This window comes from Pseudomonas sp. S2_A10, from assembly GCF_054668465.1.
On record NZ_CP162773.1, the window covers coordinates 2573862 to 2631532 of the forward strand.

General features: G+C 61.2%; 49 protein-coding genes (2 of these 49 cut by a window edge). 20 read left to right on the plus strand and 29 right to left on the minus strand.

Annotation, left to right across the window (positions count from 1 at the left end; all coding sequences use genetic code 11):
* From AB4N41_RS11630 to AB4N41_RS11640, 3 genes are all read left to right on the plus strand, one after another.
* On the plus strand, window positions 1–844 hold the 3' portion of the coding sequence (locus tag AB4N41_RS11630; RefSeq protein WP_041480710.1) for an ABC transporter ATP-binding protein. 29 nt of this gene lie to the left of the window's left edge; 844 of the gene's 873 nt are visible here — the last part of the coding sequence; the start codon falls outside the window, past its left edge; it ends in the stop codon at window positions 842–844.
* Window positions 841–1557 carry an ABC transporter ATP-binding protein gene (locus AB4N41_RS11635; RefSeq protein ID WP_016771915.1) on the plus strand — a complete coding sequence of 239 codons (717 nt, stop codon included), beginning with the start codon at window positions 841–843 and terminating at the stop codon, window positions 1555–1557. Before AB4N41_RS11630 ends, AB4N41_RS11635 begins: the two co-directional genes overlap by 4 nt.
* Window positions 1558–2386: 829 nt before the next feature.
* On the plus strand, window positions 2387–3151 hold the full coding sequence (locus AB4N41_RS11640) for an SDR family oxidoreductase (RefSeq protein WP_016771914.1): 765 nt from the start codon (window positions 2387–2389) through the stop codon (window positions 3149–3151).
* Between the two features lie 95 nt (window positions 3152–3246).
* Here the strand turns inward: AB4N41_RS11640 and AB4N41_RS11645 are convergent, their stop codons facing one another.
* The 7 genes from AB4N41_RS11645 to AB4N41_RS11675 all read right to left on the minus strand — a co-directional run bounded on the left by AB4N41_RS11645 (window position 3247) and on the right by AB4N41_RS11675 (window position 8483).
* Window positions 3247–4380: an AGE family epimerase/isomerase gene (locus AB4N41_RS11645; RefSeq protein WP_252877342.1), complete on the minus strand. Its 1134-nt coding sequence runs from the start codon at window positions 4378–4380 to the stop codon at window positions 3247–3249.
* Window positions 4381–4560: 180 nt separating this feature from the next.
* A complete protein-coding gene (locus AB4N41_RS11650; RefSeq protein ID WP_041480708.1) occupies window positions 4561–5133 on the minus strand; it encodes a HupE/UreJ family protein in 573 nt (190 codons plus the stop codon).
* A 27-nt stretch (window positions 5134–5160) separates the two neighbouring features.
* Window positions 5161–5775, minus strand: coding sequence for an urease accessory protein UreG (gene ureG, locus AB4N41_RS11655; protein WP_016771910.1), 615 nt, complete (start codon window positions 5773–5775; stop codon window positions 5161–5163).
* 23 nt (window positions 5776–5798) lie between these two features.
* On the minus strand, window positions 5799–6473 hold the full coding sequence (locus tag AB4N41_RS11660; RefSeq protein ID WP_252877344.1) for an urease accessory protein UreF: 675 nt from the start codon (window positions 6471–6473) through the stop codon (window positions 5799–5801).
* Window positions 6470–6970, minus strand: a complete 501-nt coding sequence (gene ureE / locus AB4N41_RS11665) for an urease accessory protein UreE (RefSeq protein ID WP_039756959.1) — start codon at window positions 6968–6970, stop codon at window positions 6470–6472. The genes AB4N41_RS11660 and ureE overlap by 4 nt, the downstream gene beginning before the upstream one ends.
* 300 nt (window positions 6971–7270) lie before the next feature.
* Window positions 7271–7903, minus strand: coding sequence for a TetR family transcriptional regulator (locus tag AB4N41_RS11670; protein WP_056787610.1), 633 nt, complete (start codon window positions 7901–7903; stop codon window positions 7271–7273).
* Window positions 7904–8057: 154 nt separating this feature from the next.
* On the minus strand, window positions 8058–8483 hold the full coding sequence (locus tag AB4N41_RS11675; RefSeq protein ID WP_353188278.1) for a hypothetical protein: 426 nt from the start codon (window positions 8481–8483) through the stop codon (window positions 8058–8060).
* 383 nt (window positions 8484–8866) lie between these two features.
* Between AB4N41_RS11675 and AB4N41_RS11680 the strand changes: the two genes are divergently transcribed.
* Window positions 8867–10942 (plus strand): AsmA family protein, encoded by a 2076-nt coding sequence (locus AB4N41_RS11680; RefSeq protein ID WP_252877345.1) that lies wholly within the window; start codon window positions 8867–8869, stop codon window positions 10940–10942.
* A gap of 101 nt (window positions 10943–11043) precedes the next feature.
* Here the strand turns inward: AB4N41_RS11680 and AB4N41_RS11685 are convergent, their stop codons facing one another.
* Window positions 11044–11574 carry a ferritin-like domain-containing protein gene (locus AB4N41_RS11685; RefSeq protein ID WP_016771904.1) on the minus strand — a complete coding sequence of 177 codons (531 nt, stop codon included), beginning with the start codon at window positions 11572–11574 and terminating at the stop codon, window positions 11044–11046.
* Window positions 11575–11856: 282 nt separating this feature from the next.
* Here AB4N41_RS11685 and AB4N41_RS11690 point away from each other — a divergent pair, with 282 nt between their 5' ends.
* On the plus strand, window positions 11857–12735 hold the full coding sequence (locus tag AB4N41_RS11690) for an esterase/lipase family protein (RefSeq protein ID WP_252877346.1): 879 nt from the start codon (window positions 11857–11859) through the stop codon (window positions 12733–12735).
* Window positions 12736–12831: 96 nt separating this feature from the next.
* Here the strand turns inward: AB4N41_RS11690 and AB4N41_RS11695 are convergent, their stop codons facing one another.
* Complete coding sequence (locus AB4N41_RS11695) at window positions 12832–13719, minus strand: DMT family transporter (RefSeq protein WP_236169792.1); 888 nt, start codon at window positions 13717–13719, stop codon at window positions 12832–12834.
* A 96-nt stretch (window positions 13720–13815) separates the two neighbouring features.
* On the opposite strand from AB4N41_RS11695, the gene AB4N41_RS11700 reads away from it, so the two are divergent.
* From AB4N41_RS11700 to AB4N41_RS11710, 3 genes are all read left to right on the plus strand, one after another.
* Window positions 13816–14610, plus strand: coding sequence for an AraC family transcriptional regulator (locus AB4N41_RS11700; RefSeq protein ID WP_252877347.1), 795 nt, complete (start codon window positions 13816–13818; stop codon window positions 14608–14610).
* Between the two features lie 63 nt (window positions 14611–14673).
* Window positions 14674–14979 (plus strand): PsiF family protein, encoded by a 306-nt coding sequence (locus AB4N41_RS11705; protein WP_016771900.1) that lies wholly within the window; start codon window positions 14674–14676, stop codon window positions 14977–14979.
* Between the two features lie 331 nt (window positions 14980–15310).
* Window positions 15311–16324 carry an AI-2E family transporter gene (locus tag AB4N41_RS11710; protein WP_016771899.1) on the plus strand — a complete coding sequence of 338 codons (1014 nt, stop codon included), beginning with the start codon at window positions 15311–15313 and terminating at the stop codon, window positions 16322–16324.
* A 176-nt stretch (window positions 16325–16500) separates the two neighbouring features.
* Here the strand turns inward: AB4N41_RS11710 and AB4N41_RS11715 are convergent, their stop codons facing one another.
* Window positions 16501–17775: an Hsp70 family protein gene (locus AB4N41_RS11715; protein WP_460138392.1), complete on the minus strand. Its 1275-nt coding sequence runs from the start codon at window positions 17773–17775 to the stop codon at window positions 16501–16503.
* A 290-nt stretch (window positions 17776–18065) separates the two neighbouring features.
* On the opposite strand from AB4N41_RS11715, the gene AB4N41_RS11720 reads away from it, so the two are divergent.
* The 3 genes from AB4N41_RS11720 (at window position 18066) to AB4N41_RS11730 (ending at window position 20943) form a co-directional block, all read left to right on the plus strand.
* Window positions 18066–19010, plus strand: a complete 945-nt coding sequence (locus tag AB4N41_RS11720) for a DnaJ C-terminal domain-containing protein (RefSeq protein ID WP_024011397.1) — start codon at window positions 18066–18068, stop codon at window positions 19008–19010.
* A gap of 23 nt (window positions 19011–19033) precedes the next feature.
* On the plus strand, window positions 19034–19339 hold the full coding sequence (locus AB4N41_RS11725; protein WP_016771896.1) for a chaperone modulator CbpM: 306 nt from the start codon (window positions 19034–19036) through the stop codon (window positions 19337–19339).
* Between the two features lie 203 nt (window positions 19340–19542).
* Window positions 19543–20943 (plus strand): hypothetical protein, encoded by a 1401-nt coding sequence (locus AB4N41_RS11730; protein WP_460138393.1) that lies wholly within the window; start codon window positions 19543–19545, stop codon window positions 20941–20943.
* A 60-nt stretch (window positions 20944–21003) separates the two neighbouring features.
* Here AB4N41_RS11730 and ureC read toward each other — a convergent pair whose 3' ends face one another.
* The 11 genes from ureC to urtA form a co-directional block, all read right to left on the minus strand.
* Window positions 21004–22704: an urease subunit alpha gene (ureC, locus tag AB4N41_RS11735; protein ID WP_056787624.1), complete on the minus strand. Its 1701-nt coding sequence runs from the start codon at window positions 22702–22704 to the stop codon at window positions 21004–21006.
* Window positions 22705–22843: 139 nt separating this feature from the next.
* Complete coding sequence (locus AB4N41_RS11740; protein WP_095180936.1) at window positions 22844–23149, minus strand: urease subunit beta; 306 nt, start codon at window positions 23147–23149, stop codon at window positions 22844–22846.
* On the minus strand, window positions 23146–23682 hold the full coding sequence (locus tag AB4N41_RS11745; protein WP_252877349.1) for a GNAT family N-acetyltransferase: 537 nt from the start codon (window positions 23680–23682) through the stop codon (window positions 23146–23148). Before AB4N41_RS11745 ends, AB4N41_RS11740 begins: the two co-directional genes overlap by 4 nt.
* 5 nt (window positions 23683–23687) lie before the next feature.
* Complete coding sequence (locus tag AB4N41_RS11750) at window positions 23688–24221, minus strand: GNAT family N-acetyltransferase (protein ID WP_252877350.1); 534 nt, start codon at window positions 24219–24221, stop codon at window positions 23688–23690.
* Between the two features lie 9 nt (window positions 24222–24230).
* On the minus strand, window positions 24231–24533 hold the full coding sequence (gene ureA, locus AB4N41_RS11755; RefSeq protein WP_003221215.1) for an urease subunit gamma: 303 nt from the start codon (window positions 24531–24533) through the stop codon (window positions 24231–24233).
* Between the two features lie 227 nt (window positions 24534–24760).
* On the minus strand, window positions 24761–25600 hold the full coding sequence (locus tag AB4N41_RS11760; protein WP_236169797.1) for an urease accessory protein UreD: 840 nt from the start codon (window positions 25598–25600) through the stop codon (window positions 24761–24763).
* 43 nt (window positions 25601–25643) lie between these two features.
* Complete coding sequence (urtE, locus tag AB4N41_RS11765) at window positions 25644–26342, minus strand: urea ABC transporter ATP-binding subunit UrtE (protein ID WP_016771889.1); 699 nt, start codon at window positions 26340–26342, stop codon at window positions 25644–25646.
* Window positions 26343–26482: 140 nt separating this feature from the next.
* Window positions 26483–27352: an urea ABC transporter ATP-binding protein UrtD gene (gene urtD / locus AB4N41_RS11770; protein WP_370695112.1), complete on the minus strand. Its 870-nt coding sequence runs from the start codon at window positions 27350–27352 to the stop codon at window positions 26483–26485.
* Window positions 27349–28428, minus strand: a complete 1080-nt coding sequence (urtC, locus tag AB4N41_RS11775; RefSeq protein ID WP_056787639.1) for an urea ABC transporter permease subunit UrtC — start codon at window positions 28426–28428, stop codon at window positions 27349–27351. The genes urtD and urtC overlap by 4 nt, the downstream gene beginning before the upstream one ends.
* A complete protein-coding gene (gene urtB, locus AB4N41_RS11780; RefSeq protein ID WP_252877351.1) occupies window positions 28428–29930 on the minus strand; it encodes an urea ABC transporter permease subunit UrtB in 1503 nt (500 codons plus the stop codon). The genes urtC and urtB overlap by 1 nt, the downstream gene beginning before the upstream one ends.
* Before the next feature lie 215 nt (window positions 29931–30145).
* On the minus strand, window positions 30146–31411 hold the full coding sequence (gene urtA / locus AB4N41_RS11785; protein WP_016771886.1) for an urea ABC transporter substrate-binding protein: 1266 nt from the start codon (window positions 31409–31411) through the stop codon (window positions 30146–30148).
* Between the two features lie 162 nt (window positions 31412–31573).
* On the opposite strand from urtA, the gene AB4N41_RS11790 reads away from it, so the two are divergent.
* On the plus strand, window positions 31574–36580 hold the full coding sequence (locus AB4N41_RS11790) for a DUF4329 domain-containing protein (RefSeq protein ID WP_252877352.1): 5007 nt from the start codon (window positions 31574–31576) through the stop codon (window positions 36578–36580).
* Between the two features lie 51 nt (window positions 36581–36631).
* Here AB4N41_RS11790 and AB4N41_RS11795 read toward each other — a convergent pair whose 3' ends face one another.
* From AB4N41_RS11795 to cbiE, 8 genes are all read right to left on the minus strand, one after another.
* Window positions 36632–38005: a PepSY-associated TM helix domain-containing protein gene (locus AB4N41_RS11795; protein ID WP_095180929.1), complete on the minus strand. Its 1374-nt coding sequence runs from the start codon at window positions 38003–38005 to the stop codon at window positions 36632–36634.
* 144 nt (window positions 38006–38149) lie between these two features.
* Window positions 38150–40270, minus strand: coding sequence for a TonB-dependent copper receptor (locus AB4N41_RS11800; RefSeq protein ID WP_252877353.1), 2121 nt, complete (start codon window positions 40268–40270; stop codon window positions 38150–38152).
* A gap of 84 nt (window positions 40271–40354) precedes the next feature.
* Complete coding sequence (locus AB4N41_RS11805; protein WP_095180927.1) at window positions 40355–40801, minus strand: DUF2946 domain-containing protein; 447 nt, start codon at window positions 40799–40801, stop codon at window positions 40355–40357.
* Window positions 40802–40822: 21 nt separating this feature from the next.
* On the minus strand, window positions 40823–41302 hold the full coding sequence (locus tag AB4N41_RS11810; protein WP_041480685.1) for a copper chaperone PCu(A)C: 480 nt from the start codon (window positions 41300–41302) through the stop codon (window positions 40823–40825).
* A 48-nt stretch (window positions 41303–41350) separates the two neighbouring features.
* Window positions 41351–41749 (minus strand): DUF2946 domain-containing protein, encoded by a 399-nt coding sequence (locus tag AB4N41_RS11815; RefSeq protein WP_041480684.1) that lies wholly within the window; start codon window positions 41747–41749, stop codon window positions 41351–41353.
* Window positions 41750–42066: 317 nt separating this feature from the next.
* Window positions 42067–42783, minus strand: coding sequence for a cobalt-precorrin-6A reductase (locus tag AB4N41_RS11820; RefSeq protein ID WP_150638220.1), 717 nt, complete (start codon window positions 42781–42783; stop codon window positions 42067–42069).
* Window positions 42780–43877, minus strand: a complete 1098-nt coding sequence (locus AB4N41_RS11825; protein WP_252877354.1) for a cobalt-precorrin-5B (C(1))-methyltransferase — start codon at window positions 43875–43877, stop codon at window positions 42780–42782. The genes AB4N41_RS11820 and AB4N41_RS11825 overlap by 4 nt, the downstream gene beginning before the upstream one ends.
* On the minus strand, window positions 43870–45081 hold the full coding sequence (gene cbiE / locus AB4N41_RS11830; RefSeq protein ID WP_252877355.1) for a precorrin-6y C5,15-methyltransferase (decarboxylating) subunit CbiE: 1212 nt from the start codon (window positions 45079–45081) through the stop codon (window positions 43870–43872). Before cbiE ends, AB4N41_RS11825 begins: the two co-directional genes overlap by 8 nt.
* A gap of 225 nt (window positions 45082–45306) precedes the next feature.
* Here cbiE and AB4N41_RS11835 point away from each other — a divergent pair, with 225 nt between their 5' ends.
* From AB4N41_RS11835 to AB4N41_RS11870, 8 genes are all read left to right on the plus strand, one after another.
* Window positions 45307–45978 carry a hypothetical protein gene (locus tag AB4N41_RS11835; RefSeq protein ID WP_056787668.1) on the plus strand — a complete coding sequence of 224 codons (672 nt, stop codon included), beginning with the start codon at window positions 45307–45309 and terminating at the stop codon, window positions 45976–45978.
* Window positions 45902–46939, plus strand: a complete 1038-nt coding sequence (locus AB4N41_RS11840; protein ID WP_252877356.1) for a hypothetical protein — start codon at window positions 45902–45904, stop codon at window positions 46937–46939. The genes AB4N41_RS11835 and AB4N41_RS11840 overlap by 77 nt, the downstream gene beginning before the upstream one ends.
* A gap of 52 nt (window positions 46940–46991) precedes the next feature.
* Entirely contained in the window at window positions 46992–47642 is a 651-nt protein-coding gene (locus AB4N41_RS11845) for a hypothetical protein (protein WP_252877357.1), read from the plus strand.
* A 156-nt stretch (window positions 47643–47798) separates the two neighbouring features.
* The gene (cobG, locus tag AB4N41_RS11850; RefSeq protein ID WP_290127521.1) at window positions 47799–49097 is read left to right on the plus strand and encodes a precorrin-3B synthase; all 1299 of its coding nucleotides are present in this window, start codon (window positions 47799–47801) and stop codon (window positions 49095–49097) included.
* Window positions 49090–49716: a precorrin-8X methylmutase gene (locus AB4N41_RS11855; RefSeq protein WP_056787678.1), complete on the plus strand. Its 627-nt coding sequence runs from the start codon at window positions 49090–49092 to the stop codon at window positions 49714–49716. Before cobG ends, AB4N41_RS11855 begins: the two co-directional genes overlap by 8 nt.
* A complete protein-coding gene (locus AB4N41_RS11860) occupies window positions 49713–50447 on the plus strand; it encodes a precorrin-2 C(20)-methyltransferase (protein WP_370695113.1) in 735 nt (244 codons plus the stop codon). Before AB4N41_RS11855 ends, AB4N41_RS11860 begins: the two co-directional genes overlap by 4 nt.
* Window positions 50447–52147: a precorrin-3B C(17)-methyltransferase gene (cobJ, locus tag AB4N41_RS11865; protein WP_252877358.1), complete on the plus strand. Its 1701-nt coding sequence runs from the start codon at window positions 50447–50449 to the stop codon at window positions 52145–52147. Before AB4N41_RS11860 ends, cobJ begins: the two co-directional genes overlap by 1 nt.
* A gap of 367 nt (window positions 52148–52514) precedes the next feature.
* Window positions 52515–57671, plus strand: partial view of a TcdA/TcdB pore-forming domain-containing protein gene (locus AB4N41_RS11870; protein WP_460138394.1) — the 5' portion only. Its footprint extends 1950 nt past the window's final position; the window shows 5157 of its 7107 coding nt (coding positions 1–5157); its start codon is at window positions 52515–52517; its stop codon lies off the right edge, out of view.

Sequence of the window (57671 nt, forward strand, 5' to 3'; positions counted from 1 at the left end):
ACTGATGATGCATTTCGGTGGCATCAAGGCTTTGAGCGATGTCAGCCTGAAGGTCAAACGCAATTCGATCTTCGCCCTGATCGGCCCCAATGGCGCCGGCAAGACCACGGTGTTCAACTGCCTGACCGGTTTCTACAAGGCCACGGGCGGCAAGATCGAACTCAATGTGCGCGGCCAGCAGACCAACGTCATCCAGCTGCTGGGCGAGTCGTTCAAAGCGACCGATTTCGTCTCGCCGAAATCCTTCCTCAGCCGCATGTACTACAAAATGTTCGGCGGTACTCACCTGGTGAACCGTGCCGGTCTCGCCCGTACGTTCCAGAACATTCGCCTGTTCAAGGAAATGTCGGTGCTGGAAAACCTGCTGGTGGCGCAGCACATGTGGGTCAACCGCAACATGCTCGCCGGCATCCTCAACACCAAGGGCTATCGCAAGGCCGAGAGCGATGCGCTGGATGTCGCGTTCTACTGGCTCGAAGTGGTCGATCTGGTCGACTGCGCCAACCGTCTGGCCGGTGAGCTGTCCTACGGCCAACAACGGCGTCTGGAAATTGCCCGGGCCATGTGCACGCGGCCGCAGATCATCTGCCTCGACGAACCGGCCGCCGGCCTCAATCCTCAGGAAACCGAAGCGCTCAGCGCGATGATCCGGCTGCTGCGCGACGAGCACGATCTGACCGTGGTGCTGATCGAACACGACATGGGCATGGTCATGAGCATTTCCGATCACATCGTGGTTCTCGACCACGGCATCGTCATCGCCGAAGGCGGGCCGGAAGCGATCCGCAACGATCCGAAAGTGATTGCGGCTTACCTGGGCGCTGACGAAGAGGAGCTGGTATGAGCCAACCGATCCTCGAACTACGCAATCTGGACGTGTTCTACGGCCCCATCCAGGCGCTCAAGGGCGTTTCATTGCAGATCAACGAAGGCGAGACCGTCAGCCTGATCGGCTCCAACGGCGCCGGCAAGTCGACCTTGCTGATGTCGATCTTCGGCCAGCCGAGAGCGGCGGGCGGGCAGATTCTCTATCAGGGCGTCGACATCACGCAGAAGTCCTCGCACTACATCGCCTCCAACGGTATCGCGCAGTCGCCGGAAGGGCGGCGGGTTTTCCCCGACATGACCGTCGAGGAAAACCTGCTGATGGGCACCATCCCGATTGGCGACAAGTACGCCAAAGAGGACATGCAGCGCATGTTCGAGCTGTTTCCACGGCTTGAGGAGCGACGCAATCAGCGGGCGATGACCATGTCTGGCGGTGAACAGCAGATGCTCGCCATCGCCCGTGCGCTGATGAGCCGGCCGAAGCTGTTGCTGCTCGATGAACCGAGCCTGGGTCTGGCGCCGATCGTGGTGAAGCAGATCTTCGCCACGCTGCGCGAGCTGGCGAAAACCGGGATGACGATTTTCCTCGTCGAGCAGAACGCCAACCATGCGCTGAAGCTGTCGGACCGGGCGTATGTGATGGTCAACGGCGAGATTCGCCTGACCGGCACCGGCAAAGAACTGCTGGTGAATGAGGAGGTGCGTAACGCCTATCTTGGTGGGCACTGATTCTTCTCGCGGTTGCACACAGCCCCGGCGACAAGAGTCCCGGGGCTTTTTTATCCTTCAAACTCACTGTGTAGGAGCTGCTGAAGGCTGCGATCTTTTGATCTTAAAAAAATCAGAAGATCGCAGCCTTCGGCAGCTCCTACATGGAATCAAGGCATGACATCAAGCGGAATTCAGAATTGTGGAAAACAAATTCTCCCAGCTGCCAAAGCGCGACATATAGACGCTGCAAATGGCTGTTTTTGCACAGTTTTGACTTGTCCCCGGTTACTGTGGAGCTGGCTGTGAATAACGTGGGTGTATATGGTTGCAGGCCTTGTAATCCGTGGCCTCCAGGCTTGTGATTGTTTTTTAATCAGTCAGTTTCACGCAGGCGTGAGGCGCCATTGTCAACCTTTTTATAGCGCATCCAGGTTGGGTACTTTCGTGTGTGAAAGCCTGTGGATAAGTCTGTGATTAAACTCTGGAAAGACCTCGCGGAGCACCGTAATTGCTGGCCTCGCGCAATCATCCGGTGACATCGTCCGTCGTGCAAAATGCCCTGTCCCGCACATCCCCCGCCTCACGGTCAAGCAAAAAACTTTCCATTTCGCCCGCAAAGCCTTGTGTGGCGCGGCTTTGCACGTTTGCACTTGCCCCCGGAAACTGTGGAGCAGATTGTGGATAACATGCGTGCACATGGCTGCAGGCCACGCAGGCTAAGGTCTTGGCGCACTTGGTTGATTTTTGTACAGCTGGCAAGTGTTGCCCGTATTCGCGAGGGCGGGCATGCTGCCTGCTGATTTTCTATTCCAAGGGCTGCCGTGGCGGCCGAAGCAAGGAGAACACGATGTCCGACACCCTGTTTATCACCGGCGCGACGTCCGGTTTTGGTGAAGCCTGTGCCCGGCGTTTTGCCGAGGCTGGCTGGAAGCTGGTACTGACCGGCCGTCGTGAAGAACGCCTCAATGCCCTGTGCGCCGAACTGTCGAAGCAGACCGAAGTGCATGGTCTGGTTCTCGATGTGCGCGATCGCAAAGCGATGGAGGAGGCTATCGCCAACCTGCCGCCGTCGTTCGCCAAACTCCGTGGCCTGATCAACAACGCCGGCCTGGCGCTCGGCGTCGATCCGGCGCCCAAGTGCGATCTGGATGACTGGGACACCATGGTCGACACCAACGTCAAAGGCCTGATGTACGCCACTCGCCTGCTGCTGCCACGGCTGATTGCCCACGGCCGTGGCGCCGGTATCGTCAACCTCGGTTCCATCGCCGGTAACTACCCGTACCCGGGCAGCCACGTGTACGGCGCGAGCAAAGCCTTCGTCAAACAGTTCTCGCTGAACCTGCGTTGCGACCTGCAAGGTACTGGCGTGCGGGTCAGCAACATCGAACCCGGCCTGTGCGAAAGCGAGTTCTCGCTGGTACGTTTTGCCGGTGACCAGGAACGCTACAACGCCACTTACGCCGGCGCCGAGCCGATCCAGCCACAGGACATCGCCGAGACGATTTTCTGGGTGATGAACACCCCCGCGCACATCAACATCAATAGCCTCGAACTGATGCCGGTGAGCCAGACCTGGGCCGGGTTTGCCATCGAGCGTAACAAGGCTTGATACCGCGCTGAGGCCATTCGCGAGCAGGCTCGCTCCCACAGGAGAATGCATTCCAAAATGTGGGAGCGAGCCTGCTCGCGATAGCAATTGTTCGGTCAGCGAAGATACGCAGCCAAACCGTGGTAGCAAGTCGCCAAATGATAAGGCGTGGTCGAAGGCATGTCCTTGCGGCTAACCTCTCCATTCTCATCGCGACACTCATGCCAGCCGCCGGCATGCAGAAACCGCTGCTGCAACGCCTGCAACTGGCGCAGCACCACCGCTTCGCTGTCCGCCCGCAAGGTCAGCGCGCGCAGGTATTCGGCTTGAGCCCAGATCCGTTGGGTCGAATCCCTTGGCCGTCCATTGCTTTCCAGATCAAGCATCGCCCGCACCGCGCCGCAGGACTCCAGCACGCCGTACTGCTCGGTGAGGGCAAATGCCCGATCCAGCGCCCGGTGCAGTTTCGAATCGCGCAACAGCGCCGACGATTGGAGCAGGAAATACCATTCGAACTGGTGCCCCGGCTCGTACCAGTTATCCACAGCGCCCAGCGGCTTCTCCATCAACACGCCATATTGCGGATCGACGAATTGCTTGTGCATGGCTGTGCATAACTCAAGCAGGGCCTTCTGCGTTTGCGGGTCTTCGCGCACCGCCAGAGTGGCCAGAAAGGCTTCGGCCAGATGCATCAGCGGATTTTGCAGTGGCCCGGTTTGCAGGGTGAGCCAGTCACGCTCCAGGCAGGCTTCGTATAAACCGTCGCCGGTGGCGAATCGGCGGCCGATGATTTCCAGCGCGGCGTTCAATGTCGACTCGGCCAGCGAATCCCGGGACTTGTCCCAGTAATGCGCGCAGGCGAACAGGATGAAGGCGTGGGTGTAGAGATCCTTGCGCTGGTCCAGCGGCTTGCCCTGTGCGTCGATGCTGTAAAACCAGCCGCCATGCTCGGCATCATGGAAATGCCGTTGCAGGGAACGGAACAGCGCGGCGGCGCGGACTTCGGCGTTATCCACAATCCCGATCAGGCTGGAGAACAGATACAGCTGCCGTGCGCAGGCCATCGCCCGATAGCGCTGCACTGGCAGCGGTTGATGCGCGGCGTCCAGCGCCTCGTACGGCAACGCCATGTCGGCATTCCAGCCCGGGCCTTGCCACAGCGGCACGATCACGTCGAGGAAGTGCTGCTGCACTTGGCCAAACAGGGCGGTCAATTCGGGCAGGGCGGTGGAGCGGGAAGCGTGGGGCATGGGCGGGCGTCACGGGCTGGGGCGATTGCGCGACATGGTAGCAGAGAGCACCGCTTGAGAGAGGCGGTGTCTGTCAGGCCGTCTTCGCGAGCAGGCTCGCTCCCACAGTGGATTTGCAGCGTACACAAAACCTGTGGGAGCGAGCCTGCTCGCGAAGAGGCCGGTTCAGGCAATAAAAAATCAGCCTGCGAGCAACCACACTCCAGTCGCCGCAGAAGCCGCACCCGCCAACCGCACCAGCGGCGCCGCTGCCTGCGGAAGAACTCGCACCACGCCATAACCGAGCGCATGCAAAACCGCTGTCGCCGCGACAAACCCGGCCGCATACGCCCACGGGCTGCTCATTTCCGGCAGCTCCAGCCCATGCGCCACGCCATGGAACAGCGCAAACAGCGCCGTCGCTGCCACCGCCATCACCAGCGGCGGGCGCACCGCCAGTGCCACGGCCAGGCCCAGCGCCAATACCGAGGCGGCAATCCCGCTTTCCAGCGCCGGCAACTCGAGCCCTTCAAAACCGAGCAGGCCGCCCAGCAGCATGGTGCCGACAAACGTGCACGGCAGCGCCCAGCGCGCCGCGCCTTGTTGCTGCGCCGCCCACAAACCGACGGCGAGCATTGCCAGCAAGTGGTCGAGCCCGCCGATCGGGTGGCTGATGCCCGCGACGAGGCCGCTGTCGCCATGCCCAGGGTGCGCGAAGGCCAGTGCCGGTGTCAGCAGCAGCGCCACGGCGCCAAGAATGCGTTTGAGTGTCATGGATAAGCTTCCTTGTTGATAAGTGGATCAGGCGGCGGTCAGCAGGCCCTGGCGTTCGATGAAGGCGATGATTTCTTCAAGGCCCTGACCGGTTTTCTGGTTGCTGAACACGAACGGCTTGCCGTTGCGCATGCGTTTGGTGTCGCTGTCCATCATTTCCAGCGAGGCGCCCACCAGTGGCGCGAGGTCGATCTTGTTGATCACCAGCAGGTCGGACTTGCAGATCCCCGGGCCGCCCTTGCGCGGCAGCTTGTCGCCGGCGGAGACGTCGATCACGTAGATGGTCAGGTCCGACAGCTCCGGGCTGAAGGTCGCCGAGAGGTTGTCGCCGCCGGACTCCACCAGAATCAGATCCAGCCCGGGAAAGCGCCGGTTCAGTTGATCGACCGCTTCGAGGTTGATCGAGGCGTCTTCGCGGATCGCCGTGTGCGGGCAGCCGCCGGTTTCCACGCCGATGATCCGCTCCGGCGCGAGGGCTTCGTTGCGCACCAGGAAATCGGCGTCTTCGCGGGTGTAGATATCGTTGGTGACCACGGCGAGGTTGTAGCGCTCGCGCAGGGCCAGGCACAGGGCCAGGGTCAGCGCGGTTTTGCCGGAACCGACCGGGCCGCCGATGCCGACGCGCAGAGGTTGTGTATCCATTTCATTCTCCAAAATAAACAGCCCTAAGAGCGGAAGAGACGGCTGTACTGGCGCTCGTGGGCCATGCACGCCAGAGACAGGCCAAACGCGGCGCTGCCGATGTGTTCGGGGTTGATGTGGGTCGCGTCGTACTGCGCCTGTTGCAGCAGCGGCAGCAGTTCGCTGGTCAGGCGCTGGGCGGCTTGCTGGCCCAGCGGCAGGGTTTTCATCAGCACGGCGAGCTGGTTTTCCAGCCAGCTCCATAGCCACGCAGCAAGAGCATCCTGCGGGCTGATGCTCCAGGCGCGTGCCGCCAGTGCCCAGCACAGGGCCAGATGCGGTTCTGTGGTCTGGTCAAGAAAGTCGCGGGCGGGCGCGTCGAGTTCCGGCAAACCGTTCAACAACTGCTGCAAGGAGTAACCCATCTGCCGGCTCTCCAGATGCAACTCGCGGGTTTCGCGACTGGCGCGGTGGCTCTCGCAGAGTTGTCGTAATTCGGCCCAGTTTTCATCTGCTGCGGCTTGGCAATGCGCCAACAGCAGCGGCGCTTCGAAGCGCGCGAGGTTGAGCAGCAGTTGATCGCTGATCCAGCGGCGGGCGGCGTCAGGGTTGTGGACCCGGCCGTTATCCACCGCCATTTCCAGTCCCTGGGAATAGCTGTAGCCGCCAATCGGCAATTGCGGACTGGCCAGACGCAGCAGCGCCCAGGCCGGATTCACAGGCGCACGCCGAACTGGTGGAGTTTCGGCGCGTAGTTGAAGTCTTCGTCGCCGTGGCGGGAATGATGATGGCCGCCGCCGTAAGCGCCGTGTTCCGGCTGGAACGGCGCTTCGATAGCCTCGACCTGCGCGCCGAGCTGTTCGAGCATCGCCTTGAGTACGTAATCGTCGAGCAGGCGTAGCCAGCCATCGCCGACTTGCAGGGCGACATGACGGTTGCCGAGGTGATAGGCCGCGCGGGTCAGTTCGAACGCATTGGCGCAAGTGACATGGAGCAGTTGTTCAGGGCGGGCGCAGACGCGCACGACACGGCCGTCTTCAGCCTGCAGGCATTCGCCGTCATACAGCGGTGGCTGGCCGCGCTCCAAAAACAACCCGACGTCTTCGCCTTCGGCACTGAAACAGCGCAAACGGCTTTTGCTGCGCGCTTCGAAGGTCAGGTGCAGCTCGGCGGCCCAGACGGGTTGAGGGTCGATTCTGCGATGAATCACCAGCATCGGAAAGCTTCCAGCAATGAACGTTGAATGGGCTAGAGCAAGCGCCGCGCCAATCGGGTGATCTGTAGGAAATAGCTGTCGGCGCTTGCCTGATCTTTCAACAGGCGCGGCGATTCTGGAAGGTTTTGGTGCATGAAGGATTTGTCATGCACCAATTCGATGCCGTGACGGATGTTCAATGTGGGAGCGAGCCTGCTTGCGAATGCGCCGTGTCAGACAGATGTATTCAGCTGACCCAGCGCTTTCGCGAGCAGGCTCGCTCCCACAGGGGCTTTGCGCTGTGTCAGATAGAGAAGGGGATTACTCGGTACTGCCCAGTCCTTGCCAGTGCTTGAGGCCGATAAAGATGAAGCGCAGTTGCTGGGTGATCTTCGCCTGCGGCGTCAGATGCTCCGGCAAGGCCTCGGCGGGCGGGTCGATGATGTCGGGGAGGGTGGCGAACACCGATTTGACGATCAGGTCGGCGATCACGCTCAGACCGGCGATGTCCAGATGTTGCAGCTTGGGCATCAGCGCCAGGTCCGCCGCGAGGTCGGCGCTGATGTTCTCCCGCAGGCGTCCGATCGCCTGGCGTACCGGCAGCGAGCCGCCGTATTGTTCGCGGGCGAGAAACAGGAATTGCGAGCGGTTGGCGTTGACCACATCAAGGAAGATGCGCACCGAAGCGTCGATGATGCCGCCCATGACGAATTCGTTGTGCCGCACCAGGCGGATGGTCTCGCGGAAGGTCTGGCCGACTTCGCTGACCAGTACCAGACCCAACTCGTCCATATCGGCAAAGTGCCGGTAGAAACCGGTGGGCACGATGCCGGCGGTCTTGCTCACTTCGCGCAGGCTCAGGCTGCCGAATCCTCGGCCGCTTTCCATCAGGTGGCGGGCAGCGTCCATCAGGGCGTTGCGGGTCTGTTGTTTCTGTTCGGCGCGGGGCAGCATCGCAGGGTGTGTTCTTCGGCAGGACAAGCGCCGCACTCTAGCAAATCGGCTTTGTCGGCGTCGAACGGGGAGTCATGCAGCGAGGGATTCACAGAAGCTGAAAAGTCAAAAGCCCAATCCGCTGATTGGGCTTTTTCGCTGGGCCGTCATAGGCTCAGCTCACGGCGCTGTTGCGTTCGATTACACGATCACCACCACCTTCGGCGAGGGCTTGACCTTGTGGAGTCTTGTCGTAGCCATCTTCCACAAGGCCTTTTTCTTCGAGACGATTGCGGCCGTTTTCAGCCAGGGTCTGGCCCTGTGGGGTTTTGTCATAGCCATCTTCAGCCAGAGTCTGACCTTGAGGGGTCTTGTCATAGCCGTCTTCAGCCAGAGTCTGGCCTTGAGGGGTCTTGTCATAGCCGTCTTCAGCCAGAGTCTGGCCTTGTGGGGTTTTGTCGTAGCCGTCTTCAGCGAGCGTCTGGCTGAACACCGAGTGGCTGTCTTTGACTTGCGGAGTGGCCTGATCGGCAGCTGGCAGGGCGAAAGCAGTGCTGGCTAGCATCGACAGGGTAAGGCTGAGCAGTAATTGGCGTTTCATGATAGTGGCTCCTTGGGAGGGCGATAAAGTGGGTACGAGGGCAATGCTACTCTCGATATGTCGATATAAAAGTTCATAAACGCAATGGTAATAATCAACAGAATTGATTGTTCGGCGCGAAGGCTCTAGATCGGGCCTTTGCGGGCGACGGTTTTGCACCGTCGTGGGTATTTTCGACTCACTCGTGCCTCGCAAAAGTGCGGGTCGCGGTAACACTGCTCGACCGATCGGTCAGTTTTGCTGCGCTTTTTATGGCTTAAACTGCCTTTCGATTAAACCTGCGGGCCTTTCGCCAGTCACAGACTGCATAGGGGCCGCTTAGGTCTGCCGTTTCAGCTGTGCGTCGGGTAATCGGCGTGCGGTCGTGATCAGGAGCTTTGTGCATGACGCGCACTGGAAAAATCTTCAGCTGGACCTTCGCCATCCTCGTGCTGCTGCTGGCAGCCTTGATTCTGATCATCGTGTTCTTCGACTGGAACCGGATCAAACCGACGATCAATGCCAAAGTTTCGGAAGAACTGCACCGGGCGTTTGCCATCAATGGCAACCTCGCGGTGATCTGGCAGCGCGAGCCGGAAGAAGGCGGCTGGCGTGCCTGGGTGCCGTGGCCGCATGTGGTGGCCGAGGACTTGAGCTTGGGCAACCCGGACTGGTCGAAGCAGGCGCAGATGGTCACGCTCAAACGCGTTGAACTGCGCATTTCGCCGCTGGCCCTGCTGGCCCAGCGCGTGGTGATTCCGCGCATCGACCTGACCGAGCCGAATGCCGAGCTGCAACGTCTGGCCGATGGCCGCGCCAACTGGACGTTCAAATTCGATCCCAAGGACCCGAACGCCGAGCCTTCGAGCTGGGTGGTCGACATCGGCGCGATCGGTTTCGACAAGGGCCACGTGACCCTCGACGATCAGACCCTGAAAACCAATCTCGATGTGTTGATCGACCCGCTCGGCAAGCCGATTCCATTCAGCGAGATCGTCGGCGACAAAGCGGCGAAAACTGCTCAGGACAAGGGCGGCGCACCGCAGGATTACGCCTTTGCGCTCAAGGTCAAAGGCCAGTACCACGGGCAGAACCTCACCGGGCAGGGCAAGATCGGCGGGTTGCTGGCGTTGCAGGACGCGAGCAAGCCGTTCCCGTTGCAGGCCCAGGCGAAGATCGGCGATACCCGTATCGAACTGGCCGGCACCCTGACTGACCCGCTGAATCTTGGCGCTCTTGATCTGCGCCTCAAGCTCGCTGGCGACAGCCTCGGCAATCTCTACCCGCTGACCGGCGTGACCCTGCCGGACACCCCACCGTATTCCACCGACGGTCACCTGATCGCCAGGCTGCATGACGAAGCCGGGGCGAAATTCACTTATGAAAAATTCAACGGCAAGATCGGCGACAGCGACATCCACGGCGACCTGACCTACGTGGCCAGCCAGCCACGGCCGAAACTCAGCGGTGCGCTGCTCTCCAATCAACTGCTGTTTGCCGACCTCGCGCCACTGATCGGCGCCGACTCCAACACCGAGCAAAAGGCCCGTGGCGGCGCGAGCAAGCAACCGGCGGACAAAGTCCTGCCGGTCGAAGAATTCAAAACCGATCGCTGGCGGGCCATGGACGCCGATGTCGAGTTCACCGGCAAACGCATCGTCCACAGCGAGAAGCTGCCGTTCAACGACCTCTATACCCATCTGAAACTCAACGACGGCGAGCTCAGCCTGGAACCGCTGCGCTTTGGTGTCGCCGGCGGCACGCTGGATGCGCTGATTCGCCTCAATGGCCGCACCGAGCCGCTGGAAGGCCGCGCGCGTTTGACCGCACGCAAATTCAAACTCAAAGAGCTGTTCCCGACCTTCGAGCCGATGAAGACCAGTTTCGGTGAGCTCAATGGCGATGCCGACATCAGTGGCCGGGGCAACTCCGTGGCCAAGCTGCTCGGTGGTGCCAACGGTAATCTGAAGATGCTGATCAACGACGGTGCAATCAGCCGTGAGTTGATGGAGCTGGCCGGGCTCAACGTCGGTAACTACGTGGTCGGCAAGATCTTTGGCGACAAGGAAGTGAAGATCAATTGCGCGGCGGCGGACTTCGACATCAAGACCGGCCTGGCCACGACACGGCTGTTTGTCTTCGATACCGAGAACGCAATCATCTACATCGATGGCACGGCGAACATGGCCACCGAACAACTCGATCTGACCGTGACCCCGGAATCCAAGGGCTGGCGTCTGATCTCGCTGCGCTCGCCGCTGTATGTGCGCGGCAAGTTCATCAAACCGGATGCCGGCGTCAAAGCCGTACCGTTGATGCTGCGCGGGGCGGGGATGGTTGCGCTGGGCGTGATCGCCGCACCGGCGGCGGGGTTGCTGGCACTGGTGGCGCCGAGCGGTGGCGAGCCGAATCAATGTGCACCGTTGCTGGAGCAGATGAAGCAGGGCAAGGCGCCGGTAACCGTTAAACCCAGTAAGTAAGCAGGGCAGATCGAAAGATCGCAGCCTTCGGCAGCTCCTACATTTGGAATGCGTTCCCCCTGTAGGAGCTGTTGAAGGCTGCGATCTTTTGCTGTTAAGGGTTACAGATCGTTGAGGATGTCCGCCATGTCGTCGGCGTGTTCTTCTTCCTGGGCGAGGATGTCTTCGAAGATGCGGCGGGTGGTCGGGTCTTTGTCACCGATGTACTGGATGATTTCGCGATAGCTGTCGATAGCAATGCGCTCGGCCACCAGATCTTCGTAAACCATTTCCTTGAGCGTATTGCCAGCCACGTATTGCGCGTGGGACATCTTGCTGAGCAGGTCAGGGTTGAACTCAGGCTCACCGCCCAGTTGCACGATCCGCTCGGCGAGGCGATCGGCGTGCTCGGCTTCCTGGTTGGCGTGTTCGAGGAATTCGTCGGCGGCGACGTTGGCTTTCAGGCCGTTGGCCATGAAGTAGTGGCGCTTGTAGCGCAAGGTGCACACCAGCTCGGTGGCCAGCGACTCATTGAGCAAACGCAGTATTTCTTCACGGTTGGCGTTGTAGCCCTCGGTGACCGCGCCGTTTTCCACGTGTTGCCGCGCGCGTTCGCGCAGGGTTTGAACATCAGACAAATGCACGTCACTCATTTCATTCTCCTGGAGGCTAATCCGATAGGCGCCACGTTCTGAAGACGCGGTCGCTACCCAGGTTGTGAGTCTTGAGCGAAGCGAAAAGTTTTATGCGATTTACGCCGGACGCGCTGCAGGAACTGCTGAAGACTGCGATGTCGGGAGAGTCAGTCCGGTTTCGGTGGAGCGGATCGTGGCGGGCTGAAGTAGGCTCATCGTTCAGTTGTCATCGTCACGTTGGATGCTTGGCGGGCGTCTTGCAGGTCTGGCATCCACTCACCGCGCACAAGGATGTAACCCATGTCGACACGTTATCCATTGGTGCTGGTGCCGGGCATGCTCGGCTTTATCCGGCTGGTGCTTTACCCGTATTGGTTCGGCATCATCAAGGCCTTGCGCCGTGGTGGTGCGACGGTGGTCGCGGTGCAGGTCTCGCCGCTCAACTCTACTGAAGTGCGCGGCGAGCAGTTGCTGGCGCGGATCGAGGAAATCCTGCGCGAGAGCGGGGCGCAAAAGGTCAATCTGTACGGCCACAGCCAAGGCGCGTTGACCGCACGGTATGCGGCGGCGAAGCGTCCGGATCTGGTGGCCTCGGTGACTTCGGTGGCCGGTCCGAATCATGGTTCCGAGCTGGCTGATTATCTGGAAAAGCACTACCCCGGTAGCAGTGCCAAGGGCCGCTTGCTCGAAGCGTTGCTGCGCTTGATCGGCTGGGTCATGGCATTGCTCGACACGGGTTATCACGGGCCGAAACTGCCGGTGGATATCCACGCTTCCCACCAATCGCTAACGACGGCGGGCGTTGCATTATTCAATCAGCGTTATCCACAAGGGCTGCCTGAAGTCTGGGGCGGCCAGGGGTCGGAAGAGGTCAACGGTGTGCGCTATTACTCCTGGTCAGGGACGCTGCAACCGGGCAAGACCGATCGTGGCGGCAATCTTTTTGACGGCACCAACCGCAGTTGTCGCTTGTTTGCCAAGACCTTCGTCCGCGAGCCGGGGCAGTGCGATGGCATGGTCGGCCGTTACAGCTCGCATCTGGGCACGGTGATCGGTGATGACTATCCGCTGGATCATTTCGACATCGTCAATCAGTCGCTGGGACTGGTGGGCAAGGGCGCGGATCCGGTAAGGCTGTTTGTCGAGCATGCGGCGCGGCTGGAGGCTGCAGGGTTATAGCCAAACAGACCGCGTCATCGTTCTTCGCGAGCAGGCTCGCTCCCACAGGTGTCTGCATTTCAATGTGGGAGTGAGCCTGCTCGCGAAGGGGCCTTATCAGGCAACGCTGACCCGGCGGCCCAACACGGTGGTCCAGCGCTCCGACAAAACCACCCCACCCAAGGTCAGCAAACCGCCCACCAGGTGATACATCGCCAACTGTTCCTTCAGCACCAGCGCTGCGATCAATGCGGTAATCAGCGGCAGCAGATTGAAGAACAACGTCGTCCGGCTCGGTCCCAACCGCTGCACCGCTTGCATCCACGCCAGCGGCGCGACCATCGAAGCCAGCAGGCATGCATAGAGCACCAGCGGCACGTTCTGCAGATTCAAACCGGTCTTCGGCGACACCGCGAACAACGGAAACAACACCACAATCGCCACCAGCACCTGCAAGTACAGCAGCACCAGCGGCGGCAGGCGCAGTTGCCACTTTTTAAGCAGCGTGCTGTAAACCGCGTAGGCCAGCGTGGCGATCAGCATCATCGCATCGCCAAGATTGACCCCGTGTTGCAGCAGCGCTCCGAGGCTGCCGGATGACACCACCACCAGCACGCCAGCGAACGACAGCACCGCACCGACCAGCGCACCAGCCGTCAGGCGCTGGCCGAGGCTGATGATCGCCATGGCCAGCGACATCAATGGCATCAACGACAGGATGATGCCCATGTTGGTCGCGGTGGTCAGTGTTGCAGCGAAATAGGCGAGGCTCTGATACACCGCCATGCCGAGCACGCCGAGGACGAAAATCCGCCCCAGGTTCGGCCGAATCTGCGGCCAGTGCGCGATGACTTTCTTCAGCATGAATGGCGTGAACAGCACGCCGGCCAGCAGCCAGCGATAGAAACCGATCTCGGCGGGGAAGATCGCGCCGACCGCCAGTTTGTTGATCACGGTGTTGCCGGCCCAGATGAAAATCGCCAGCAGGGGAAACGCGTATTGCATGGGACAAAACCAGAACGTTGATGAAGCGCGATTATCGCCTGTCTGGATGCAGGCCTATACTGCGATCCAGACAACCTGCCTCTGCATCCGGACAGCATGAACAGCAAACACATCGATCTGCTCGATTTCAGCGAACTGCCGTCAGCGGTGTATTTCCGCTACGCCGATTTCAATGCCCACGAATATGCCGCGCCACACCGGCATCCTTGGGGCACGCTGGAATACGCGGCCCATGGCGTGCTGCACATGGATGTCGACGGCAGCCGCTTCATGTCGCCGCCGCAGTACGCGGTGTGGGTGCCGCCCGAGGTCGAGCACAGTTTCTACAGCCATCAACCGGTCAACTACCGCGCGGTGTGTCTTGATCCCGACGTCTGCGCGCGATTGCCGGCGCGGGCCTGCACGCTGGCAATCAGCGACATTCTCAAGGCCATCCTAAAGGACTTCGCCGCCCGCGATGTGAAGATCCCCGAGCATGAAGCCGATCAGCGTCTGGCCCAGGTATTGGTCGATCAACTGCAACAGGCACCGGTGCAGGAATGTTATCTGCCGTACGCGAGCAGCCCGGGCTTGCTGACGATTCTCGACGCCTTGCAGGCCGCGCCGGGTGACAACCAACCGTTGGCGCATTGGGCCGCGCAAGTGCATGTCAGCGAGCGCACTCTGGCGCGGCAGTTCGTTCGTGAGCTGGGCATGAGTTTTGGCGAGTGGCGTCAGCGCTTGCGTTATCTGGCGGCGATCGAGGCGCTTGAGACCTCGCGTTCGGTGCAGGAAATCGCTTTCGACCTCGGCTACAGCAGCGGCTCGGCATTCATCGCCATGTTCGCCCGTCAGGCGGGTTGTACGCCGGAGCAGTATCGGCGCAGCCACCTCGAGGGCAGGAAGGTGTAACAAGCTTTGACTACACTGCGACAGAGGCCGCATCCATCGGTGCGGCAACAAGGAGAAAACTCCATGAAGATGTTGCGTGTGCCGTTGTTGATGATCGGGCTGCTTGTGTGTTCCCAGGGTTTCGCCGCCACGGCGCAACAGAACAAGATGACCACCTGCAATGCCGATGCGACCGCCAAGAGTTTGAAGGGCGATGAGCGCAAGGCGTTCATGAGCACCTGCCTGAAAGCGGCACCAGCGGCCAACGATGGCAAGGAGCTGACCCCGCAGCAGCAGAAGATGACCACCTGCAATGCCGATGCGAAAACCAAGGCGCTGACCGGCGATGCGCGCAAGGCGTTCATGAGTGAGTGTCTGAAGAAAAAATAAGCGGGCGCCATGGGTGTCCGATTGACTCGGTCGGCTTGAGATTTTCCCTCACCCTAACCCTCTCCCGGAGGGAGAGGGGACCGACCGCATTGATGCCGACAGGAACTGGGGTCTGAAATACCGGGTCGATTGCGGATTCGGCACTGCACGTTCAGGTCGGAAAATTTTTCGAGCAACCCCCAATCGGTCCCCTCTCCCTCTGGGAGAGGGCTAGGGTGAGGGGGAAATTCGCAAGCCTTGCACGAAAATCCGAAACCCCGCATATCCCTAGTGCTAACCCAGGATCGCTGGCAGACTGCCCATCCTTTCACGCCGTTCGTTTTGAGGCTGTATGCCAACGTTTTCTCAGCGTCATGTTGTGTTCTGGGTCAGTTGCATCATCATTTTTGGCGGTTTGCTGCTGGTGCTGCCGCTGCGCCTGTTGCCCAGCCTGCTGGCCGGGTTGCTGGTGTTCGAGCTGGTCAACATGCTCACCCCGCAACTGCAACGGCTGATCGAAGGGCGGCGTGCCCGCTGGTTAGCGGTGGCGCTGCTCGGCACGCTGGTAGTAAGTGCGCTGGCGCTGATTTTCGCCGGGGCTATCAGTTTCCTCCTGCATGAAGCGGAAAACCCCGGCGCTTCACTCGACAAATTCATGGGCGTAGTCGATCGCGCGCGCGGGCAGTTGCCGCCGTTCATCGATGCCTACCTGCCGGCGAGTGCAGCGGAATTTCGCGTGGCGATCGGCGAGTGGGCGAGCAAGCATCTGGCCGACCTGCAACTGGTCGGCAAGGACGCCGCGCACATGTTCGTCACCCTGCTGATCGGCATGGTGCTCGGCGCGATCATCGCCCTGCAGCGCATCCCCGACGTGACCAAGCGCAAGCCGCTGGCCGCCGCTTTGTTCGACCGTTTGCATCTGCTGGTGCAGGCGTTTCGCAATATCGTCTTCGCGCAGATCAAGATTTCCCTGCTCAACACCGTGTTCACCGGGATCTTCCTCGCGGTGATCCTGCCGATGTTCGGCATCAAGCTGCCGCTGACCAAAACCCTGATCGTGCTGACCTTCCTGCTCGGCCTGCTGCCGGTGATCGGCAACCTGATGTCGAACACGCTGATCACCATCGTCGGTCTGTCGCTGTCGATCTGGGTGGCGATCGCCGCGCTGGGCTATCTGATCGTTATCCACAAGCTCGAATACTTCCTCAACGCGCGCATCGTCGGCGGGCAGATCAGTGCCAAGTCGTGGGAGTTGCTCCTGGCGATGCTGGTGTTCGAAGCCGCGTTCGGTTTGCCGGGAGTGGTGGCGGGGCCGATTTATTACGCGTATCTGAAGAGTGAGCTGAAGCTGGGCGGGATGGTCTAAGGCCAGGCAACTAAATTGAATGCATCTGTGGCGAGGGGATTTATCCCCGTTGGCCTGCGCAGCAGGCCCCTGCTTTCAAGCTCAGGAGCGGGGCCGCTTCGCGGCCCAACGGGGATAAATCCCCTCGCCACAGGATAAATCCCCTCGCCACGAAGGCTCTTCGCCACAGATTGTGATCAGGCCATCGAACCGTAACGCTTCATCGCTTCAATCGCCAAACCGCTACCAATGCTGCCAAAGATGTTGCCTTCGACATGCCGCGCGTTCGGCAACATCGCCGAGACGCTGTTACGCAGGGCCGGGATGCCGCTCGAACCACCAGTGAAGAACACCGTGTCGACCTGATCGACCGCCACGCCGGCATCATTGAGCAATTGCGTAACGCTGCCGCGCACGCGCTCGAGCAAGGCTTCGATCGCCGATTCGAACAGCGCGCGGCTCAGCTCGACGCTCAGCCCGGCTTCGATGCGGTCCAGCGGCACGTGGCGGCTGTCGGCGTGGGTCAGCTGGATCTTGGTTTCTTCCACTTCCATCGCCAGCCAGTGCCCGGCGCGCTGTTCGATCAGCTTGAACAGGCGATCGATGCCGCCGGTGTCTTCGATGTCGTAACGCATGCTGCCCAGTGCCAGCGTGGATTTCTGCGAGTACACCGAGTTGATCGTGTGCCAGGTCGCCAGGTTCATGTGGTGGCTGGTTGGCATGTACGCGCCGCTCTTCATGCGGCTGCCGTAGCCGAAAAGCGGCATCAGGCCTTGCAGGCTGAGCTGTTTGTCGAAGTCGGTACCACCGATGTGCACACCACCGGTGGCGAGGATGTCATCGTGACGGTTGTCGAGACCACGACGCTCGGGCGACAGGCGCACCAGCGAGAAGTCGGAGGTACCACCGCCGATGTCGACGATCAGTACCAGCTCTTCTTTCTCGATGGTCGACTCGTAGTCGAACGCTGCCGCGATCGGCTCGTACTGGAACGACACGTTCTTGAAGCCGATTTTGCGCGCCACTTCGACCAGGGTGTCTTCGGCCTCCTGGTCGGCGAGCGGATCGTCGTCGACGAAGAACACCGGGCGACCCAGCACCACTTGCTCGAATTCCCGACCAGCGGCGGTTTCGGCGCGGCTCTTGAGCTGGCCGATGAACAGCCCGAGCAGATCCTTGAACGGCATCGCCGTGCCGAGGACGCTGGTGTCGTGCTTGATCAGCTTGGAGCCGAGCAGGCTTTTCAACGAGCGCATCAGCCGGCCTTCGTAGCCTTCCAGATACTCGTGCAGGGCCAGGCGACCGTAGACCGGGCGACGCTCCTCGATGTTGAAGAAGACCACCGACGGCAGGGTGATCTTGTCGTCTTCCAGCGCAATCATGGTGTCCATGCCGGGGCGCAGCCAGCCGACGGTGGAGTTGGACGTGCCGAAGTCGATGCCGCAGGCACGGGCTGGAGAGGCGTCTTTCATGTCTTTCGGTTTCCGGTCAAAAAAACGGCCGCGCAGTGTATGTCAGTGCGCGGCAGATTCGAAGGCCGGTCATCCGCTATTTCGCCCCCAGACAGTTGAAAACCACCGCATCGCCCCAAACTTGCTGGCATGGGCCGGCAGACACACCGGCGGTCGCAAGAACCGTCGTCCACTGCCGATAAACTTCTGCGGCGCCACCCGGTCACAAACTTGAGATCGGTCAACCCGGCACGTGCCAATCGGCGCATGCTGGTCTCGGCGCGAAATCGATAACGGATGGTGATCCTTCCATGGACTTCAAAGACTATTACAAGATACTCGGCGTGGAGCCGACAGCCGACGACAAGGCCATCAAGGCGGCCTATCGCAAGCTGGCGCGCAAATACCACCCCGACGTCAGCAAGGAAAAAGACGCCGAGGCCAAGTTCAAGGACGCCTCGGAAGCCTATGAAGCGCTGAAAAGCGCCGACAAGCGCGCCGAATACGACGAACTGCGCCGTTATGGCCAGCACGGTCAGCCGTTTCAGGGCCCACCGGGCTGGCAGAGCCGTGGCGGCTTCGGTGGCGGCGGTGGCGACACAGGCGACTTCTCGGACTTCTTCAGTTCGATCTTCGGCAATCGCGGCCCCGGTTTCGGTGGCGCCGAGAGCCGCCAATCACGCGGACGCCGAGGGCAAGACGTGGAAATGGAACTGCCGGTCTTCCTCGAAGAAACCCTGTCGAACGAATCGAAGAAAGTCACCTTTCAGGTGCCGCAATACAACGCGCACGGCCAGCATGTCAGCAACACCAGCAAGAGCCTGAACGTGAAGATTCCGGCCGGCGTGACCGATGGCGAGCGGATTCGCCTGAAGGGCCAGGGCGCACCGGGCATCGGTGGCGGGGCGAATGGCGACCTGTACCTGACCATTCGGTTTGCGCCGCACCCGAAATTCGATGTCGAAGGCGAAAACCTGATCATCACCTTGCCCCTGGCTCCGTGGGAATTGGCATTGGGCACCGAAGTCGCCGTGCCGACCCTGACCGGCAAGATCAACCTCAAGGTGCCGGCCGGCAGCCAGAATGGCCAGCGCATGCGCGCCAAGGGCCATGGCCTGCTGAACAAGGCCGGCGAACGCGGTTATCTGTTCGTGCAGCTCAAGGCCGTGATGCCCAAAGCCTCCGACGATGAGGTCAAGGCGCTGTGGCAGGAACTGGCGAAGAAAGCCGCCTTCAATCCGCGAGAGAACTTCTGAACCCGACGACGGAGTAGCCCATCATGAGCAGCCCCCTGATCGTTCAACTGGACCTGGCAGAATTCTGTGAGGCGGCCGATTTGTCGGACGTCTACGTGATCGAAATCGTCGAGCACGGCATCCTCGAACCTCAGGGCGCACAGCCCCGGGAATGGCGCTTCACCGATTACGAATTGGCCTTGGCCAAGCGTGCGGCGAAGCTGCGCCGTGATCTGGAACTGGAGTGGGAAGGCGTGGCGCTGGCGCTGGATCTGCTGGACGAGGTGAAGCAGTTGCGTGCCGAGAACCGCATGTTGCGCCAGCGTTTGGGGCGGTTGGTGGTCGAATAAATTGTTTGAGGCCGTGAGGTCCTAGCTGGCCTCATCGCGTGCCGGCCCGCTCCCGCCTGATTAATGTTTGCGGGTGTTTCGTCCGGTATGAACCGGCAGGATGGTCTGATAGTTTTCCGGGCACATGTTGGCAATGGATGCCGACGGTCGTAGCGCCAGCCAGACTGGCCAGCGCTGCGCAATCTTTGCAAGGAAGCCTGTCAATGCCAGTCAGACCCAAGCCGCCCAAGCCGGGCGTAGGCGATGTGAACACCCCTGTACGTACCACCCCGGATCCAGTTGCGCACGGTATCGAGTCGTCGCACCTGACCCCCGGTCCGTTCATTCGCAAGACCCCGCCCGATGCCAGTGAGCCCGGCAGCAACACGCAGCAAATGGAAACTGCAGTTGCCCCGCACAGCGTGCACGTCGACCCGACGCCGTCTACATCTGGTCCCGTCCCGAAGCTTAAAACCTCGGCTCTGGAGCGTTACCTGATTGCCTCGACAGCCCCTCTACCGCAAGCGGACGTTGACGGGTTTCGCGTATTCAAAGGACGCCAATACGCGGACCTGCAGGGCGGTGGTACGGTGCTGATCGGCGTCGATGCCGAGACCGGTCTGCATCGGGCCAGATTGTCCAGCGAGCTGCAGCCGTCCGGCCCTGTGCTTGCCTACGATCCGTTGAACAAGCACTGGTACGCGCTTGAAGAGTCCGGCGCGTCGCCGGACGCTGCCGCTGTCCCGGGTAAAAGCCGCAGGGTGGCGCGCCAGAGCGATGAAGACTATGAGTCTGCCGTTGAGGAGCTGCCCGACGATGGCGGTGTAACGCAGGAACATTTTTATCTGGCGTCCGAGTCGATGCCCGTCAAACCCTTCACCGCTGAGGAATTGCGTGCAATGCGCAGCGAAACACGGTTTTCGTTCCTCACCAATCGGCCCGGGGTCTACGACCGTGCCAATAACGGCAAATACCCTTTCCGGGACATGGCCGGCCGGCCTGTCAGGATAAAGAAGCTCCAGACCCTGGCGCGTTTCGAAGACGGCAGCCGTTATACCTCCGAGCAGATCAAGCCCTACATCAAGTTTGGCGCCTACGAGCATGTCGCGCGGTTGTATGAAGAAAAGCTGCAATGGCGATTGTTCACCGAGGCCGACATGACGGTGCCCGGAGAGCGGGCCCTGGTCGGCCAGTCAATGGTGGTCGCCAACCGGCGCATCACCCGAGGCGAGGTGGTCGGTGTCTATGCTGGCGCGATCATGCCGGGACGTCTTGTGCCGCTGCCCCAGCAGTCATACACCATGAAGGTCGGCGTCCGTTATCAACCAGGGCCTGGATATTTGATCCCCTACGAATTCGCGCTGGTCGGTGACACGATTATTTCCCGGATCAACACGCGCTTTTGGTATGACGCAACGGGCAAGCCGGTTCGTCAGGCTACGGAGGGTTACAACGTCGAGTTCGTACCGTTCGATGTCGAAGCGCAACAGTGGATAGGCAAGGAATTGGTCACCCGGGACTTCATTCTCAACGCCATCTTCGCTACCGAAGACATTCCGGCGGGAACCGAGTTACGCATCGATTACAACTACAGCGATGCGGACATCGCGAAACTGTTCCCGTGACTGCCTGAGCGATCGCGACTGAATACGGACCTGCGCGTCCGTATTCAGCGCACGCCTTCATCAGAACAGAAAATAGCGCTGCGCCATCGGCAGCGTTTCCGCCGGTTCGCACCAGAGCAACACGCCATCGGCCTTGACCTGATAGGTCTGTGGATCGACATCGATGTTCGGCAGATAGTCGTTGTGGATCAGGTCGGTTTTCTGCACGTCGCGGCAGCCCTTCACCACAGCGATCTGCTTCTTCAATCCCAAGGCTTCTGGCAATCCGGCCTCCTGCGCCGCCTGGCTGATAAAGGTCAGGCTGGTGGCGTGCAGCGAGCCGCCGTAGCTGGCAAACATCGGGCGGTAATGCACCGGTTGCGGTGTTGGAATCGAAGCGTTGGCGTCGCCCATCAGGCTGGCGGCAATCGCGCCGCCCTTGAGAATCAGCGTCGGCTTCACACCAAAGAACGCCGGGCGCCAGAGCACCAGATCGGCCCACTTGCCGACTTCGATCGAGCCGACTTCATGGCTGATGCCATGGGTGATTGCCGGGTTGATCGTGTACTTGGCGATGTAGCGTTTGGCGCGGAAGTTGTCGTTGCCTGCGCCGTCCTGTGGCAGCGGGCCGCGCTGTTTTTTCATCTTGTCGGCGGTCTGCCAGGTGCGCGTGATGACTTCGCCGACACGGCCCATGGCCTGACTGTCGGAGCTGATCATCGAGAACGCGCCGAGGTCGTGGAGGATGTCTTCGGCGGCAATGGTTTCGCGGCGGATCCGGCTTTCGGCGAAGGCGACGTCTTCGGCAATGCTCGGGTCGAGGTGATGGCAGACCATCAGCATGTCGAGGTGTTCGTCGATGGTGTTGCGGGTGAACGGCCGGGTCGGGTTGGTCGAGCTTGGCAGCACGTTGGGGAAGCCGCAGGCCTTGATGATGTCTGGCGCGTGGCCGCCACCGGCACCTTCGGTGTGATAGGTGTGGATGGTGCGGCCCTTGAACGCGCCAAGGGTGGTTTCGACGAAGCCGGATTCGTTGAGGGTATCGGTGTGGATCGCCACCTGCACATCGTACTGGTCGGCGACGTTGAGGCAGTTGTCGATGCTCGCCGGAGTGGTGCCCCAGTCCTCGTGCAGCTTGAGACCGATGGCACCGGCCTTGACCTGTTCGATCAACGGCTCCGGCAGGCTGGCGTTGCCCTTGCCGGTCAGGCCGATGTTCATCGGGAAAGCATCGGCGGCCTGGAGCATGCGCGCCAGATGCCACGGGCCGGAGGTGCAGGTGGTGGCGTTGGTGCCGGTGGCAGGCCCGGTGCCGCCGCCGATCATGGTGGTGACGCCGCTCATCAGCGCTTCTTCGATCTGCTGCGGGCAGATGAAGTGGATATGCGTGTCGATGCCGCCAGCGGTGAGGATCATGCCTTCGCCGGCAATCACCTCGGTGCCGGCGCCGATGGCGATGGTCACATTGGGCTGCACGTCAGGGTTGCCGGCCTTGCCGATCGCGGCGATGCGCCCGTCCTTGAGGCCGACGTCGGCCTTGACGATGCCCCAGTGGTCGATGATCAGCGCGTTGGTGATCAGCGTGTCGACCACTTCGGCGGCGAGCAATTGGCTCTGGCCCTGGCCGTCGCGGATGACTTTGCCGCCACCGAATTTCACTTCTTCGCCGTAGGTGGTGAAGTCCTTTTCGACTTCGATCCACAGCTCGGTGTCGGCCAGGCGCACCTTGTCGCCGACGGTGGGGCCGAACATGTCGGCGTAGGCTTGGCGGGAGATTTTCATGGGCATGCCTTGAGATTCAATTGGGTCTGAAATCGCTCGCATTACTCGCTTTCGCGAGCAGGCTCGCTCCCACATTTGATCGCGTTCTCATGTGGGAGCGAGCCTGCTCGCGAAGGGGCCAGAGCGGGCACCGTGTTGTTTAGAGATCACCCATGATGCGGCCGGCAAAGCCGAACACCCGGCGATGCCCGGCGTAATCCACCAGTTCGACTTCACGGCTTTGCCCTGGCTCGAAGCGCACCGCCGTGCCCGCCGGAATATTCAGGCGCATGCCGCGACTGGCGGCGCGATCGAAGGTCAGCGCGTCGTTGGTTTCAAAAAAGTGGAAATGCGAGCCGACCTGGATCGGCCGGTCGCCGCTGTTGGCGACTTTCAGGCTGAGGGTGCGACGGCCGACGTTGAGTTCGATGTCGCCGGGCTGGATCTGGTATTGGCCAGGAATCATCGCTGGGCTCCTTGCAGGACTTTGTAATAGAGCGCGGTCGGGCGATAGGTGCCGTTGGGGGCGCAGGCGTAATCAGGGATTTCGCCGGCGCGCACGTAGCCCAGCGCCTTGTAGAAATCTTCCGCCGGCGAGCCGGCCTCGGTGTCGAGATAGAGCATGCCGCGCTTGTGCTTGGGCGCTTCGAGTTCCAGCGCCTGCATCAGTTGCTGACCGAGGCCTCGCCGCCGGGCGTCTTCGCGTACCAGCAGCTTCTGCACTTCGGCGCGGTTCAGACCATTGGCCTTCTGGCACAGGCCCAGTTGCACGCTGGCCAGCACCTGCTCGTCCTTCACCACCACCCAGAGCAGCGTGCTGCCCTTGTTGATGTTGTCCTGCACCTCATCGAAATATGCGCGCGCCTGCGCGGCATCGAGGTCGGCCATAAAACCGACGCTGGCGCCGTAACCGACGGCGTCGAGCAGCAGATCGATCAGGCCCTGGCGATAGTGGGCAAAGCTTTCAGCGTTGACGCGGCGCAACTGGGCGGCGTTCATCGACATCACTCCTTGTGAGTATCCGGCGGCTGTGCGCCGGGATTGAGGGTCAACTGCATGAAGGTCAGATCGAGCCAGCGGCCGAACTTGGTGCCCACTTGCGGCATCTGCCCGGTGACGCTGAAACCGGCGCGCTGGTGCAGGCGGATCGAGGCAGCGTTGCCACTCTCGATGGCAGCGACCATGACGTGTTTACCGCAGGCGCGGGCGCGTTCGATCAACGCGGTCATCAGTTGCGGGCCGAGGCCGTTGCCGCGTTGATCGCTGCGCACGTACACCGAGTGCTCGACGGTGTGGCGGAAACCGTCGAACGGCCGCCAGTCGCCGAACGAGGCGTAACCCAGCACCGCGTTGTGGCTGTCGACGATCACCAGAATCGGGTACGCCTGCAACTGACGCGCGTCGAACCATGCCTGGCGATTGCCGAGGTCGACCGCTTGTTCATTCCAGATCGCCGTGGTGTTGAGCACGGCGTCGTTGTAGATGTCGCGGATCGCCGGCAGGTCGGCCCGGGTTGCATCGCGAATGGCGTAAGTCATGGCGCGGCCTCAGACGATCGGCTGGTGAACGGTGACCAGTTTGGTGCCGTCGGGGAACGTCGCCTCGACCTGGATTTCCGGGATCATCTCCGGGATGCCTTCCATCACTTGTTCGCGGCTGAGCAGGGTGGTGCCGTAGTGCATCAGCTCGGCCACGGTCTGGCCGTCGCGGGCACCCTCCAGCAGCGCGGCGGAGATGTAGGCCATGGCTTCCGGGTAGTTGAGTTTCACGCCACGGGCCAGCCGCCGCTCGGCGACGAGGCCGGCGGTGAAGATCAGCAGCTTGTCTTTTTCGCGTGGGGTCAGGTCCATGGTTCGGGTTCCATCAGGGCAGATTCGGGTGGCTCTCGAGAAGTGTGGGGTGCCAGTTGGAGCAGCCCCTCACCCTAGCCCTCTCCCGAGGGAGAGGGGACTGATCTTGGTTGTTTTCAATGGCCAATTCAGTCAGCAATATTCGTTCAGGCAGATAAATTTATTTCAGACGACTCGGTCAGGCTCCCTCTCCCTCCGGGAGAGGGCGGGGGGTGAGGGTCGGGGTTTCAGGTGCTCCATATTCTTGGCGCGATAGCCTCGCGGCCCAGCAGCGCAGGTCGGAGCAATCGCCACAAATCGATGAGCCAGGCGCGGGCGAGCAACGCCTCACTGGCCAGGCAACGAGCCACCAGCAGTCCCGGCAATTGCGTCAGATCCCCGCGCACCTCATGCCCCAGCGAGCGGCATCGCTCCAGCAGCTCGGCGTCTATCTCACCGGTCACCAGCATCGTCGCGAACACCGGTTGCCCATCCAGCCCGATTGGCGAGTCGAGCAAACCATCGTTGCCGACAATGCGCTGCCGTTCGTGCCAGAGCAACCGACCGTCGCGGCGGATGTCCAGGTGCGCCTGAAAATGCCCGAGGTCAAAACGCTCGCCGCTGGCCGGCCGACCGAGCGCCACCACGTCCCAGTAGAACAGCCGCGCATCGCCTTCAAGCTCGATCGTTGTGGTCAACTCGGCCTGCGCGGCGCTGTAGACGATGGTTTCCTGCGGCAGCCATTCCAGTGTCGCACCGGCAGCGACTTGCAAGTCGAGCTGTTGATACGCCGGCCCACCCGCGCGATACCACTTGGCGGCGCCGGGGCTGGTGATTTGCGCCCAGGCGTTGTGTTCGACGCGGGCCTTGATGTCCAGCCGATCACCACCGGCAATTCCGCCCGGCGGATGGACGATGATGTGCTGGCAGACTTGCGGGCCTTCGGCGTACAGATGCTTTTGCACGCGCAGCGGGCCGAGGTGGCGGCGCATGACCGGGCGCGTGCAATCGCCGAAACGCGCGTACGCCAGTTCCAGCTCGGCGTGCCAGCTCGGAGTAAACAGGGCAGGTGCAACAATCGAATTCATGGTTTGTGATTATCGTTAGGAAGCTACAGATTAGACCGGCGCGTTAGATCGTGACCAGCCCGCGTACACCCTCGGCCTCCATATTTTCACCGCGACCCTGCTGAACGATCTCGCCCCGCGACATCACCAGGTATTGATCGGCCAGTTCTGCAGCAAAGTCGTAGAACTGCTCGACCAGCAGAATCGCCATGTCACCGCGCGCCGCGAGCTGCTTGATCACCGCGCCGATTTCCTTGATCACCGACGGTTGAATGCCTTCGGTGGGCTCATCAAGAATCAGCAGGCGCGGGCGGCTGGCCAGCGCCCGGCCGATTGCCAGTTGCTGTTGCTGACCGCCGGACAGATCACCGCCACGGCGCTGCTTCATTTGTAGCAGCACCGGGAACAATTCGTAGATGAAACCCGGGACTTCTTTGGCTTCTGAGCCTGGAAAACGCGACAGGCCCATCAGCAGATTTTCTTCTACCGTCAGGCGCCCGAAGATCTCACGGCCCTGCGGCACGTAGGCGATACCGGCATGCACGCGCTGATGCGGTTTGAACGTGGTGATCGGTTTGCCTTCCCAGTTCACCGCGCCTTCCTTGGCCGGCAGCAGGCCCATCAGGCATTTGAGCAGGGTGGTCTTGCCCACGCCGTTACGCCCGAGCAGGCACGTGACTTCGCCGACTTTCACGTCGAAGCTGAGGCCGCGCAGGATGTGGCTACCGCCGTAGTACTGATGCAGCTTGTCGACTTGCAGCATGTTCGAATTCCTTCTGTTGCACACAGAACCCTGTGGGAGCGAGCCTGCTCGCGAATGCGGTGTGACATTCAGCATGTTCATCGCCTGATGCACCGCTTTCGCGAGCAGGCTCGCTCCCACAGGTTTTGTATTCGCAATGTTCAGCGGCCGAGGTAGACCTCGATCACCCGCTCGTTGTCCTGCACTTGCTCAAGCGAGCCTTCCGCCAGCACGCTGCCCTGATGCAGCACCGTGACGTGGTCGGCAATCGAGCCGACGAAACCCATGTCGTGCTCGACCACCATCAACGAATGCTTGCCGGCCAGCGATTTGAACAGCTCGGCGGTGAACTCGGTTTCGGCGTCGGTCATGCCCGCCACCGGTTCGTCGAGCAGGAGCAGTTGTGGGTCCTGCATCAGCAGCATGCCGATCTCGAGGAACTGCTTCTGGCCGTGGGACAGTAGGCCGGCCTGGCGATTGACCGAGGTGGTCAGGCGAATCGTCTCGAGCACTTCGCTGATGCGGTCCTTCTGTTCGCCGCTCAGGCGTGCACGCAAACTCGCCCACACCGACTTGTCGGTCTTCTGCGCCAGCTCAAGGTTTTCGAACACGCTCAAGGCTTCGAACACCGTCGGTTTCTGAAACTTGCGGCCGATGCCGGACTGGGCAATCTGCACTTCGCTCATCTGCGTCAGGTCCAGGGTTTCGCCGAACCAGGCCTTGCCGTGACTGGGCCGGGTCTTGCCGGTGATCACGTCCATCAGCGTGGTCTTGCCCGCGCCGTTGGGGCCGATGATGCAGCGCAGTTCGCCGACGCCGATGTACAGGTTGAGATTGTTCAGCGCACGAAAGCCGTCGAAGCTGACGCTGATGTCTTCCAGGGTGAGGATCGTGCCGTGACGCGTATCGAGGCCGGGGCCGACGCGCTGGCCGAGGCCGATCGAGTCGCGGCTGGTGCCTTCGTCCTTGTTCGGTTCGACGGGGAAAAACGCCGGCTCCAGCATGAATTCAGCACTCGCCGTGACTCTCATTGTTCACCTCGTTTCTTCAGCAGACCGATCACGCCCTTGGGCAGGTACAACGTCACGACGATGAACAGCGCGCCGAGGAAGAACAGCCAGTATTCCGGGAAGGCCACGGTGAACCAGCTCTTCATGCCGTTGACCACGCCGGCGCCGAGCAGCGGTCCGATCAGCGTGCCGCGCCCGCCAAGGGCGACCCACACCGCCGCTTCGATCGAGTTGGTCGGCGACATTTCGCTGGGGTTGATGATGCCGACCTGCGGCACATAAAGCGCTCCGGCCAGACCGCACAGCACCGCACTCAGCACCCAGACGAACAGCTTGAAACCGCGCGGGTCGTAGCCGCAGAACATCAAACGGTTTTCCGCATCACGCAGCGCTGTCAGCACGCGACCGAACTTGCTTTGCGCCAGGCGCCAGCCGATGAACAGGCTCGCCACCAGCAGCAACACCGTGGCCAGAAACAGCACCGCGCGGGTGCCCGGTTCGGTGATGCCGAAACCGAGGATCGTGCGGAAATTGGTGAAGCCGTTATTGCCACCGAAACCGGTCTCGTTGCGGAAAAACAGGAGCATGCCGGCGAAGGTCAGGGCCTGGGTCATGATCGAGAAATACACGCCTTTGATCCGCGAACGGAAGGCGAAGAAGCCGAACACCAGCGCCAGCAACCCCGGCGCCAGCACCACCAGACACATGGCCCAGAGGAAGCTGCTGGTGCCGGTCCAGTACCACGGCAATTCGCTCCACGACAGGAAAGTCATGAACGCTGGCAAGCCATCGCCGGCCGCCTGACGCATCAGGTACATGCCCATCGCGTACCCGCCGAGGGCGAAGAACAGGCCGTGGCCCAGCGAAAGCAGGCCGGCATAGCCCCAGACCAGATCCAGCGCCAGAGCGACGATGGCGTAGCAGAGGATTTTGCCGACCAGGGTCAGCGTGTAGGCCGAGACGTGCAGGGCATTGTCCGGCGACAACAACGAGAGCAGCGGCAGAACGATCAGCAGCGCGAGGATCACCCCGCCGACCGCGAGCGTGACTTTCGGCCCGGCCTTTTGTGTGGCCGTGACTAACAGAGGCTGGTTCATCAGTCGATCACCCGTCCTTTCAGTGCGAAGAGGCCTTGCGGACGTTTCTGAATGAACAGAATGATCAGCGCGAGGATCAGGATCTTGCCGAGCACCGCACCGATCTGCGGTTCGAGAATCTTGTTGGCGATGCCTAAGCCAAATGCGGCGAGCACGCTACCGGCCAGTTGGCCGACGCCGCCGAGCACCACCACCAGGAACGAGTCGATGATGTAGCTCTGGCCAAGGTCGGGACCGACGTTGCCGATCTGGCTCAGCGCCACGCCGCCCAAGCCGGCGATGCCCGAGCCGAGGCCGAAGGCGAGCATGTCCACGCGCCCGGTAGGCACGCCGCAGCAGGCGGCCATGTTGCGGTTCTGAGTGACGGCGCGGACGTTGAGGCCGAGGCGGGTTTTGTTCAGCAACAGCCAGGTCAGCACCACCACGAACAATGCGAAAGCGATGATGACGATGCGGTTGTACGGCAGCACCAGATTGGGCAGCACTTGGATGCCGCCGGACAACCACGCCGGGTTGGCGACTTCAACGTTCTGCGCGCCGAACAACAAACGCACAAGCTGGATCAGCATCAGGCTGATGCCCCAGGTCGCGAGCAGGGTTTCCAGTGGCCGACCGTAAAGGTGGCGGATGACTGTGCGCTCCAGGGCCATGCCGATGGCGGCGGTGACGAAAAACGCTACCGGCAGCGCGATCAGCGGATAAAACTCGATGGCTTGCGGCGCGTAACGCTGGAACATCAACTGCACGACGTAGGTCGAGTAGGCACCGAGCATCAGCATCTCGCCGTGGGCCATGTTGATCACCCCGAGCAGGCCGAAGGTGATCGCCAGGCCGAGGGCCGCGAGCAGCAGAATCGAGCCCAGCGACATGCCGCTGAAGGCCTGGCCGAGCACTTCGCCGATCAGCAGCTTGCGCTTGACCTGAGCGAGGCTGGTTTCGGCGGCGGTGCGCACGCCGGCATCGCTTTCCATGCCGGGCTCGAGCAGGCCTTCAAGACGCGTGCGTGCCAGCGGGTCGCCGGTTTCACCGAGCAGACGTACCGCCGCGAGGCGCACCGCCGGGTCGCTGTCGACCAGTTGCAGATTGGCCAGCGCCAGGCTCAAGGCGGCATGCACGCTTTGATCTTTTTCCCCAGCGAGTTGCCGGTCGAGAAATTTCAGCTGCGCGGGTTTCGCGCTTTTCTGCAATTGCTGCGCGGCGCTCAGACGGATCTTGCTGTCAGCGGCGAGCAATTGATGGCTGGCCATTGCGGTGTCGATCAGACCCCGCAGGCGATTGTTCAGGCGCAGGGTTTTCGCTTGGCCGTCGATCGTCAGTTCGCCTTGTTGCAGGGCGTTGAGCAATTCGATACGCGCCGGATCGGGCTGCGCGGCCCAGGCTTCCAGCAGTTTGGCCTGTTGCATCGGGTTGGCCGCGACGAAGTCTTCGGCGTCGCCGGCGTGGGCCAGGAGTGGCAGCAACAGTGCTATGGCGAGAAGTACGCGGTGTATGGCAGTGGGCATTAGTGGTGTCCTGTTCAACCGCCCCCTCACCCTGACCCTCTCCCGGAGGGAGAGGGGACTGACCGAGGTGTCTGGACGATGTGCTGCGACCTGCGAACTCGAGTCGAACTCAGGGTCTGAAGAGCATGAAGATCGGCTCCCTTTCCCCCTCTCCCTGAGGGAGAGGGCTGGGGTGAGGGGGAAGTCTCATGCTCGCCTCAAAAACTGAATTCGCCTCAGTTGCTCTTCACCGCATAATCCGGCTTCTTGTCGTTGCCCTGAATGTACGGGCTCCACGGTTGCGCGCGGATCGGGCCTTCGGTCTGCCACACGACGTTGAACTGCCCGTCGCTCTGGATTTCGCCGATCATCACGGGCTTGTGCAGGTGGTGATTGGTCTTGTCCATGGTCAACGTGTAACCGGACGGCGCAGCAAAGGTCTGCCCGGCCAGTGCTTCACGAACCTTGTCGACGTCAGTGGATTTGGCTTTCTCGACCGCCTGCGCCCACATGTGGATGCCGACGTAGGTGGCTTCCATCGGGTCGTTGGTCACGGCTTTATCGGCGCCCGGCAGGTTGTGTTTCTTCGCATAGGCTTTCCAGTCCGCGACGAATTTCTTGTTCGCAGGATTCTCCACCGACTCGAAGTAGTTCCACGCCGCGAGGTTGCCCACCAGCGGTTTGGTGTCGATGCCGCGCAGTTCTTCTTCGCCGACCGAGAACGCCACCACCGGTACGTCGGTGGCTTTCAGGCCCTGGTTGGCCAGCTCTTTGTAGAACGGCACGTTGGAGTCGCCGTTGACGGTGGAAATGACGGCAGTCTTGCCGCCGGCCGAGAACTTTTTGATGTTGGCAACGATGGTCTGGTAATCGCTGTGACCGAACGGCGTGTAGACCTCTTCGATGTCTTTGTCGGCCACGCCTTTGGAATGCAGGAACGCGCGCAGGATCTTGTTGGTGGTGCGCGGGTAGACGTAGTCGGTGCCGAGCAGGAAGTAGCGCTTGGCGCTGCCGCCTTCTTCACTCATCAGGTATTCAACGGCGGGGATCGCTTGCTGATTCGGCGCGGCGCCGGTGTAGAAGACGTTCGGCGACATCTCTTCGCCTTCGTACTGCACCGGGTAGAACAGCAGGCCGTTGAGCTCTTCGAACACCGGCAGTACCGATTTACGCGACACCGAGGTCCAGCAGCCGAACACCACCGCGACCTTGTCCTGGGTCAGCAACTGCCGGCCTTTTTCGGCGAACAGCGGCCAGTTCGATGCAGGGTCAACGACAACAGGTTCAAGCATCTTGCCGTTCACACCGCCCTTGGCGTTGATCTCGTCGATGGTCATCAGTGCCATGTCCTTGAGCGACGTTTCGGAGATCGCCATGGTCCCGGACAACGAATGCAGAATCCCGACCTTGATGGTCTCGGCGGCCTGGACAGTCCAGGTCATGCCCATCGCGGCAATGGATGCCGTGAGTGTGAAAGCCTTGATCAAACTGCGACGCTTCATTGTGCGATCTCCATGAACATTCGATTTTTTCTGGTTGGCAGATGCGGACGACTGAAGCTGTGTTTTGCAAAGGCTGTGCCCGGTCGCGTTCAGGCAAGAAAATGTCGTGCCAGAGCGCTTGCGCGCTGAATGCGTGCACCAGGAGGGGACGGCAGGCGGGCGATGGTGCGTCGAGTTGCGCCAGATTGGGGCGCCCGCTGGCACTCAGATGCGGATACAAAGGCGATAACCCTGTACCACAGCTCGAGAAAACCGAAGGGCCACACTCAGTTGCTCATCCGATTCTCAGCGCAGGTTTTTATGAGTCATGTCTCAGGCCGATCCGGTCGTACCGCAAGTTCTTCAGCAACGTTCAAGCTGCCCCCACTGAGCCCGGCTTTTCTGACTGAAGAAGACGCCGCCTATTGGGTGCACACACGAATTCCACTCAACCCGGACAAAGAGTACGGCAGCGTGATCCTGCTGCGACCGGACGGGAAATTCCTCGCCACCTCTCCCATCGCAGGTGAAGCCACGCGCTTCGACTTCGGCACGATTGTGCAGACCGATGCCCTTGGCGGCATGCTCCATCCGCTGGGCTACCGATGTATCGCCAGCGTACACAGCCATCCGCCGCTACATGACCAGTTCCGCAATGGCAATCGGCGTCAGGATGAAACCCTGCTCAGGCTGTTCATGAGCTTCTATTCAGGCGGCGATTTCATTGGCGATGTGTCGGCGCGGGATTTTTTCCGCAGCGCTTACCTTTCAGGCCCGGATGGCAGCTTGCTCAAATACGTCTCGAGCGGCTCGCCCGAGGAACGCGACTACTTCCTCTGGCAGCAGTCCGGCGGGCCGTCGGGCCATCCGGCTGGGGCCTATGACGTGATGGAGGTGATCAACAAGCTGGCGACCGTGGGTGAACTCAAAGTCATTGTTTCGAATGCCGACTGGGGCTACTCGGTGGGGCGCGTACCTGCGGACTGGAAGGCCGGCGCGTCGTTCTCCACGGGTGTGGTCACCGAACTGCCGCTGATGACCCGGGTATGCGTCAATGCCGAACGCGCCGTGCTTGCCGCCTTGAAATCCAGAGGCGCGCACGCAGCGGGTCTGCTGTTGAAGAAGTTGACCGGCGAGGAGTATGTCGCCACCCATGCGCGCCCGGCCGGACTGGCTGCATGGGATCCTGAGCGAATATTTCCGGTTGATGCCCAAGGGCAATTGCAGCTGCCGAGGGGTTATTTGCTGGAGGGTTTCTACTTCGCCTCGCGGCCCGACCCTGCGCAGTTTCCACCCGCTCAGCCGTGGCTCTACGAGAACTTCTTCACGCCCCGGGAGATCGCCGTCGCTATCGAAGCGAATGCCCGCAGCAAACATCTGGCGAAAGCAGGGCATGCGTTGTCGCTATACATGCGGGCGCAGGATCATGCGATGTTGAAGTACCGCTTCAGCGGCGATTCGATCGAAGCGGCACTGAGCGTTACGCAGTCGGACGGCACGGTCGGTGACAATGGGGTGCAGGCAAGGCTGGCGGCCGGCACACTGGATACCCGCGCATTTGTCTCGATGCTGGTACTGGCTGGCACCCTGGAGGTCGTGCGCGGCAGTGCGCTGTGGGCGCATCTGGGGCCGGTGGATCTGCAATGGCAACCCTTCGCCAATTTCCCCTGGCCGCAATTGAGCGGCGCTTTTCTGTGCGCCGATGATGCCGTGCGCCATGCCCATGAACTCGCCGGCCTGCGCCGTGACAAACCGTACGCCGGGTATGTTTTTCAGCGCAGCGACAAGCGCTTCGTGGCGACCGAACCGTTGCCGGGAGATATCGACACGCTCAGTCAGGGCAGGCTTTATCCGATGGACAATCATGGGCGTCCGGTCTTTCCCGACGACCATGCGCTGCACGCCCGTTACGTCTCTCACATTGCCATGTCGCAACTTTTGCCGGTGGATACGGAGCTTTTTGGCTGGGCGTATCAGGAAGCGGCTGTGAGCTTGCAGATGTTGAGTGTGGCGGAGGTCAGGCAAGTCCTGCTCGACGAGATTGCCTTGTATGTCAGCGCGGCGCCGGACAGCCTCGTCAGGTATGAGGTCATCGGATCTGCGGGCTCCACGGAATTGGCCCGGCGCCTGGGCACGCGCCAGCATCCGGGCGCCCTGGCGCTGGAACTGGACAGCGGCCGTAAACGCCCGCAGGACTTCATACGTGAACAGGCAGCGGCCGGACGTTTAACGGTTCTGATCGATAATGAACTGTGGGGCTATCGCGGGCGGGTGCCGCCCGCCTGGTCGCTGCGCACCACGCCCGCGCCTTTGCCCGTGCCGCAGTTGCCGGTGGTGCAACTGCCGCCGCTTCTGTATCCCCAGCCGGACAGAGACAAGCCGATCCTGCCCAAACCCACGCCACTCCCGCAGCCGCAAATACCGTTGCCGCCGCTGACGTTGCCGTTGCCCTGGAAACGCCTGGAAGGTGTGGCATTCGGCGCGATTTTCCCCTCGGCGGATGAGGCTGCACGGGACCGATGCATGGGGGACTTTCGTCCACAGGGCGAAACGCGCGCGTACTTCGGCTTCATTCTCAGGCACAAGAGCCGGCCAGAGTATGTGGCTACCGAGCTGGTGCCCGTCAGTGATCAAGGCAAAAATCTGTTCAGGCTCGATTCGGTTTTCGCCGACCTGCCCTCAGAGCCCTGGCATGCGTTGCCCGAGGGCTTCGAACTGCACGGCAATTTTTATGCGTCGCAACGAGCCGGTGATCCAACGAAAAGCCCGGATGAATGGCTGGCGCATTACTTCATCTCGCCGGACCACCTGACAGCCTCGATGTATTACGGCGGCCGGCGCCCGGTCATGGTGTCGGACGCTCCCGCAGCGCTTTATATCGCCGTGCGCGATGGTGCTTTGCTCAAATATGTGTGGAGCAAGTCCAGCAAACTGTTTCATGACGCCTCGTCCCAGCGCACGCTTGAACAGATCAAAAGCGATCTGGCCGCTGGCAACCGTCTACCGACCGACTTTATCCATGAGGTCGCCAGCAGCGGCGAGCTTTCCGTCATGCGCACCGGTCTGTGCTGGGACCGGGCGGGGCTGGTGCCAGCCACCTGGCAACCGTACGCAAATCTCGAACGGCGCCGGCTCGGTCCGGTTTTTCTGACGGCTGACGACGCGGCCGTCCACGCCAGGACGCTCGTGCCTCTGGTGACCGACAGGGTGCATGGCGGGCTGATTCTGGAGACGGTCGATAAGCGCTACGTCGCCACAGTGCCCGTTGAAGTCAGCCATGAGGATTTCGATTTCGCCGATATCTGCCCTGAGGAAAGTCGCGCCGCCGGATTGTTTCCTGCGGGTTGTCGCATCGTGGCGCGGTACCGCTCGCGCGTCGCCCAAGAGGTGTCATTGGTCTTGGCGCCTGTGCAAAAGCAGGTGTACCAGAACGTGTTTTCGGTCGAGGTGCTGGAGTCGGCGTTCAACAAACGCGGCATCAAAGAGGAATACCGGGTGGCGGCGGACGGTTCGCTGATTCGCTATACACCCGCCCCACGGGATGAATACCTGTTCTGTCCGGATGGCGCGGTGATCGGCTATCGGCCGCAAGCCGAACTGCTTTCGCAACTGCTTGATCAGGGCGAGCGGCTGTCCGTCGTCGATGCAAAAGCGATAAGACAGCGCTTGCGCGATCGGCAATTGAAACCCGTCGAATGGGTGAACGATCTGGCCAGGGCCGGGCGTCTGTGGGTGGTCGCCGTAAGCGCGATCTGGGGGCAACCGCGCCAGATTATCCAGTGGGCACCATACTCCGGGGATCTGTTGCCGGCCGCCGATTATGACAAGGTGTTGAGCAGCCCGGTCGGCAGCCCGCTGTTCATCCAGGCAGACGCTGCCGCGCGGTACGCTCATCAATTCTCCTCGAGCAGAGATACGCAGACCTTCGGCTACGTTTTGAACGGCCCTGAAGACCTGTTGGTGTCCACTCTGCCAGTTGCGGTGCAGCGTTCGGGGTTGGCGCTGGATCGGGTTTTCGAACAGGGCAAGCTGCCGTCAGGTTTCAGTCTGAGCGCCATTTATTTGCGAGCAGCCCTGCCACCTCTGGGCGCGCGGCCGGACGATATGCGGCACTTTTTTCTGCTGCCCAACGATGTCCAGGCAGCCTGCGCATGGGCCAACACGCCCCAGGGGTACCGGCCGATCTACTTCTCCTGCGCCGATGGCGCGTTGTTGAAATTGCAACTGCATGCATTCGAGCCCGGCACTTTCTACGATGAGTTCGGGCAAGTGCAACTGCGCCCCAATGCCTTTGTGTCGAAGGTGGAAGCGGCGGTCGATGAGCGGGGCATTGCCAGTGGTACGTTCAGATTTGTCGACTATGTCCAACGGATGGCTCATGCCGGCCGACTTGAGGTAATTGAAACCAGTGAATACTGGTCGCGGCATGGTCAGGTGGATGAACACTGGCAGCCACGGCTGACCGAGGTGTCCAGTGAGCAACGCTGGCGCGAGCATCCGGCGCCAGCGCTGGGACCTGTCTTTCATCATCCCGATGATGCCGCCTGCCATGTTCATGGGCGGGTAGCCGGCCAGGCGGTAATAGGCACCGGTTATGAGAGTGCGATTCTGGCGAACCCGTCCAGCCGTCGCTTCGTTCCGCTTGAGCCGATCGTGTATTTGGCCAACGAGGACAATCCGCTGTTGCGCATACTGCGTACCGTCGCGGATCCGGCTGTCAGTTGGCGCGATCCGGCGCCGCGCTATCCCGAGGGTTACTCGGTGATGGCCACCCATCAATTGCATGTCTCGGGCAACACCACGCTGGCGGCGGACGTGGATCAGGTCTATGCCAATTACGCTGCGCCTTCGCTGGTGCATGCGCATACCCATGCACCCACGGAAAAAGGCCTGCATATCCTGCACTACTACTATTCAACGCCGCACGATGTGCTGCTCAAGTACACACCCGTGTATTCAAGGGCGGAAAGAGATCTGTTGCTGACCCGCTCAGCCACTTTCGAGGGCGGACGCTGGATCAGCCGGCTGAGCCCTGGAGAGTTTCTTTCGCGGCTTATGGCGCTGGGTGAGTTTCGGGTGCTGATCGGCGGTTATTACTGGCGCCAGACCGGCCGCATGAACACTACCTGGCGAAGCCGTCGTCAGCAGACCCCGACACCCGGAACCGTGCGCTTGCGCGACGAGTTGTAAATGAAATGAATGAACAGGCGCGGGCCGCCGCAACGGCCCGCGCCCGTCACATCAACGCTGCACCTGCGCGGCGCGCTGGCCAAGTCGGGGCACGAGAAACCGGTCGAGCAACCAGACCACCACCAGCGACGCCCCCACCAGTGGAAACACCACCGCCAGCACCAGCATGATCGCCACGCCGGTTTTCCACTTCGGCAGGTCATGGCGCAGCGGCGGCACACCGAATTTGCCTTCAGGCCGACGCTTCCACCAGATCACCACGCCACTGACGGCGCTGAGCAGAATCATCAGGCAGATCAGCAGCACGACAATCTGGTTGAAGGTGCCGAACATCTTGCCTTCGTGCAGCATCACGCCAATTTCCGTGGCGCGCGCGACGGTGCCGTAGTGCTCGAAGCGGACATCGGCGAGGACTTTGCCGGTGTACTGATCGACGTGCAGGGTGGCGTCGTTGCGCGGGTCATCGGCGAACACGGCAATGGTGAACACGCCGGTGGCGGTGGTCGGCAGGGTGATGCTGTAGCCCGGTTCAACCTTGCGTTCACTGGCGATGTTCTGCACGTCCTGCAGGCTGATCGCGGGTGCTGCGGGGCCGGCATGGGCATTGCCGTGATTCATGTGTTCGGCGTGGTCGCCGGACATCGGCATCGGCGTATTTTCCATCGCCCATGGCACGGTCTGGCGGGTGGCGCTGTTGAGGCTGCGTGCCTCGATGTCGGAGGTCGGTACGTTGTCCCACATCGCTGCCGGAAACACATTCCACACTTGCGCGTATTGCTTGCCCCAGAAACCGGTCCAGGTCATGCCACTGAGCAACATCACCAACAGCAATGTCGCGCCCCAGAAACCGGTGACCGCATGCAGGTCGCGCCACAACACCCGACCGCGACGGCTCAGGCGCGGCCACAGAATGCCCGCCGCCTGACCACGCGGCCACCACAGGAACAGCCCCGAGACCACCAGCACCACGCCCCAGCCAGCGGCCATTTCGATCAGGCGATCGCCGACTGTGCCGATCATCAATTCGCCGTGGATCGCACGGGCGATGGCTTGCAGGTTCTGCTTGGCATCCTGCTCGCCGAGGATGTCACCGTGGTACGGATCGACGAACACGTTGAGTTCATGACCGGCGTTCTTCACCACGAATTGCGCGCTGCGCTCAGCATTCAACGGCGGCAGATACTGAGTGACCTGGCCTTGTGGATAAGCGCTTTTCACCCGTTGCAGCAAGTCATCGGCCGGCACCGTGTGGTGCCCGGCCGGTACTTCGAGCAGGCTGCTGTACATCAGCGAATCGAGCTGCGGTTTGAACAGATAAATGATCCCGGTCAGGGCCAGCATCACCATGAACGGCGCGACGAACAGCCCGGCATAGAAATGCCAGCGCCAGGCCAGGTTGTAGAAATTGGATTGAGGCTTTTGCATCACGTGTGCTCCGCTTGGCTTGGTTCTTTTCGTTGTCTGTTTACCTGTGGGAGCGAGCCTGCTCGCGAAGCGGTTGTTCAGTCGATATCAATGCCGACCGTGGCGCCGTCTTCGCGAGCAGGCTCGCTCCTACATGGGTGGGTGTCAGAAACTCATATCCACTTTGGTCCAGAGCGTGCGCCCCGGTTCATTGATTGCTTGCGGGTCGTTGGCCGGATAGCCGAAGCCGGCATTGCCGGCCAGATTCAGGTGTTCGGCGTAGGCTTTGCCGAACAGGTTGTCGACGCCGCTGCTGACTTTCCAGTGCTGGTTGATGCGGTACGCGCCGTTGAGCGAGAACACGCCGAAGCCCGAGCTCTGGGCGTAATCCTTGCCGACCACGTTGCCCTTGTTCGCGTCGATGCGGTGCTGCGCGGCGACCACTCGCCACAATGCGCCGGCGCTCCACTTGGCCTCGCTGTAGGTCAGGCCGAAGCGCGCATCCAGCGGCGGCATCTGCGGTAATGCCGAGCCGTCACTGCTGTTCTTGCCCCAGGCATAGGCCAGGGTCGCATCGGCTTTCCAGTTGTCGGTCAGGTTGTAGGCAGCTCCGAGTTCGCCACCCATGATCCGCGCGTCGATGTTCTCGGCGCGCGAGGTGCTCATGCCCATCATTCCCGGCGTGTAGTCGAACAGGATGTAATCGCGTACCACACCGATGTAACCCGAGGCCCAGGCTTCGAGGTCGGCGCTCTTGTAGTTCACGCCGAAGTCGAACTGCGTGGTCTTTTCCGGTTTGATCGAGTCGAACGCATTGACCGATCCTGCCGGGCCGGACTTGGGCGAAAACAACTCCCAGTAATCCGGGAAGCGTTGCGCATGGCCGAGGCCTGCATAGAGCGTGGTCGGGCTGTCGGCCAGATCGTGTTCATAGCGCACGAAGCCACTGGGTAACGTGTCGGCGCGGCTGTCGTCGGCGGTCTGGTTGGGGCGGGACATCATCCCCGACCCTGTGGTTTGCCGGTAATCCTTGGCCGAGGCGCGATCGACCCGAGCGCCAGTGATCAAGCGATCACGCTCGGCGGCGTACCAGGTCATTTCGCTGAACACACCGTAATTGTGGAAATCGGCGTCCTTGCTGTACGGCAGCTCCTTGTAGGTATCGATGCCCATTGAGCTGCGCTGACGGTGCTCGTTGGTCTGTGCGTCGAGGCCGGTGATCAGCTGAACATCAGCCCAGCGCCAGGTTGCTTTGATCCGTGCACCGAGGGTACGACGGTCGACGTTGGACGCCATCGGTCCCGCCATCATGCCGGTGCCGGACGGGGTGCGCAGGGTGTAGTTGTCCATCACATGGTCGGCGTAGTTGTAGTAGACCTGCGCTTCCAGTTTTTCCAGCACCTCGCTGATGTTGGATTTTTCCAAGCGCAGACCGAGGCTCTCGCGCAGGAACTGCGAACCGTCCATGCCGCGCCCGGCATACCGTGCCTCGCCATCGCCCTTGCCGGCGGTGAGTTCGATCAGGGTGTCGGCATCCGGCGTCCAGCCCAGTGCGATATCGCCGTTCCACTTGTCGTAACGCGAGGCGACGATGTCGTTGTTGCCGTCGCGATAGTCATCGGAATGCGCAGTGTTGCCGATCACCCGCACGTAACCCAGAGGACCGCCGGCAGCGGCGTCGACAACCTTGTCGAAACGCCCATGCGAGCCGGCCAGGAGGCTGGCGTTGACGCGCGTGCCGAGTTCGCCGAAGTTCTCCGGCTCACGGTCGAACAGCACCGTACCGGCCGATGCGCCGGGACCCCAAAGCACGGTTTGCGGGCCTTTGATCACGGTGAGTTTGTCGTAGGTTTCCGGCGAAATGTACGAGGTCGGCGCGTCCATCCGGCCAGGGCAGGCGCCGAGCATCATGCTGCCGTTGGTGAGGATGTTCAGGCGCGAACCAAACATGCCGCGTAGCACCGGATCGCCGTTGGTGCCGCCATTGCGCACCAGAGCGAAGCCGGGAATGGTCTTCAGGTAATCGCCGCCGTCACTGGCCGGCACCGGTTGGCGCGGATCCTTGGGGTTAGTGACGATCGTCAGTGGCGAGCTCGGGGCGATGGCAGTGATCACCGTCGGGCTCAGTTCATGTTCATGGCCGGCGTGAGCGTCGGCCAGCGCCAGCGGTGTCAGCAGTACGCCGCAAAGGACGGCAATAGCGTGCCTGCAACGAATCCGCGATTCGTTCAGGGCAAAGTGCGCGCGGGCAGATTCCGCGCAGGGGACAGCAGTAAACCTGGACATGACAATTTCCATCGAACAGTCGTAAACACCACGGTCGGCAGCCTGGCGCTGTCTTCTCAACCGTGTGCAATCAGAGGTGCGTGTTTACGTGGCGATGGGCGGGGCGCGGGTGCGGGCGCCGGGGAAGAAGGGTTGGCGGGCATGGCCCAGACGCGGGGAGGGTGTGGTGAAGGTGTTGGGTGGCGGGATGTTGAAAGCGACGAAATCGCCGCCGCCGGTCAGTGCCGGGCAATTGAACAGCAGGGTGCAATAGCCGCACTTTTCCCACAGCACGTGATGCGAAGATTGCGGCGGGCAATGCTCGGCAGCAGGCTGGGCGCCATGGCCGCTGTGATCCATGCCGGGCATGTCCATCGACATGTCCATGCTCATTGGCATCGACGTCGAGGCGTGCTGATCCATCGGCATCGACTGAGAAATCAGTGGACCGATGAAGATCATCAACATGGCGAACAGGGCGATCCAGCTGCCACGCGTCAGCGCTTGAGTCTGACGGTGATGCGGGACGGGCCTGGCGCGCAACGGACGCATGGGCGAAGTCAGCCGAAACAGTTACTGAGCGTGCACGTGGCCCTGGGCCGATTCCGGCGGTTTCTTCTGCACGGCTACTTCAACGCTGACGTCACCTGCCTTTTCGAAATGCAGGGTCATCGGGAAACGCTTGCCGTCGCTGAGCAGGCTGCGATCGCTCGGGTTGAGCAGCATCACGTGGTAAGCCATCGGCGCGAAGGTCACGGTGCCGCCGGCGGGGATTTCCACGCTTGGCACTTGCTGCATCTTCATCAGATCGCCCTGCATCACGTGCTCGTGCAACTGCGCTTGTGCAGCGATGGGCGAGTCGACGCTGAGCAGGCGATCGGCGCTTTTGCCGGTGTTGTGAATGATGAAATAGGCGGCGACGGTCGGCGCATTCGGCGGCAGTTCCTGCGACCACGGATGGGCGATTTCCAGCGCACCCACCTTGTATTCGTGGGCATGGGCAAAGCACGCCGGCAACAACAGCGCAGCGAGGACGAAGAGTTTCTTCAACATGGCAGTTCTCCAGAACGATTTGAAACGCGGATTCAGGGCGCGAACCAATCAGACCAGAGGGGAGGCACGGGGATTGAGACTCGGCCATTGCTGGCGCGGCGTCGGGGTTTGCAGGGAGGCGGGCGCAACGCTGCGGTTGCTTTCAAATTGCGCGAAATACAGCTGCGGCGAATGCCCCGGCAGCGCCAGCAATGGCGCCCCGCCTGAGCAACACCAGCAGTGCTGCATGTTCGAATGGTTGTCGTTTTGCGGGGCCTTCTGATCCGTGGCACCGATGTCGATCGCCACCATCTTCATGCCGCTGCCGGTGCAGAAACTGCTCCAGAGTATCTGCTCGGCCGGTGAACTGGCCGCCTGCGCCATCGCCCCGCTCAGCGGCATGGCGAGCATGTTGAACAGCACTGCAAAGCAGGCGATCCAGGCAAATGCTAACCGGCGTCGGTTCATGGGACAGGTCCGTTGGGTGGGCGATCAGGCGCGGCCCATTTAGCCTGATCAGGGCCGATAAGTAAAAAAGCGTCGTGCGGCTTGGTGTCGCATTGAGCTGTTAAAGGAGTGTAGCTACTTGAATTTGCAGTGCCAGACCTGACGCCTTCGCGGGCAAGCCCGCTCCCACAAATTTTGTGAGTGTGCACAGATATCAGCAACATCCACGGTTCCTGTGGGAGCGAGCCTGCTCGCGAAAGCGATTTGTCAGGCACTGATGGGCTGCCGGTGCGGACGTATTCGCGAGCAGGCTCGCTCCCACAAAGGGCTGTGCCGATTCAGCGGGAGAGGGCTGAGAGGATGTCGCCGACAGATCCAAATTCCCGATCAACCCCCGGCAACCCCGGCCGCTTCAACACCAGCACCGGAACGCCACGCTCGCGCGCCACTTCAAGCTTCGGCTCGGTGGCGCTGCTGCCGCTGTTCTTGCTGATCAATACATCGATCTGCCGGCGCTCGAACAGCGCTCGCTCGTCTTCCAGCAGAAACGGCCCACGGGCGCCGATCACTTCGCAGCGCGTGTTGCCGGGATAAACGTCGAGAGCGCGCAGAGTCCAGAACTGGTGGGCGGGGATTTCGTCGAGGTGTTGCAGCGGTTCACGGCCGAGGGTGAACAGCGGGCGGTGGAACGGTTTCAGGGCGGCGATGAGTTCGGCCCAGTCACTGACCTCGCGCCAGTCATCGCCTGCTTGCGGTTGCCAGGCGGGCCGGCGCAAGGCCCAGCAGGGGATGCCGGCGAGCTGTGCCGCGCGGGCGGCGTTGGCGCTGATTTGTGCGGCGTACGGATGCGTGGCGTCGAGCAGCAGATCGACGCGTTCATCGGCGATGAACTGCGCCAGACCCTCAGCGCCGCCATAGCCGCCGACCCGAACCTGGCAGCGCAAATCGCTCGGCACCCGGCCAACACCAGCGAGGCTGTAGATATGTTGTGGGCCGAGCGTGCGGGCAATCGCCAGCGCTTCAGTCACGCCGCCGAGCAGCAAGATCCGTTTCATGCAAAACCTCCGGCGTGCCCGACAATCCCGCCCTGACGATCAATGGCAAACACCTCGACCTGGACCTGTGCCGGCACGACGCTACTGGCGAAATTCAACGCATGGCGGCAAACCTCATCCCCCAAAGCGATGCCCGCCGCGCTGGCCATGGCCAAGGCTTGTTGGCTGGTATTGGCTTCGCGAATGCCTTGTTGCAATGCCGCATCCGCGCCAATCGCCGCCGCCCACTCGGCCAGTTGCGGCAAATCGATGCTCGAATGCCGTGAGTGCAGATCCATATGCCCGGCGGCGAGTTTGCTGATCTTGCCGAAGCCGCCGCACAGGCTGAGTTTATCCACAGGCACTTTGCGCAGATGCTTGAGGACCGCACCGACGAAATCACCCATCTCGATCAGGGCAATTTCCGGCAGGTCGTAGACCCGGCGCATGGTGTCTTCGCTGGCGTTGCCGGTGCACGCGGCGATGTGCAGATAACCATTGGTTTTCGCTACGTCGATGCCCTGATGAATCGAGGCGATGTAAGCGGCGCAGGAAAATGGCCGGACGATGCCGCTGGTGCCGAGGATCGACAGGCCGCCAAGAATGCCCAGTCGTGGATTCATGGTTTTCAGCGCCAGTTCTGCGCCGCCCTCGACATTGACCGTGACCTCGAAGCCGCCGCCGTAGCCGGTTTCGACGGCGAGCAAGGCCAGGTGATCGCTGATCATTTTGCGCGGCACCGGATTGATCGCCGGTTCGCCGACGGCCAATACCAGACCGGGTCGGGTCACCGTGCCGACGCCGACACCGGCGTTGAAGCGAATTCCCGGTTCGGCGGACAGTCGCACCAGTGAATAGAGCAGGGCGCCGTGTGTGACGTCAGGGTCATCGCCGGCATCCTTGATCGTACCGGCCTCGGCGCCGCCCTCGCTCAGGCGGCAGAACTCCAGGCGCATCTGCACCTGTTTGCCCTTGGGCAGCGTGATCTGCACCGCGTCGGAGCTGACGCCGGTGAGCAACAGGCGCGCGGCGGCGAGGCTGGTGGCGGTGGCGCAGCTGCCGGTGGTGAGGCCGCTGCGCAGGGGCGCGGGTTGTTCGGCGGTTTCGTCACGCATCGAGGGGTTTGACCAGTTCCAGCAGGGTGATTGGCAACGCCTGACGCCAGGTGTCGAACTCGCCGAGCGGTTGCGCCTGGGCGACATGGATGCGCGTCAGCTCACCGCCGTATTGTTCGCGCCAATGCATCAGGGTGACTTCGCTTTGCAGGGTCACGGCGTTGGCCACCAATCGGCCGCCGGGCTTGAGCTGGTCCCAGCAGGTCTCGAATACACCCTCACGGGTGACGCCGCCGCCGATGAAAACAGCGTCTGGACGTTCAAGGCCATTGAGCGCTTGCGGCGCCTTGCCGCGAATCAGTTGTAGGCCGGGTACGCCCAGCGCATCGCGGTTGTGTTCGATCAATTGCTGACGGCCCTCGTCGGCCTCGACCGCCATGGCGCGACAGCTCGGGTGCGCACGCATCCACTCGATGCCGATCGAGCCGCTGCCGGCACCGACATCCCAGAGCAGTTCGCCGGGCTTCGGCGCCAGGCGGGCGAGGGTGATGGCGCGCACGTCGCGCTTGGTCAGCTGGCCGTCGTGACGGAACGCCGAATCGGGCAGACCGGCGAGGCGTGACAGGCCGGTAACACCGGGTTCGGCCAGACACTCGACAGCGATAACGTTGAGATCGGCAATCGGCGCATTTTCCCAGTCACTGGCGCTGCGATCGATCCGCCGCTCGGCGTCGCCGCCCAAATGCTCCAGAACAGTCATGCGACTTGGGCCGAAACCACGTTCGCAGAGCAATTGCGCAACGGCGGCCGGGCTGCTGCCGTCATTGCTCAGCAACAACAGACGCACGCCGCTGAACAGATGCGCATTGAGCGCCGCCAACGGACGCGCCACCAGCGACACAATCGTCACCTCCTGCAACGGCCAGCCCAGGCGCGCCGCCGCCAGTGCGCAGGATGAAGGGGCGGGGATGATCGCCATCTCGGCGCTCGGCACCTGACGCGCCAGACTGGCACCGACGCCGTAAAACATCGGATCACCGCTGGCCAGCACGCAGACCCGCTCGCCACGCGACTCGAGCACTGGCGCGAGGGAAAACGGACTCGGCCACAATTGCCGCTCGCCGCCGATGCACGGCGGCAGCAGATCCAGCTGGCGCTGGCCGCCGACGATCCGCGAAGCGCCCATCAGAGCACGCCGGGCGTTTTTGCCCAGGCCTTTGAAGCCGTCTTCACCAATACCCACAACGGTCAGCCAATCGCCCATTTCATACTCCAGATCCTGCGTCCAGCGAAGCGGGCGACATGATAGCGCGACAATCGATAACTGGCTGCTGTCCTTTTTTCAGGAGCGCCGACATTGAATGTTTACATTGTCTTTTGTGATTTTTCGAGTTCTTCGCAAGTATTGAATTGGCGTTCCGCTGGAAGTGCTTGTGGCTATCCGGAAGGTACTTTTTTAGTAAATTGAATAATCAAATGGATAATTGAAATGAACGATGTTTTGAACAGTATCTCAGCACTGCCCGACCAAGGCAGTGCGACGGTGATGGGGAATAATCTGTTGTCCTACTTTTCCGGGTTGACTGCGGAAGACAAACGATTCGTCAAAGACAGTATGCGCTGGGCAGAATACAGAGCCGATTTGCGTCATGACAGAAACAGTGAGCCAGCTGCTTGGTTCGAATATTATTCCGGGGTGCTCTGGTCTGTCGGCTGGAGCCTGGAGCAAGCTCCGGTAATCCATGTTGACAAGAACTTTACCGGCAATGCGCTGGACGTCTGGGCGCGATCCTTGTCGCAACAACTAAGTCGGGAGAAAGTCGCGCTAATGAAGGAAGCGTTCCATATGCTTGAGACACATTCGGACGCCATAGACGTATTTAGAGGCAGCGCTCGGGAATGGAGCGATTTTCGTTTTTCTCCTGCTCAGTACAATTTCAATAGGGAGTTGGAGATTGTCGTCAGTAATGTTCGCTTGCTTGATGCGAAGTGGTCCTCTACCTATTTGTTCTGGACTATTCAGCATACGGGTTCGGAGCTTGATATCCGCTCCAGGCGCTTTTTGATCAGGTCTGCCGCGATAAATGAAAATCGCCTTCAGTTGGCTGCTGCAGTGCTTGATATGCGCACGCGTGAAATTGAGTTGGCTCGGGGCGCTTGATGTTAGTTGTTCAGCTTTGTTTGATGGTTTGTATGACGGTCTGAAATTAAATGCATGGATTTTCGATTTGATTAACTCCGGTGCTGTGGTTAGTTTGTTTTCCACGCCAAGTCGGTGTTTTAACCAAGAAAGGAATCCATTTATGACTGAGCTGAATAAAGATGTAATCTCCGTTGTTGAACGGTTTAGTTTGATTGCACAAACCAATGAGTTTATCGCTGCGCAGCCAGTGCTGCGCTCGCGTTCGGCAAGTGTTGGCAGTAGCTTGCCGATTGATAAAGATGAACTGAATGCTGCAATCATGGGCTCGGGTATTGCAGGCTTTGATGCAAGCATGTCCAAGCGCAGCAAGCGAATCGTTAAAAACACCTACATGTATGCCGATCTGGTTGCCTTGCTCAAATATCCGGCGTCCAACCAAAAGGAACAGCGCTATAACGAGTTTATGCGATTGATGAAACTGGCTGGCTGGTTTGCTTTCAGCCAGCCTTATAATCGATATACCGCTACTTCGCAAAAATTGACCATGGACAATGTTGTCCTGTCTGTTCTGCATACCGCTGTTGGTGCTGCGGTCGGGCAGGGCCAGGCAGCCCTTAAAGTATTGTCCTCTGTGGCAGATGCGACCATGGATGCGCTGAAAAATGAACCACAGGCCCTGACGCTGTTCGAGAACAACTCGAAGAAAGCCGAAGGTGGCAACTTTTGCATGAGTGCGGCTTCGCAGGATGATGAGGGTGGTATCACCCTGGCAATCGCTGCTGTGCAATATCTGGCTTCGGCTCAACCTACCAAAGTACTGTTTGTAGAATGGGCAACATCTGCTGTGGAGATTTATAACGCCGGCGCCACTATGTATATGGATGAGGAAGACTATGCAATGGTTGAACCGTTGATTGTCAAGGCTCTGACTGAGCAGCGTGAGAAAGCGCTCAGCTACGAATTTGGCCAATCGGTCTGAAAGTGATTAATGCCAGAGGCGCAAGCCTCTGGTTTTTTTGTGGGAGATGCAAATGTTCGCGATTTCGAAGGTTTTCGTATGCGCAGGGGCATTAGTGCTGGTGAGTAAAGAGCTGTCGGCATCTGACATTGACGACAGTCTCGATGCGCTGCTTTATTCACAAACGGTCGCCTCGCATAAAGTTCCCGATGCTGTTGAATGCGATGCATGGAATGACGCCAATAAAACGGCTTTGAAAGTCACCGGTGCTTTGTTTTTCGACGATCCGGTTATCAGCGCGCCGGTCACTACGCCCGATACTTTTACTCTGCTGGAGTTGGCACAAGAACTCTTGCAAGGTTGGGCGCCGGCAGTTTTGAACCAACAGGTAATTGCCAATCTGACCTCGCAACTGGAGAGCAACGGTGCGGCCCTTGAGTTGCTTCAGCGAAATATTCTGCAAGAGGGCAAGTCGATTCGCTTCATGCTTGGCAGCGTATCTGCGGAATCAACGATTACGATGGTCGTCATTTCGTTTGCCGTCAAAGAGCCTGTTCCGGGCAATGTGCTTGAGCGACGCTTCAATGCTGAGCAGATAGTGGGCAACCTTGCTGTTGATTGCTACAAGGCTCTAATAGATGCCGATGATTACTGTTTCTCGAGAGCCAGGATTATTGCGTTATTGGGTGAGCGGCGCGAAAAGCAGATTATCGCCCTGACCTGAGAGCGCGGCAGAGGCAACAACTGAAGCCTGCCTGCCCCACCGGTCGAGACAGAGGGCAGACTTTTCATACCGGTGGGCAAAGCAGGCATAATACCGCGCCTTCGCCCGCGAAGCGCTTCTGCCACACAACCGGTCAGCCCCTTGAACGAACGCCCGATGTCCACTGCCTTACGCCCCTCGGCCTGCCCGGGGTTGCTGCGTATCGTCCAGGCACTGGACGGCGGTATCTGCCGGATCAAGCTTGATGGCGGTTCGATCAGCGCCGATCAGGCCGATGCGGTGGCCGCTGCCGCCGAAGCGTTTGCGAGCGGTGCGATCGAAGCGACCAATCGCGGCAATCTGCAGATTCGTGGTATCGGTGCGCAATCGGCGGCGCTGATCGAGCGCTTGCTGGCCGCTGGCCTCGGGCCAAAGAACGCTGCCGGCGACGATGTGCGCAATCTGATGCTCAGCCCTGCCGCCGGCATCGATCGGCAGATGCTGATCGACACGCGCCCGCTCGCAGGGCAAATCCTCGACACCTTGCAAAGTCATCCGCGCTTCCATGAGTTGAGCGCCAAGTTCGCCGTGCAGCTCGATGGCGGCGAAGCCCTGGTGATGCTCGAACATCCGCATGATCTGTGGCTGTCGGCATTCGAGCGTGACGGCGAAATTCTCTGGGCATTCGGTCTGGCCGGTTGCCCGACCGATCGCCCGCTCGGCGCTGTGAGCCTGGACAACGCTCACGCGCTGGTGGTCGCCGCGCTGGAGTTGTTCCTCGACCTGGCCCGGCCAGAGCAAACACGGATGCGCCATCTGCTCGACGAGTTGCCCAGGCTCGCCTTTCTTGAAGCCTTGCGCGAGCGCGTATCGCTCAAGGCGATCAGCAATTGGCAGCGCTCGACGTCGGCAGACGCGCTGCACATCGGCGCTCATCAGCAGAGCACGCAAGGTCTCTGCTACGTCGGCGCGGTGCCGCCACTGGGCCGACTTGATCCGGCGATGCTGCGTGGCGCGGCACAACTGGCCCGTCAATTTGCCGATGGCAGTCTGCGCTTCACGCCGTGGCAGAGCCTGCTGCTGCCGAACGTGAATGCCACTGATACCGACAACGTGCTTGAGCAGTTACGGGCGTTGGGCCTGTTGACGACCGAGGCCGAACCACTGGCTCGCCTGATCGCCTGCACCGGCGCCGATGGCTGCGGCAAAGGCCTTGCCGACACCAAACAGGATGCCCGGCAACTTGCACCTCTGCTGCCCGCAGGCCTCAGCGTGCACCTGTCGGGTTGCTCGCGCTCCTGCGCCGCCGCCCACTGCGCGCCAGCGACGCTGCTGGCCGTTGCCCCCGGTCATTACGACCTCTATTTTCGCGATGCAGCACAGCCCGGATTCGGCACGCTGCACGCCTGCAATCTTACTATTGAAGCGGCCGCGACCCTGCTCGACGCCCGCTCCCGGAGCCCCCTTGATGCTTGATTACATCCGCGACGGTCAGGAGATCTATCGCAACTCCTTCGCGATCATTCGCCGCGAGGCCAATCTGGCGCGCATTCCCGCCGATCTGGAAAAACTTGCGGTGCGAGTGATCCACGCCTGCGGCATGGTCGAGGCCATCGACGGTCTGCAATTCTCCGAGGGCGCGGGCAAGGCCGGGCGCGATGCTCTGGCGGCCGGTGCGCCGATTCTCTGCGACGCGCGGATGGTCTCCGAAGGCGTGACCCGCACGCGCCTGCCGGCCAATAACCAAGTGATCTGCACTTTGCGCGACGACAGCGTGCCGGAGCTCGCCCGCGAGTTGGGCAACACCCGCTCGGCCGCCGCGCTGGAGTTGTGGCGCCCGCACCTCGAAGGCAGTGTGGTGGTGATCGGCAACGCACCGACCGCGCTGTTCTACTTGCTGGAAATGCTCGACGCCGGCGCGCCAAAACCGGCACTGATCCTCGGCTTCCCGGTCGGCTTCGTCGGTGCTGCCGAATCGAAAGCGGCACTGGCCGCCGACAGTCGTGGCGTGCCATTCGTGATCATGCAAGGCCGGCTGGGCGGCAGCGCCATGGCCGCGGCCGCCGTCAATGCCCTCGCCACGGAGATCGAATGATGCAGGCCAAAGGACGTCTGATCGGCCTCGGTGTCGGCCCCGGTGATCCGGAACTGATCACTGTCAAAGCCTTGCGCCTGCTGCGCGAATCGCCGGTGGTCGCGTATTTCGTGGCCAAGGGCAAGAAGGGCAATGCGTTCGGCATCATCGAGGCGCATCTGGTCGAGGCGCAGAACCTGCTGCCGCTGGTCTATCCGGTGACCACCGAGGCGTTGCCGGCGCCGCTGTCGTATGAGCAGGTGATCAGTGATTTCTACGACGAAGCCGCTGTGGCGGTCGCCGAGCATCTGGACGCCGGCCGCGACGTAGCGGTGATCTGCGAAGGCGACCCGTTCTTCTACGGCTCCTACATGTATTTGCATGATCGTCTCGCCAGCCGTTACGAGGCCGAAGTCGTGCCCGGCGTGTGCTCGATGCTCGGCGGCGCTTCGGTGCTCGGCGCGCCGCTGGTGTATCGCAATCAGAGCCTGTCGGTGCTTTCCGGCGTGCTGCCCCACGAAGAACTAAAACGGCGTCTGGCCGATGCCGATGCGGCGGTGATCATGAAACTGGGGCGCAACTTTCCCAAGGTCCGTCAGGTGCTGGAAGAACTCGGCCTCGCCGAGCGTGCGTTGTATGTCGAGCGCGCGACCATGGCCAACCAGAAGATCGTGCCGATGGATCAGGTCGAGCCGATGTCCTCGCCGTACTTCTCGCTGATCATCGTCCCGGGCGAACGGTGGCAAGGTTGATGAGCCAAGCGACTCCCGCCATCGTCATTCTCGGCCAGGGCAGCCTCGCGACGGCGCGGCGCATTCAGCAGGTCTACCCGGCGGCGCAAATCCATGGCCTTGCCGGACGGGTTGAAGGCGCCGACAGCAGCTATCAGGAATTCGGCGCGACCCTGCGCGCGTTGTATCAACAGGACACGCCGATCATTGCCCTGTGCGCGGCGGGGATTGTCATTCGCACCTTGGCGCCGCTGTTGCTGGAGAAAGGCGCCGAACCGGCGGTGCTGGCGGTGGCCGAAGACGGCAGCGCGGTGGTGCCATTGCTGGGTGGACTCGGCGGGGTCAACGTCATGGCCCGGGAGATCGCGGCGGCGTTGCAAGTGGCGCCGGCGATCACCACCAGCGGCGAATTGCGCTTTGGTACCTGCCTGCTCAATCCGCCAAGCGGCTACGCACTGGCGGATCTGGAATCGGGCAAACGCTTCGTTTCCGACCTGCTCGCCGGGCACAGCGTGCGCATCGAAGGCGCGGCGCCATGGCTCGATCAGGCGCAGTTGCCGCAGGATCCGCAGGCGCAGCGGTCGATTCATGTGAGCAGTGTGCAGCGGGTGGCCAGCGCCGATGAATTGCTGATTTACCCGCGCAGTGTGGCGGTGGCAGTGAGCGCTGACGTGGCGGATCTGCCGAACGCCGTTCGCGCTGCGTTGCAACAGGCCAGTGTCGCCGTGCCGGCACTGGCGTGTCTGGTGGCAGCAGACGCTGAAATGGCCTCATCGAGTTTGCGCGAGGCTGCGCTCGAGTTGGGCGTGCCACTGCGCTTCGTCGCGGCGCAAAACGATCTTCAGACTTTGGCCCGCGTGGCAGTGCCAGCGGCGACCGTGATCTGCGCAGAACATCTGGCGATCGCGATTGCCGAGCAACCGCTGGACGTCGCGCAGATCGGCCGCCCGCGCGGTCGCCTCGCGGTCATTGGCCTTGGCCCCGGCGCCGCAGAACTGATGGTGCCAGCGGTGAAAACCGAACTGGCCCGCGCCACCGATGTGCTGGGCTACGAAACCTACGTGCGCATGGCTGGCCCGTTCCGCGACGATCAGGTGCAGCACTGCACCGACAATCGTGAAGAAATGCAGCGTGCCCGCCATGCCTTCAGGCTCGCCGCCGCAGGCCGCTCGGTGATCGTGGTTTCCTCGGGCGACCCGGGCGTATTCGCCATGGCCGCTGCGGTGCTCGAAGCCCTGCACGAATCGGACGATCCGGCGTGGCACAGCGTTGATCTGGAAATCCTCCCCGGCGTCTCCGCCTCGCTGGCCACTGCGGCTCAGGCCGGTGCGCCGCTGGGCCACGACTTCTGCGTGATGTCACTGTCGGATAACCTCAAGCCCTGGGCGATCATCGAGAAACGTCTGGATCTGGCCGCCCAAGCGGATCTGGCCCTGGCGTTCTACAACCCGATTTCCCGGGCGCGCCCGTGGCAACTGGGCCGGGCGCTGGAGATCGTTGCGCAGCACCGCTCGCCTGAAACACCGGTGGTGCTCGGCCGGGACATCGGCCGGCCGGGGCAGACGCTGCGCACCACGACCCTGGGCGCATTGACACCGGAACAGGTGGACATGCGCACCATGGTGCTGATCGGTTCTTCGACCACCTGCACCTTCGCCCGTGCCGGAGGCGGTGAGTGGGTTTACACGCCGCGTTGGTATGGTGAAAAACCGCTGTCCTGAAAAACCCTCCGCTCATTCAATATTCGGCTTTGGGAAAGTTTGAGCGGTTGTAAGTCCGATTGAAGTTTCAATTGTTTTCCACCAGCAATAAACAATGGTCATGTCCCACAGGGCAGGGCCATTTTTTTTGCCCGACGGTCGCGCCGGTCCGCTAATTATTTCGCAGCCGTTACAGCATAGTGCTTCGGTGTTATCAGATATTGCCGGGGACAAGCTTTGTATTCCTTGTTGTTTGTGTGGCGCGTATTCGCCCACTAGGGTGCTGTGTTCATAGCACTTGTCGAGTGTCGTTCAAGTCAATTTACCGCTCTGCAGCGGCGCGAAAGTGCGCGCGTCAATGGGCCATTAAGTAAACAAGGAGTGTGTGATGGCTTTAAAAAACGATTACTCGTTCGGGCGAGCATTCATTTCTGCGCAAGAGTATTCCGTACTCTCAAAAGCATTGCGGGAGCTTTCTGCCACCCCCCAATATCAAGCGCTGAACGACTATTACCAGCAAGCCGGTCAAACGACCGACCCGGTGTCGTTGTTGACCCTGGCGAGCCTGTTTCAAGAGCAACTTGCAGTGCTGTTGAAACGCAAAAAAAACCCTGTTCCGGTGGTTGTCGATGACATTGCGCGAGGGCTGCAACGTTATCTGTCACGGCTTTCGACGACCGTGCAAATGTTGTCGGGGCCGACCCGGCCGGTGCCGAAAGTCATCCATTTCGTCTGGGTTGGCGGCAGCGAAGTCGGGGTCAATCAGCGCGATTACATGAATATCTGGCGCCAGGTGATGGCGGCGGAGGGTTACCGCTTCAACCTTTGGTACGACAGCGATGCGTTGCTGGCTTTCGAGATGAACCGGGTCATCCTCGACAGTGCCAGGGCTGATGTCATGACGACCGGTGGCGACCAGCTCAACCATGCCGCGCAATTGGCGACGATGATTGAAGAGCGTGCACGGGTGTTGAAACAGCAGATGTTCGACTACCTCAGCCAGCCGAGGTGGAAGGGGCGGACCGATGAAGCACGCATCGATCTGATGGTGCGTGCTTATGGCAAGGACCGCGCGTCGCTGCAGGCTTTTCGTCAGCGCTGCCTCGACAGCCATCTGGCGATGGTGGGGCCGGATCTGCAATTACGCGATGTCACTCACGCCTTTGCCGATGACTTGTTGGCGGACGTCTACCACCGCGAAGTGTCGATGCGCGGCAACTTCGCTGCAGCGAGCGATGTGGTGCGCTTGCAGGCGGAATTTCGTGAAGGCGGGCGTTATACCGACATGGATTATCTGCCGCCGCTGCTCGACAAGTTGGGCGGTGTCGATATCAGCGATTACAGCCAGACGCAGAAAATCGCAGTCCTGCAACTTCTGTTGAACAACAATCCGCAGTTGATGCCGGGGCGCGATCCGCAGCATTACCCTGACAGGACCGACAGTCTTCCAGAGCAACATAAACAACTTCTCGAGGATTTTGCTCGCAGCAAACCCGACGTCCTTGAACTGTTCATAGCGCCAAAAGTCGTGGAGGCTGCGGAGAACGGCTTTCGCATGGGGCTGCAAATCAATGAAGAAATGAACGCTCATTTCATCGCCCAGCCGGGCAGCGGCATGACGATGTCGATCATGCAAGTCATTCGGCTTAATTACGACGTGCTCGCTGAAGTTGAAAAGCGCATGGCCAACTCGGCAACTGGATGGGCCGACGGTGAGACCCTGACCACGGTCGCGGCGACAGTCATTGAAGAGATGTTGGTCAGGTCGAACTTCACCAGCTGGAATGAAGCTTATGCCTACCAATTGCTTAAAGCGGTTGTCACCTATTATCGGGACGGTATCCGCAATGACGCGGCGGGTACGGTAACGCTCACCGGCCCGGGCGCGGCACTCGCCGGATTACATGAATATATCGAAGCCAATTGCGATCCGTTTTTCACTCGTCAGGTGCTGGCGCAACAGCGTCTGCGCGAGGGCTACAACGTCAATACCGAAGAGGAAACCATTTCCGGCTGGATCGTCAGGGGCACGGAAAAAGACTGGCTGGAGAAGGAACACGCCCGGTGGGCCGAGGGAAAGCTCAAGTCTCGTTATGCCGGACGCTTGTCCAACCTGCTCAGCGATCGAAGCCTGACCTTCGAGCGCGGCTGGCCCGTTGTCGAGGGCAAACCGGTGCTGTTGACCTCAGTGCTGCAACGCTTGATGGATGATCTGGGCGAGCCGTTCATTCGAGCGATGCGAGACAAGTTGAGCGGGGAGGTCAATTTCGCTCAAGCCGTGGTCATCGACTTCGACGCCCGTCAGCAAGTGCTGGCGCAAGGCCCTGTGGTTGTGCCGACCTCCCATGGTGCGGAATCGGTCAGCCATCTCAACGAACTGTTCAGCCGGATCGCCCACGGTACGCTGCCGCTGGAACAACTGAGCCCCGCGATGCGAGTCGTGCTCGGGGGGATTTTCGGCGCAACGAGCGTGGACGATGTCGGGTTCGCCGATACCTGGCAACAGGTGCGCGACCTGGCCATCGCCACCGACCGTGACGGCACTTTCGCGCGCTACGATGCGATTGAAAAAGCCGTGCGCCAGCGCCGCTCGGCGGCGTTCGAGAACGGGCTGGGACGCGACCTGCCGACGGCCACATCGACGACCCGCGAGCTCAAGGTTCAAGCCATGTCCGAGCCGCTGACGCTGCGCCAGTGGGGCGAACGTATCGGCCAGATCAAGCACAGCGCGCAGCGGGAGTTTCGCACGCAGATCCTGCAGCGCAGCGGACAAGTGCGTGACATCTTTTTCAAGGCCGGCGCGGTGTCGGTCAAGCAGTTGCCGCAGGATCTGTTGCAGCACAACGCGGGCGACCCGGGGCGCCGCTGTTATCCGCTGGCGCTGCTGATGGGCGCCGCAGTGGCAGCCGGCGAGCCGGCGGAACGGGCGTTGGTCGGGCATGTCGCCAGCGCCAGCGCGAGTCCGGACGAACTTGGCTCGCGGGCGTTGCGCAGTGCGCTGGACGAACTGCGCGCCTTGCCCACCGGCGAGGTCGGCAGCGTTCGCGGCGTGCAACGCATGGACAGCATCATCGCCGCGCTGGACGCCAGTGCGGCGCCTGCGGTGCTGCTGCTCGACACTGGCGACCACGCCCTGCTGCTGGCGAAAGTGCGAACCGGTGAGCACGCGGCCTATCGCTTCTACGATCCCAACTTCGCCCTCTACGGATTTGCCGATGGCGCGCAACTGCAGCGTGGCGTAGAGCGTTATCTGAGCGCGGACGATAACGCGCTGGCGAAGCTTTATGGTCTGGGTGAGATGGCCACGGCGCAGTTCACCGTCACTGAGCTGGACACTGCGGCGATCGCCGAACGCAGGCTGTCATCGGATCTGCGCGTGGACAGTTTTCTGCACAACGTTGCGCTGGCCGATCCGCAGGGAGCCTCGATCTGGCACAAGCAAGCGCTGGCCCGTACCCGATCTCTTGGGGAAAACGCTCGGCTGGGCACCAGCCTGGCGCAACTGGATGCGCGCTACTGGACCAGCGAGTTCGAGCAGGCGACCGAGCGTTTGCGCCGTGAGCACAACCTGGCGCGTGATTACGTGCCGTTGCTCGATACCCACAGCAAAAACGCCGACGGCGGCCACAGCATTACGCTGATGGATCTGCGCAATGCGCAAAATGCCCGGACGGTCAGCACCCGGGATTCGCGCTTTCAGAGAATCAGGCAATACGTCGAACGACTCGTGCAGGGCGGTGCGGCCAGGCCCGGGCACACGCCTGATCACGACGGTGGCAGCCGACTCAGTTTCGCCTTTGCGATCCAGACGCTGATCAGTGAAATGCGCCAGCGCGAGTACCGCGCTGGCGATACAGCGCCGACACTGACCGTCGCCCTGCAACTTCAGGTGTACGTCAGTTATGCACAGTTGGGCTTTGGTGTGGCCAGCGATGCAGTGCAGGTCATCCAGTTGGTGCGCCATTTAGCGGTGGCGGAGCGGGCGTTGCAGCAGGCCTCGTTCTCCGCACGTCTGGCCGGGCAGGCCGCCACGGGTGTCGGGGTGGCATTTTCCGTGGCCAATATCGGTTTCGACATCTACAACCTGACGCAGGCAGAGAATCATGAGCAGCGGGCGCGGTTTTCCACGTCCCTGGCGTTCAACACAGCGGCGCTGGGTCTGGATATTGTCGCCCTGGCGGCGGGCGGAACGGTGGGCGCGTTCGCCGCAGCGCTGTCCGTGCCGCTACTGGGCGTCGGTATCGGGGTGACCGCGATTGCCAGCAATCTCGGGCAGATCATGGACAAGGCTGCGGCCATCGGCGAGCACCTCTCGCAGATTCACGACGCTTATCAGCAGTCTTACGAAAGCGTTGGTGCGGTCTTGCAGTTCCCCGCACTGGCAGTGATTACCGAGGTGGATCTGCACAGCAGAAGGGTGGCGTTCGAAGGGCAGAAGTTTTACCCCTGGAAGTGCAGTGCACTGGAATTGCCGCAATACGACGATGATCCGGCCAGGCGGCATGCTGCGATCAACATCCCCAGAGCCTTTCAACGGCCTGCTGTCGGCAGCGTCTGGGGTACTTTGCCCTGGATGGTGGTGCTGCCTTGTTCGCCAATCTGTTACTACGGCTATGAATATCAACTCGGCAGCGCCGGGACCGTGCCCTTTTCAACAACCCGCTACCCGCGGTTGCACGACCGCCTGGCACATCAGCTGGAATATGACGCGCTCGGTAACCGGGTGTTTTACCTGTTCAGTACGCCATTAGCGCCGCACATACTCTACAAGCTGCATCCGGTATTCATGGCCACGACGATCAAGCTGCAGTTGAGCGCAGAGGTCAGTCAGCTGTTGGTTCCGGACCTGCCGCCAGAGTGGCGCGAGAAGATTGCCTACCGGATCACCGCACCGCAGGGGCAATTCCGGATTCGGTTGGTGCCAGGCCTGCTGGCGGTGAATTTCGAACAAGCACAGGGCTGGGAACGGGTGACCTGGACGGTGCAAGCGTCCTGGGCCCGGGTCGAACAGGTCAGCTTTCGTGCAAAACCACGGGACAGCATCGACAGCGCACCTGACATGCTGGTCGATGGCCTCGTGTTGAATCGTTTTGACGGCGTCATCGAGCTGGCCGAGGGGCTGTTCCGGATCGACTGGACGGGCCGCAGCCTGCATCTGATCGCCGTTGTCCTCGACTACGAAAACAACGCTGCGACTCAACTGCGTAGCGCCAACATGACCGCCAGCGGCATCCCTGCGCCGGTGCAGCGTTATTTGCGCGCTCAGGTCGCAAGCGGGCAACTGACCGCAGCCTATTTGCCGTTGCGTAACTTCAGAGTGCCGTTCGATTCGCCGAACCGGCCAGTGGTGACTACCGGCTATTACGACACTGCGCGGGATCGGGTGCTGTTCGCGCGTAACCTGCCGCTGGAGGTGAACGAGGGTGTGGTTCTGGCAGGCGTCAACGCCCGCCATGCGTGGTTCTACCATTCCGATCATCCATCCGTATGGCGGGTCGATGTGCTGACCGGCACTGTCCAGCATCGCTACCGTCTGAAAAATCCA

Bases quoted from the DNA above. Each gene is read 5' to 3' on its own strand.
- AB4N41_RS11635 (WP_016771915.1), top strand. From the start codon at position 841: ATGAGCCAACCGATCCTCGAACTACGCAATCTGGACGTGTTCTACGGC.
- AB4N41_RS11640 (WP_016771914.1), top strand. From the start codon at position 2,387: ATGTCCGACACCCTGTTTATCACCGGCGCGACGTCCGGTTTTGGTGAA.
- AB4N41_RS11645 (WP_252877342.1), bottom strand. From the start codon at position 4,380: ATGCCCCACGCTTCCCGCTCCACCGCCCTGCCCGAATTGACCGCCCTG.
- AB4N41_RS11650 (WP_041480708.1), bottom strand. From the start codon at position 5,133: ATGACACTCAAACGCATTCTTGGCGCCGTGGCGCTGCTGCTGACACCG.
- ureG (WP_016771910.1), bottom strand. From the start codon at position 5,775: ATGGATACACAACCTCTGCGCGTCGGCATCGGCGGCCCGGTCGGTTCC.
- ureE (WP_039756959.1), bottom strand. From the start codon at position 6,970: ATGCTGGTGATTCATCGCAGAATCGACCCTCAACCCGTCTGGGCCGCC.
- AB4N41_RS11670 (WP_056787610.1), bottom strand. From the start codon at position 7,903: ATGCTGCCCCGCGCCGAACAGAAACAACAGACCCGCAACGCCCTGATG.
- AB4N41_RS11675 (WP_353188278.1), bottom strand. From the start codon at position 8,483: ATGAAACGCCAATTACTGCTCAGCCTTACCCTGTCGATGCTAGCCAGC.
- AB4N41_RS11680 (WP_252877345.1), top strand. From the start codon at position 8,867: ATGACGCGCACTGGAAAAATCTTCAGCTGGACCTTCGCCATCCTCGTG.
- AB4N41_RS11685 (WP_016771904.1), bottom strand. From the start codon at position 11,574: ATGAGTGACGTGCATTTGTCTGATGTTCAAACCCTGCGCGAACGCGCG.
- AB4N41_RS11690 (WP_252877346.1), top strand. From the start codon at position 11,857: ATGTCGACACGTTATCCATTGGTGCTGGTGCCGGGCATGCTCGGCTTT.
- AB4N41_RS11695 (WP_236169792.1), bottom strand. From the start codon at position 13,719: ATGCAATACGCGTTTCCCCTGCTGGCGATTTTCATCTGGGCCGGCAAC.
- AB4N41_RS11700 (WP_252877347.1), top strand. From the start codon at position 13,816: ATGAACAGCAAACACATCGATCTGCTCGATTTCAGCGAACTGCCGTCA.
- AB4N41_RS11705 (WP_016771900.1), top strand. From the start codon at position 14,674: ATGAAGATGTTGCGTGTGCCGTTGTTGATGATCGGGCTGCTTGTGTGT.
- AB4N41_RS11710 (WP_016771899.1), top strand. From the start codon at position 15,311: ATGCCAACGTTTTCTCAGCGTCATGTTGTGTTCTGGGTCAGTTGCATC.
- AB4N41_RS11715 (WP_460138392.1), bottom strand. From the start codon at position 17,775: ATGAAAGACGCCTCTCCAGCCCGTGCCTGCGGCATCGACTTCGGCACG.
- AB4N41_RS11720 (WP_024011397.1), top strand. From the start codon at position 18,066: ATGGACTTCAAAGACTATTACAAGATACTCGGCGTGGAGCCGACAGCC.
- AB4N41_RS11725 (WP_016771896.1), top strand. From the start codon at position 19,034: ATGAGCAGCCCCCTGATCGTTCAACTGGACCTGGCAGAATTCTGTGAG.
- AB4N41_RS11730 (WP_460138393.1), top strand. From the start codon at position 19,543: ATGCCAGTCAGACCCAAGCCGCCCAAGCCGGGCGTAGGCGATGTGAAC.
- ureC (WP_056787624.1), bottom strand. From the start codon at position 22,704: ATGAAAATCTCCCGCCAAGCCTACGCCGACATGTTCGGCCCCACCGTC.
- AB4N41_RS11740 (WP_095180936.1), bottom strand. From the start codon at position 23,149: ATGATTCCTGGCCAATACCAGATCCAGCCCGGCGACATCGAACTCAAC.
- AB4N41_RS11745 (WP_252877349.1), bottom strand. From the start codon at position 23,682: ATGAACGCCGCCCAGTTGCGCCGCGTCAACGCTGAAAGCTTTGCCCAC.
- AB4N41_RS11750 (WP_252877350.1), bottom strand. From the start codon at position 24,221: ATGACTTACGCCATTCGCGATGCAACCCGGGCCGACCTGCCGGCGATC.
- ureA (WP_003221215.1), bottom strand. From the start codon at position 24,533: ATGGACCTGACCCCACGCGAAAAAGACAAGCTGCTGATCTTCACCGCC.
- AB4N41_RS11760 (WP_236169797.1), bottom strand. From the start codon at position 25,600: ATGAATTCGATTGTTGCACCTGCCCTGTTTACTCCGAGCTGGCACGCC.
- urtE (WP_016771889.1), bottom strand. From the start codon at position 26,342: ATGCTGCAAGTCGACAAGCTGCATCAGTACTACGGCGGTAGCCACATC.
- urtD (WP_370695112.1), bottom strand. From the start codon at position 27,352: ATGAGAGTCACGGCGAGTGCTGAATTCATGCTGGAGCCGGCGTTTTTC.
- urtC (WP_056787639.1), bottom strand. From the start codon at position 28,428: ATGAACCAGCCTCTGTTAGTCACGGCCACACAAAAGGCCGGGCCGAAA.
- urtB (WP_252877351.1), bottom strand. From the start codon at position 29,930: ATGCCCACTGCCATACACCGCGTACTTCTCGCCATAGCACTGTTGCTG.
- urtA (WP_016771886.1), bottom strand. From the start codon at position 31,411: ATGAAGCGTCGCAGTTTGATCAAGGCTTTCACACTCACGGCATCCATT.
- AB4N41_RS11790 (WP_252877352.1), top strand. From the start codon at position 31,574: ATGGTGCGTCGAGTTGCGCCAGATTGGGGCGCCCGCTGGCACTCAGAT.
- AB4N41_RS11795 (WP_095180929.1), bottom strand. From the start codon at position 38,005: ATGCAAAAGCCTCAATCCAATTTCTACAACCTGGCCTGGCGCTGGCAT.
- AB4N41_RS11800 (WP_252877353.1), bottom strand. From the start codon at position 40,270: ATGTCCAGGTTTACTGCTGTCCCCTGCGCGGAATCTGCCCGCGCGCAC.
- AB4N41_RS11805 (WP_095180927.1), bottom strand. From the start codon at position 40,801: ATGCGTCCGTTGCGCGCCAGGCCCGTCCCGCATCACCGTCAGACTCAA.
- AB4N41_RS11810 (WP_041480685.1), bottom strand. From the start codon at position 41,302: ATGTTGAAGAAACTCTTCGTCCTCGCTGCGCTGTTGTTGCCGGCGTGC.
- AB4N41_RS11815 (WP_041480684.1), bottom strand. From the start codon at position 41,749: ATGAACCGACGCCGGTTAGCATTTGCCTGGATCGCCTGCTTTGCAGTG.
- AB4N41_RS11820 (WP_150638220.1), bottom strand. From the start codon at position 42,783: ATGAAACGGATCTTGCTGCTCGGCGGCGTGACTGAAGCGCTGGCGATT.
- AB4N41_RS11825 (WP_252877354.1), bottom strand. From the start codon at position 43,877: ATGCGTGACGAAACCGCCGAACAACCCGCGCCCCTGCGCAGCGGCCTC.
- cbiE (WP_252877355.1), bottom strand. From the start codon at position 45,081: ATGGGCGATTGGCTGACCGTTGTGGGTATTGGTGAAGACGGCTTCAAA.
- AB4N41_RS11835 (WP_056787668.1), top strand. From the start codon at position 45,307: ATGAACGATGTTTTGAACAGTATCTCAGCACTGCCCGACCAAGGCAGT.
- AB4N41_RS11840 (WP_252877356.1), top strand. From the start codon at position 45,902: ATGAAAATCGCCTTCAGTTGGCTGCTGCAGTGCTTGATATGCGCACGC.
- AB4N41_RS11845 (WP_252877357.1), top strand. From the start codon at position 46,992: ATGTTCGCGATTTCGAAGGTTTTCGTATGCGCAGGGGCATTAGTGCTG.
- cobG (WP_290127521.1), top strand. From the start codon at position 47,799: ATGTCCACTGCCTTACGCCCCTCGGCCTGCCCGGGGTTGCTGCGTATC.
- AB4N41_RS11855 (WP_056787678.1), top strand. From the start codon at position 49,090: ATGCTTGATTACATCCGCGACGGTCAGGAGATCTATCGCAACTCCTTC.
- AB4N41_RS11860 (WP_370695113.1), top strand. From the start codon at position 49,713: ATGATGCAGGCCAAAGGACGTCTGATCGGCCTCGGTGTCGGCCCCGGT.
- cobJ (WP_252877358.1), top strand. From the start codon at position 50,447: ATGAGCCAAGCGACTCCCGCCATCGTCATTCTCGGCCAGGGCAGCCTC.